Annotated in this window: 53 protein-coding genes (2 of these 53 only partly in view); 28 read left to right on the forward strand and 25 right to left on the reverse strand. The window is 58.4% G+C overall.

Annotation, left to right across the window (positions count from 1 at the left end):
- From B2590_RS09360 to pilG, 7 genes are all read right to left on the reverse strand, one after another.
- Positions 1–11, reverse strand: partial view of a chemotaxis protein CheB gene (locus B2590_RS09360; RefSeq protein WP_041333000.1) — the 5' portion only. The gene continues 1,042 nt to the left of window position 1, outside the view; only the first 11 of its 1,053 coding nucleotides appear in the window; it begins with the start codon at positions 9–11; its stop codon lies beyond the left edge, outside the window.
- Positions 11–7,525: an Hpt domain-containing protein gene (locus tag B2590_RS09365; protein ID WP_278367735.1), complete on the reverse strand. Its 7,515-nt coding sequence runs from the start codon at positions 7,523–7,525 to the stop codon at positions 11–13. Before B2590_RS09365 ends, B2590_RS09360 begins: the two co-directional genes overlap by 1 nt.
- 11 nt (positions 7,526–7,536) lie before the next feature.
- On the reverse strand, positions 7,537–8,436 hold the full coding sequence (locus tag B2590_RS09370; protein WP_286811007.1) for a CheR family methyltransferase: 900 nt from the start codon (positions 8,434–8,436) through the stop codon (positions 7,537–7,539).
- Positions 8,437–8,463: 27 nt separating this feature from the next.
- Entirely contained in the window at positions 8,464–10,539 is a 2,076-nt protein-coding gene (locus tag B2590_RS09375) for a methyl-accepting chemotaxis protein (RefSeq protein ID WP_286847928.1), read from the reverse strand.
- A gap of 91 nt (positions 10,540–10,630) precedes the next feature.
- Positions 10,631–11,176 carry a chemotaxis protein CheW gene (locus B2590_RS09380; protein ID WP_286811010.1) on the reverse strand — a complete coding sequence of 182 codons (546 nt, stop codon included), beginning with the start codon at positions 11,174–11,176 and terminating at the stop codon, positions 10,631–10,633.
- Positions 11,177–11,196: 20 nt separating this feature from the next.
- Positions 11,197–11,559 (reverse strand): twitching motility response regulator PilH, encoded by a 363-nt coding sequence (gene pilH / locus B2590_RS09385; RefSeq protein ID WP_286811011.1) that lies wholly within the window; start codon positions 11,557–11,559, stop codon positions 11,197–11,199.
- 32 nt (positions 11,560–11,591) lie between these two features.
- Complete coding sequence (gene pilG / locus B2590_RS09390) at positions 11,592–11,984, reverse strand: twitching motility response regulator PilG (protein ID WP_007154228.1); 393 nt, start codon at positions 11,982–11,984, stop codon at positions 11,592–11,594.
- A gap of 295 nt (positions 11,985–12,279) precedes the next feature.
- Between pilG and gshB the strand changes: the two genes are divergently transcribed.
- The 8 genes from gshB (at position 12,280) to B2590_RS09430 (ending at position 19,229) form a co-directional block, all read left to right on the forward strand.
- Positions 12,280–13,227 carry a glutathione synthase gene (gshB, locus tag B2590_RS09395; RefSeq protein ID WP_286811012.1) on the forward strand — a complete coding sequence of 316 codons (948 nt, stop codon included), beginning with the start codon at positions 12,280–12,282 and terminating at the stop codon, positions 13,225–13,227.
- A 39-nt stretch (positions 13,228–13,266) separates the two neighbouring features.
- On the forward strand, positions 13,267–14,133 hold the full coding sequence (locus B2590_RS09400; protein WP_286811013.1) for an energy transducer TonB: 867 nt from the start codon (positions 13,267–13,269) through the stop codon (positions 14,131–14,133).
- A complete protein-coding gene (locus B2590_RS09405; protein WP_286811014.1) occupies positions 14,130–14,696 on the forward strand; it encodes a YqgE/AlgH family protein in 567 nt (188 codons plus the stop codon). Before B2590_RS09400 ends, B2590_RS09405 begins: the two co-directional genes overlap by 4 nt.
- Entirely contained in the window at positions 14,689–15,129 is a 441-nt protein-coding gene (gene ruvX / locus B2590_RS09410) for a Holliday junction resolvase RuvX (protein WP_286811015.1), read from the forward strand. Before B2590_RS09405 ends, ruvX begins: the two co-directional genes overlap by 8 nt.
- A gap of 32 nt (positions 15,130–15,161) precedes the next feature.
- Positions 15,162–15,671: a bifunctional pyr operon transcriptional regulator/uracil phosphoribosyltransferase PyrR gene (gene pyrR, locus B2590_RS09415; protein ID WP_286811016.1), complete on the forward strand. Its 510-nt coding sequence runs from the start codon at positions 15,162–15,164 to the stop codon at positions 15,669–15,671.
- A gap of 31 nt (positions 15,672–15,702) precedes the next feature.
- Positions 15,703–16,716, forward strand: coding sequence for an aspartate carbamoyltransferase catalytic subunit (locus B2590_RS09420; RefSeq protein WP_286811017.1), 1,014 nt, complete (start codon positions 15,703–15,705; stop codon positions 16,714–16,716).
- A complete protein-coding gene (locus B2590_RS09425; protein WP_286811018.1) occupies positions 16,713–17,984 on the forward strand; it encodes a dihydroorotase in 1,272 nt (423 codons plus the stop codon). Before B2590_RS09420 ends, B2590_RS09425 begins: the two co-directional genes overlap by 4 nt.
- A gap of 225 nt (positions 17,985–18,209) precedes the next feature.
- The gene (locus tag B2590_RS09430) at positions 18,210–19,229 is read left to right on the forward strand and encodes a putative solute-binding protein (RefSeq protein WP_414673562.1); all 1,020 of its coding nucleotides are present in this window, start codon (positions 18,210–18,212) and stop codon (positions 19,227–19,229) included.
- Between the two features lie 41 nt (positions 19,230–19,270).
- Here B2590_RS09430 and B2590_RS09435 read toward each other — a convergent pair whose 3' ends face one another.
- Positions 19,271–19,543, reverse strand: coding sequence for an HU family DNA-binding protein (locus B2590_RS09435; RefSeq protein WP_286811019.1), 273 nt, complete (start codon positions 19,541–19,543; stop codon positions 19,271–19,273).
- 290 nt (positions 19,544–19,833) lie between these two features.
- Here B2590_RS09435 and B2590_RS09440 point away from each other — a divergent pair, with 290 nt between their 5' ends.
- Together B2590_RS09440 and B2590_RS09445 are read left to right on the forward strand one after the other, a co-directional pair.
- Positions 19,834–20,898 carry a hypothetical protein gene (locus tag B2590_RS09440; protein WP_286811020.1) on the forward strand — a complete coding sequence of 355 codons (1,065 nt, stop codon included), beginning with the start codon at positions 19,834–19,836 and terminating at the stop codon, positions 20,896–20,898.
- 25 nt (positions 20,899–20,923) lie between these two features.
- On the forward strand, positions 20,924–22,984 hold the full coding sequence (locus B2590_RS09445) for a TRAP transporter large permease subunit (RefSeq protein ID WP_286811021.1): 2,061 nt from the start codon (positions 20,924–20,926) through the stop codon (positions 22,982–22,984).
- Positions 22,985–22,994: 10 nt separating this feature from the next.
- On the opposite strand, the gene B2590_RS09450 is transcribed toward B2590_RS09445, so the two are convergent.
- On the reverse strand, positions 22,995–23,954 hold the full coding sequence (locus B2590_RS09450) for an AraC family transcriptional regulator (protein ID WP_286811022.1): 960 nt from the start codon (positions 23,952–23,954) through the stop codon (positions 22,995–22,997).
- 415 nt (positions 23,955–24,369) lie between these two features.
- On the opposite strand from B2590_RS09450, the gene B2590_RS09455 reads away from it, so the two are divergent.
- The 3 genes from B2590_RS09455 to B2590_RS09465 are packed head-to-tail and all read left to right on the forward strand — an operon-like array spanning position 24,370 to position 30,141.
- Positions 24,370–25,560, forward strand: a complete 1,191-nt coding sequence (locus B2590_RS09455) for an efflux RND transporter periplasmic adaptor subunit (RefSeq protein WP_286811024.1) — start codon at positions 24,370–24,372, stop codon at positions 25,558–25,560.
- Entirely contained in the window at positions 25,557–28,754 is a 3,198-nt protein-coding gene (locus B2590_RS09460) for an efflux RND transporter permease subunit (protein WP_286811025.1), read from the forward strand. Before B2590_RS09455 ends, B2590_RS09460 begins: the two co-directional genes overlap by 4 nt.
- Positions 28,747–30,141 carry an efflux transporter outer membrane subunit gene (locus tag B2590_RS09465; RefSeq protein WP_286811026.1) on the forward strand — a complete coding sequence of 465 codons (1,395 nt, stop codon included), beginning with the start codon at positions 28,747–28,749 and terminating at the stop codon, positions 30,139–30,141. Before B2590_RS09460 ends, B2590_RS09465 begins: the two co-directional genes overlap by 8 nt.
- Before the next feature lie 18 nt (positions 30,142–30,159).
- On the opposite strand, the gene nfsA is transcribed toward B2590_RS09465, so the two are convergent.
- Positions 30,160–30,897 carry an oxygen-insensitive NADPH nitroreductase gene (gene nfsA, locus B2590_RS09470; protein ID WP_286811027.1) on the reverse strand — a complete coding sequence of 246 codons (738 nt, stop codon included), beginning with the start codon at positions 30,895–30,897 and terminating at the stop codon, positions 30,160–30,162.
- Positions 30,898–30,993: 96 nt separating this feature from the next.
- Entirely contained in the window at positions 30,994–31,662 is a 669-nt protein-coding gene (locus B2590_RS09475; protein ID WP_286811028.1) for a DNA-3-methyladenine glycosylase I, read from the reverse strand.
- Between the two features lie 82 nt (positions 31,663–31,744).
- On the opposite strand from B2590_RS09475, the gene B2590_RS09480 reads away from it, so the two are divergent.
- Positions 31,745–31,924 (forward strand): DUF2897 family protein, encoded by a 180-nt coding sequence (locus B2590_RS09480; protein WP_286811029.1) that lies wholly within the window; start codon positions 31,745–31,747, stop codon positions 31,922–31,924.
- 160 nt (positions 31,925–32,084) lie between these two features.
- Positions 32,085–33,365, forward strand: coding sequence for an MHYT domain-containing protein (locus B2590_RS09485; protein WP_286811030.1), 1,281 nt, complete (start codon positions 32,085–32,087; stop codon positions 33,363–33,365).
- On the opposite strand, the gene B2590_RS09490 is transcribed toward B2590_RS09485, so the two are convergent.
- Genes B2590_RS09490 through B2590_RS09505 form a run of 4 tightly spaced genes read right to left on the reverse strand, consistent with a single transcriptional unit; the run spans position 33,329 to position 35,306 of the window.
- A complete protein-coding gene (locus B2590_RS09490; RefSeq protein WP_286811031.1) occupies positions 33,329–34,009 on the reverse strand; it encodes a hypothetical protein in 681 nt (226 codons plus the stop codon). The genes B2590_RS09485 and B2590_RS09490 overlap by 37 nt on opposite strands.
- A gap of 32 nt (positions 34,010–34,041) precedes the next feature.
- Positions 34,042–34,527 carry a hypothetical protein gene (locus tag B2590_RS09495; RefSeq protein WP_286811032.1) on the reverse strand — a complete coding sequence of 162 codons (486 nt, stop codon included), beginning with the start codon at positions 34,525–34,527 and terminating at the stop codon, positions 34,042–34,044.
- Positions 34,528–34,547: 20 nt separating this feature from the next.
- Positions 34,548–34,907, reverse strand: a complete 360-nt coding sequence (locus B2590_RS09500; RefSeq protein WP_286811033.1) for a VOC family protein — start codon at positions 34,905–34,907, stop codon at positions 34,548–34,550.
- Between the two features lie 21 nt (positions 34,908–34,928).
- Positions 34,929–35,306, reverse strand: coding sequence for a nuclear transport factor 2 family protein (locus B2590_RS09505; protein ID WP_286811034.1), 378 nt, complete (start codon positions 35,304–35,306; stop codon positions 34,929–34,931).
- A 360-nt stretch (positions 35,307–35,666) separates the two neighbouring features.
- On the opposite strand from B2590_RS09505, the gene B2590_RS09510 reads away from it, so the two are divergent.
- Positions 35,667–38,090, forward strand: a complete 2,424-nt coding sequence (locus B2590_RS09510; RefSeq protein ID WP_286811035.1) for a response regulator — start codon at positions 35,667–35,669, stop codon at positions 38,088–38,090.
- A 149-nt stretch (positions 38,091–38,239) separates the two neighbouring features.
- Here B2590_RS09510 and B2590_RS09515 read toward each other — a convergent pair whose 3' ends face one another.
- The 6 genes from B2590_RS09515 to mutM form a co-directional block, all read right to left on the reverse strand.
- A complete protein-coding gene (locus B2590_RS09515) occupies positions 38,240–39,772 on the reverse strand; it encodes a phosphoenolpyruvate carboxykinase (protein ID WP_286811036.1) in 1,533 nt (510 codons plus the stop codon).
- A 175-nt stretch (positions 39,773–39,947) separates the two neighbouring features.
- Positions 39,948–40,802 carry an Hsp33 family molecular chaperone HslO gene (gene hslO, locus B2590_RS09520; protein ID WP_286811037.1) on the reverse strand — a complete coding sequence of 285 codons (855 nt, stop codon included), beginning with the start codon at positions 40,800–40,802 and terminating at the stop codon, positions 39,948–39,950.
- 61 nt (positions 40,803–40,863) lie between these two features.
- Entirely contained in the window at positions 40,864–41,271 is a 408-nt protein-coding gene (gene hslR, locus B2590_RS09525) for a ribosome-associated heat shock protein Hsp15 (RefSeq protein ID WP_007154261.1), read from the reverse strand.
- Between the two features lie 41 nt (positions 41,272–41,312).
- Positions 41,313–42,002 carry a GMP/IMP nucleotidase gene (gene yrfG / locus B2590_RS09530; RefSeq protein WP_036211304.1) on the reverse strand — a complete coding sequence of 230 codons (690 nt, stop codon included), beginning with the start codon at positions 42,000–42,002 and terminating at the stop codon, positions 41,313–41,315.
- Between the two features lie 77 nt (positions 42,003–42,079).
- Complete coding sequence (locus tag B2590_RS09535) at positions 42,080–42,412, reverse strand: hypothetical protein (protein WP_286811038.1); 333 nt, start codon at positions 42,410–42,412, stop codon at positions 42,080–42,082.
- A 189-nt stretch (positions 42,413–42,601) separates the two neighbouring features.
- Positions 42,602–43,426, reverse strand: a complete 825-nt coding sequence (mutM, locus tag B2590_RS09540; protein ID WP_036211298.1) for a bifunctional DNA-formamidopyrimidine glycosylase/DNA-(apurinic or apyrimidinic site) lyase — start codon at positions 43,424–43,426, stop codon at positions 42,602–42,604.
- A 157-nt stretch (positions 43,427–43,583) separates the two neighbouring features.
- On the opposite strand from mutM, the gene B2590_RS09545 reads away from it, so the two are divergent.
- Entirely contained in the window at positions 43,584–44,762 is a 1,179-nt protein-coding gene (locus B2590_RS09545; RefSeq protein WP_041333040.1) for a DesA family fatty acid desaturase, read from the forward strand.
- 148 nt (positions 44,763–44,910) lie between these two features.
- Here the strand turns inward: B2590_RS09545 and rsmD are convergent, their stop codons facing one another.
- Entirely contained in the window at positions 44,911–45,516 is a 606-nt protein-coding gene (gene rsmD, locus B2590_RS09550) for a 16S rRNA (guanine(966)-N(2))-methyltransferase RsmD (protein WP_036211292.1), read from the reverse strand.
- Positions 45,517–45,681: 165 nt separating this feature from the next.
- Here rsmD and ftsY point away from each other — a divergent pair, with 165 nt between their 5' ends.
- The 7 genes from ftsY (at position 45,682) to B2590_RS09585 (ending at position 53,232) form a co-directional block, all read left to right on the forward strand.
- Complete coding sequence (gene ftsY, locus B2590_RS09555) at positions 45,682–46,902, forward strand: signal recognition particle-docking protein FtsY (protein ID WP_036211289.1); 1,221 nt, start codon at positions 45,682–45,684, stop codon at positions 46,900–46,902.
- 6 nt (positions 46,903–46,908) lie between these two features.
- Positions 46,909–47,592 carry a cell division ATP-binding protein FtsE gene (gene ftsE, locus B2590_RS09560; protein WP_007155690.1) on the forward strand — a complete coding sequence of 228 codons (684 nt, stop codon included), beginning with the start codon at positions 46,909–46,911 and terminating at the stop codon, positions 47,590–47,592.
- Positions 47,585–48,583, forward strand: a complete 999-nt coding sequence (gene ftsX, locus B2590_RS09565; protein ID WP_278367763.1) for a permease-like cell division protein FtsX — start codon at positions 47,585–47,587, stop codon at positions 48,581–48,583. The genes ftsE and ftsX overlap by 8 nt, the downstream gene beginning before the upstream one ends.
- Before the next feature lie 195 nt (positions 48,584–48,778).
- Entirely contained in the window at positions 48,779–49,648 is an 870-nt protein-coding gene (gene rpoH / locus B2590_RS09570; RefSeq protein ID WP_278367764.1) for an RNA polymerase sigma factor RpoH, read from the forward strand.
- Positions 49,649–49,886: 238 nt separating this feature from the next.
- A complete protein-coding gene (locus B2590_RS09575) occupies positions 49,887–50,798 on the forward strand; it encodes an NAD(P)-dependent oxidoreductase (protein WP_278367766.1) in 912 nt (303 codons plus the stop codon).
- A 291-nt stretch (positions 50,799–51,089) separates the two neighbouring features.
- Positions 51,090–51,770, forward strand: coding sequence for a response regulator transcription factor (locus B2590_RS09580; RefSeq protein ID WP_007155393.1), 681 nt, complete (start codon positions 51,090–51,092; stop codon positions 51,768–51,770).
- Complete coding sequence (locus B2590_RS09585; RefSeq protein ID WP_036211274.1) at positions 51,757–53,232, forward strand: sensor histidine kinase; 1,476 nt, start codon at positions 51,757–51,759, stop codon at positions 53,230–53,232. The genes B2590_RS09580 and B2590_RS09585 overlap by 14 nt, the downstream gene beginning before the upstream one ends.
- Here the strand turns inward: B2590_RS09585 and B2590_RS09590 are convergent, their stop codons facing one another.
- On the reverse strand, positions 53,233–53,487 hold the full coding sequence (locus tag B2590_RS09590; RefSeq protein WP_075195795.1) for a hypothetical protein: 255 nt from the start codon (positions 53,485–53,487) through the stop codon (positions 53,233–53,235). It lies immediately after the preceding gene.
- A 255-nt stretch (positions 53,488–53,742) separates the two neighbouring features.
- On the opposite strand from B2590_RS09590, the gene greB reads away from it, so the two are divergent.
- Both greB and B2590_RS09600 read left to right on the forward strand, forming a co-directional pair.
- Complete coding sequence (greB, locus tag B2590_RS09595) at positions 53,743–54,234, forward strand: transcription elongation factor GreB (RefSeq protein WP_036211269.1); 492 nt, start codon at positions 53,743–53,745, stop codon at positions 54,232–54,234.
- 160 nt (positions 54,235–54,394) lie between these two features.
- Positions 54,395–54,811 carry a hypothetical protein gene (locus tag B2590_RS09600; RefSeq protein WP_036211266.1) on the forward strand — a complete coding sequence of 139 codons (417 nt, stop codon included), beginning with the start codon at positions 54,395–54,397 and terminating at the stop codon, positions 54,809–54,811.
- 18 nt (positions 54,812–54,829) lie between these two features.
- On the opposite strand, the gene B2590_RS09605 is transcribed toward B2590_RS09600, so the two are convergent.
- Together B2590_RS09605 and B2590_RS09610 are read right to left on the reverse strand one after the other, a co-directional pair.
- Positions 54,830–55,141 (reverse strand): site-specific integrase, encoded by a 312-nt coding sequence (locus B2590_RS09605; protein ID WP_036211263.1) that lies wholly within the window; start codon positions 55,139–55,141, stop codon positions 54,830–54,832.
- Between the two features lie 145 nt (positions 55,142–55,286).
- Positions 55,287–55,547 (reverse strand): acyl-CoA-binding protein, encoded by a 261-nt coding sequence (locus B2590_RS09610; RefSeq protein WP_036211260.1) that lies wholly within the window; start codon positions 55,545–55,547, stop codon positions 55,287–55,289.
- Positions 55,548–55,698: 151 nt separating this feature from the next.
- Between B2590_RS09610 and B2590_RS09615 the strand changes: the two genes are divergently transcribed.
- Together B2590_RS09615 and tssB are read left to right on the forward strand one after the other, a co-directional pair.
- The gene (locus B2590_RS09615; protein WP_278367770.1) at positions 55,699–56,190 is read left to right on the forward strand and encodes a DUF4442 domain-containing protein; all 492 of its coding nucleotides are present in this window, start codon (positions 55,699–55,701) and stop codon (positions 56,188–56,190) included.
- Between the two features lie 212 nt (positions 56,191–56,402).
- Positions 56,403–56,899, forward strand: the 5' portion of a protein-coding gene (gene tssB, locus B2590_RS09620) for a type VI secretion system contractile sheath small subunit (protein WP_036211254.1). It continues 4 nt past the right edge of the window; 497 of the gene's 501 nt are visible here — the first part of the coding sequence; its start codon is at positions 56,403–56,405; the stop codon falls past the right edge of the window.

Genomic DNA, 56,899 nt, shown 5'->3' on the forward strand with positions numbered 1-56,899 from the left:
TGGCCGGTCATCACTGATTCCTGGTCAGCCGCGTGATGGTGTCAAGCAGCTCGGTTTCCTGGAAAGGCTTGCCGAGGTATTCATTGACGCCAATGGCCAGCGCTCGCTCGCGGTGTTTCTCACCGGTTCGGGAGGTAATCATGCAGATCGGCGTGTCCCGCAGGTTGTCATCGTGGCGCACAAAGCTCGCAACCTCGAAGCCGTCCATTCGGGGCATCTCGATATCCAGCAGGATAATATCCGGCTTGTGATCCTGTAGCTGTGCGACCGCATCCAGGCCGTCTTTGGCCGTGATCACTTCCATGCCATTACGCTCCAGCAGGCGGGACGTTACCTTGCGCACTGTTACCGAGTCATCCACCACCATCACCACGGTGGACTGCTCCTCACGGCGGGAGGCTTCCTTCGCATTCTCAAGGTTCGCCAGGCGCTGGCGCTCGGAGAGAATATCGGAACGGATCATGGCCGGCAGATCGAGAATCACCACCACGTTACCGTCACCCAGAATGGTGGCACCGGACACACCCCTGACCGTACTGAACTGCGGTCCGAGCGATTTAACCACGATTTCGCGACTACCCATCAGGCTGTCCACCTGCAGGGCCATGGGCTGTTCGGCACCCCGCACCAGGATAACCGGTAACGGCAGGGCCTGACCCTGCAGCTTGGGATGGTGATCACTGTTCAGCAGGCTGCCGAGATACTGCAGGCGGTACTGCTGTCCTGCGTATTCGTACATCGGTGCGTCAGGCTTGTAGTATTCCTCAAGCTCGTAGGTACTGACCCGAACGATGCCCTCAATGGTGTTCAACGGAATGGCGTAGAAGTCCTCGCCGGTAGACACCATCAATGCCCGGTTGACCGATACGGTGAAGGGCAATCGAACGGTAAAGACGGTGCCCTTGCCAACGGTGGAGTCGATGTCCAGGCTGCCACCTAGCTGCTTGATTTCGCTGGCAACCACATCCATGCCTACGCCGCGGCCGGAAATCTGGGTAACGGCCTGGGCGGTGGAGAAACCGGGTTGCAGGATGAACTGCAGGATTTCCCGTTCGCTCAGGTCCTCGTCCTTGGCCATCATGCCCTGGCGAATGGCCTTGTCGCGAATGACCTGAGCGGGGATGCCCGCACCATCGTCGATCATCCGCAATACCACATCGCCACCTTCCCGGGTCAGCGACAGCGTCACTTCGCCAGTTTCCGGCTTGCCGGCCGTCTTACGGTCGGCCGGCTTTTCGATGCCGTGGTCCAGCGCGTTACGCAGCATGTGCTCCAGCGGTGCGATCATGCGCTCGAGGATGTTGCGGTCCATTTCCCCTTCCGGGTTGCGGACATCGAACTCAACTTTCTTGCTGAGCTCGCCGCTGATCTGACGGACAATCCGGCGCAGCCTGGGCACCATGGAGGCAAACGGAATCATCCGGGTCTTCATCAGACCTTCCTGGAGTTCCGTGTTGATCCGCGATTGTTGTACCAGCAGGGTCTCGGTGTCCCTAACCCGGTCGGACAGGGTTTCCCTCAGATCCGCAAGGTCCGACGATGACTCCGTCAGGGCCCGTGACAGCTGCTGGATGGCGGAATAGCGGTCCATCTCAAGCGGGTCGAAGTCGTCGCCGTAATCCGGGCCGTGCTCTTTCTCTGCGCGGAACAGGATCTGGGTCTCGGTTTCGATTTCCATCCGGCGCAGCTGCTCGCGCAGACGCTCGATGGTGGCGGCCATTTCGTCCAGGTTGTGGCTGAAATCGCTGGTTTGCTGTTCCAGTCGACCACGGGTAATACTGGTTTCACCGGCCAGGTTAACCAATTCGTCCAGCAGCGGCGCGGAGACCCGGATGGTTTCCTGGGGCGCACGCTGGGCGGCAGCCGCTTTCGCGGGCGTCTTGGACGGAACCTTGTTGGGTTTGGGCGCGGGTACGACCGGTTTTTCCGGTTTGGCAGGCGCTTCCGCCGCCGGCTCCTGGGTCTTCGGCAATTTCTCTGTTTTTGCGTCCGGTTTGGCGGGCTCTGGAACAGCGCCTGTGTCTTCAAACCGCTTACGGATATCACCCACGAGCGCCACAATCGCGTCGTGGTCATTGGTGATGGCCTGCCAGGCCTCGTCGCCCGGGGTATTGCCACCCAGGTCGATCAGCCGCGTTTCCAGCGCGTGGGCCTGGTCGCCCAGCTCGACAAGCTGCGACAGCCGCGCACCACCTTTAAGGGTATGGAGGGCGCGCTGGGCTTCCTGGTTAAAGTGGTGGTTAGCCGGGTCTTTACGCCAGTCATCCAGTAACTGCTCCAACTGGTCGAGGATCTCGCCGGCCTCTTCCAGGAAAATCTCCAGGACTTCGGCATCGACGGTTTCACCGTCTGCAGAGGGTTCAGTCTGAGTGGCGGGCGCGGACAGCTCGTCACCGGAGACTTTGTGGGCGTCGTTCAGTGCTTCAACCAACACCATGTCCGCAGTGGGCTTGTTGCCCTCTTCCAGGCTGGTGAGCATGGTTTTCAGTGTGCCATGCGCTTTTTCACTGAGTTCCAACAGGATTGACTGATTGCTGGAACCGGCGATCAGAGGGTCCAGGGCATCAGACCAGGCCTCGGCCAGATCGGCAATCGGGTCGACATCGGACAGACGAGCGCCACCCTTGAGGGTATGCAGCTCCTGCTGCAACTGGGTAACGCCAGCCAGTTCTTCAGGCTCGTCGCGCCACTGGGCCAGGCATTCGCCAATGGCTTCGTGAATCTCCAGGCCTTCGTCGAGGAAGATGCCAACCAGGTCATCGTCGGAGGCCTTTGCAATAGCCTCTGTGACGGATGCCGGTTGTTCGTCGGCTGTGGGTGCCTCGTCGACGGGTTCCGGTTCTTCCGCTGGGTCTTCAGGTTCCGCGGATGGTATTGGCTTGCCAGAGAGGATGGCTTCAACCTTGGCCACCAGTTCTGTTGCCGGCGGGCAGGGTTTCTGGGTGGCAACCTGTTCAACCATTTGCGCCAATCGGTCGTGGCAGGCAAACAACAGATCGTTCATGTCGCTGCTGGCGTTCAGTTGGCCTTCGGCGACTTTCTCGAACAAATCTTCAAGTACGTGGGTCAGGTCGCCAATGGCATCGACGCCCGCCATCCGGGCACCGCCTTTGAGCGTGTGCACATCGCGTTGCAGCTCTGCCGCCACATCGCGATTGTTGGGGTCTTCACTCCAGGTATGTAACGCGCTGCCTGTGGAGTTGATCAGGTCGTAGGCTTCTTCCAGGAAGATGCCGATCAGTTCCGGATCCAGGTGAGACAGATCGGTGGCGTGTTCCTCTTCAGGTTCCTCCACCGTGGTTTCTGGCTCTTCGGTATCATCCTCTTCCAATTCGGCCAGCGGAATCTCGTCATCGTCTTCCGGTTCAGCGTCCTGCTTTCTGACATCGGTCACTGGCCTGGAGCCCGTGGCGCTGTCCATGTAGGCGTGGATTTCACTGATCAGGTCCGGCGCCGGGCGCGGTGGCTCCTGTTGCTCAAGGGCATCGACCATACCTGCCAGTCGATCATGGCAGCGGAACAGCAGGTCGGAAAGCTCACCGGTAACGGCAAGCCGTTGCTCGGTCAGTCCTTCAAACAGGTTCTCCAGCTCATGGGAAAGATCGCCCACCGGTTGGATATCCGCCAGGCGAGCGCCGCCCTTGAGGGTATGCAGGTCCCGTTGTAGAAGGCGTAAAAGATCCAGGTTTTCGGTGTTGTCGCTCCAGCTCTGCAAGGCATCGGCGGTACTGTCGATCAGGTCCCGGGCTTCCTCAAGGAAGATCTCCGCCAGTTCCTGGTCCATGTCTTCATCGGTGTCCGCCAACGGTGGCTGCTCGCCATCGGGTTCCGGGGCATCTTCCGCCTCGGCTTCCAGGCTGCGATCGATCTCTTCCAGATCCCCGGTGAACTCCTGCTCAAACGCATCCGGCTCATTGTCTGCGGGCGTCGCGGGAGCGAGGGTGTCCAGCTCGGCAATCAGATCGGCGTTGGCCTCGGTGGCCAGTCCGGCCGCGACCTGATCCATCATGTTGATCAGGTGTTCATGGCCTGCACGCACACTGTCGTAGAAAGGCGAATCGGGAACAAAATCGGGGTTTGAGGCACGCTCGTAAACCTGTCTCAGAGCACCTGACAGCTCAGCAACATCGGCCAATCCGGCATCCTGTGCGCCCTCGGTGAGCAGGTGCAGCTCCTTGCGCAGGGTGTCCAGGGCGGAGGTTGCTTCGGGATTTTCCGACCACTCATCAAGAATCCGGTCGGCATCCAGCAGGATATCCAGACCTTCGTTCAGGAACAGCTGAACCAGTTGCGGTCGTGCGTTTTCTTGCGGTTCATCGGTTCGGGAGCCATCGCCACGCAGGGTGGCATTGCTGACCTGCTCCAGTTTTGCCAGGAAGGTTTCGGTGCCCGGCAGGTCCGCCTGGGGATTCTCCCGAATCTGGCCAAGGCCCTGGGTCAGGAAATGACAGGTATCGCCAATCAGGCTTATAACGTCGCGATCGGCCCGTTTGTTTTGTGCCCGGGCTTCCTTGACGAAGCGTTCCAGGGGCGTGATCACCGCGGCAATAGGTGCGATACCGGCGGTGTGTGCGCTGCCTTTGAGGGTATGAAGCGCGCGAGACAGGTCATCGGTATAAGCAACGCTCGCTTTGTCGCCTGCGGCATCGAGGAAATCCCGCAGGGTTTGCAAGTGGGTTTCGGTTTCACTTTCGAAAATATCCAGCAGCACTGGGTCGACGACGGTGTCGTCTTCCTCTTCCGCTGCTGTCAATTCTGGCTCGGCGTCTCCGTTCGTCGCTCCTGACTGTGGCTCAGACGGAGGCATGGTGCTGGCATCGGGAATTTCGCCGTTTGCCAGAGCGTTGGCGCGTGCTTCCATGCTCGATGTATCGCGGGAAGGGGGCTGGCGTTTCTCGAAATCGTCAACCAATTCCGGCAGGGCCGCGGTAACGTCTTCCAGCAGCGCCGCAATGTCGTCGTTCATGAAAATGCTGCCGTCAATCACGCGGTTCAGCATGTTCTCAACAGACCAGGCCAGTTCGCCGACAACCAGCGCACCCACCATCCGACCACTTCCCTTCAGGGTATGGAAAGCGCGCCGGACTTCCGAGAGCGCCGTGCGGTCGTCGTGCTGACGTAGCAACATGGGCAGGTATTCGCGAACGGTATCCAGTACCTCACCGGCTTCCTCGATAAAGATCTCGAGAATTTCATCGTCGATAAGGTCATCGTCAAACTCAACCTCAGCTGCGGACGGTTGCCCGGTACTGACAGCTTCGCCGTCGTTGCCACTGTCGATTGTGGGTAGCTCATCATCCGCTGAACTGCCGTCTTCCGATGCGGTGTCGATGTCAGTTTTTCGCGTGGTAGACAGAGCTTCAGCGCGTTCAATCAGCTCTCCAACCTCGCCATCGGCCTGTCCGTCACGGAAGTCGTTGATCAGCGCAGGAATTCGACTGTTGACGTCATCAATCAGGCTGAACATGTCATCGGTGGGTCGTAGCGTCTGGTCGATCACCCGGTTGAGCAGGTTTTCCACGGACCATGCCAGTTCACCGATGCTGGTTGCGCCCACGAGCCGGCCACTGCCCTTGAGGGTGTGGAACGCGCGGCGGACTTCAGTCAGTGCGTCGCGATCGTCGTGGTTTTGGCGCAGGCGAGGATAGAATTCATTGATGGTTTCCAGGACTTCTTCGGCTTCCTCAATGAAAATGCCGAGGATCTCATCATCCAGCAGTTCTTTATCGGAGCTCTTGGATTCGGCTTCTACCGATTCGACGGGTACTTCCGAATCAATAACCGGCACGTCGTCAGCTGTTGGATGCTGCCAGGTAGGCTCCTCGCCAACCGGGAAGCCCAGGGAGTTCAGGCTGGCCTCGGCAACCCCGAGTACGCTCTCATTGTCGCTGATGCCCTCGGCGAGCCGCTCCAGATAGTACTCAATACTGGTAATAGCGTCGGCCAGCGTGTCGAGCTGTTTCCAGTCGGGAACCTGCTTGCCCCCCAGCAGTACGTCGGTGATGTAACGTTCGGCGGAGGCGAGCATGTCGGCCACGCGGTCAAGGGGAATCAGGCTCAGGCCACCACGGATGCTGTGCAGGAGGCCGGGGACGTGTTCGATTTCGCCGGTTTCCCATTGGGAAGCGATGAAATTGACGATGGCCGTTTTTACCTGCTCCAGCGTATTGCGGGACTCCCGCAGCAAAGCGCTGCTGGCTTCACCCAGTTCGCGGGAGCCAAGGTTGATGGTTTGGGTGTCGTCGCCGATGGCATCCGATTCCGACTGTCGGTCACTGTCCAGGCCAGCCAGACTGGCTTCGACGTAGAGCAGAGCGCCGGCAATATCCATCAGGGTGCCGTCATCCACCGAGTCAGACTGGTTGGCCAGCTTCTCCACCAGTTCGATCTGTTCGGTAATGACCTTGCGGGGTATGCCCAGGCCCAGCACCGCCAGGGTATTGGCGACCTGGCGCAGGCCCGGAAGCAGTTCTTCCAGTTCATCGTTCTGGCGTAGCTCGGAGCGCACAAACAGATCGAGCTGGTCTTTGAGTTTGGCCAATTCTTCGTTGAGGGCGCTGACCACCGAGTGGATGGCGTCACGCCCTGGGCCCGAAACCCGGTTCTTGGCGGCGTCCACATCATCGTCGGAAGGCAGTGCGTGATCGAGCCGGTAGCTGTCGCGCAGTTCCCTCACGAGTGGTGTATCGAGATCGCGAGCACGAGCAACGTAGTAGAGCAGATGTTTCAGGAGAGCTTCTGGAACCGCCTGCTGCAGGATATCAATGTGCTCGTCTGTAAGACGGCGAATTTCGGCGTCCAGCTCGCGCAACAGGGACTTCACGGCTGTATTGACCGGGTTCGCATGCTGCTGGAGCGTTTCCACGAATGCTCCGGCTGCTTTCCAGAGTTCGCCCCGGGGCGTTTTCTGGCACAGGCGGATCAGCCGCTGGATCACCTTCTGCATGTAATCGAAATGGGCGTCCAGGTCGGCCTCGCGAATCACGCCAGCGAGGGCGAACTGATACATCTGGCGCAATTTGCGGATATGTCCAAGTACCTTCGGATCCTGAAGGCGCTGGGACACATTGGCGGCAGCCGTTGCCCTTGAGGGCGACAGGTCTGGCTTGAACAGCGATGTATCGGACAGCAGGGACTCACCCCGTGCAGCACGGAGATCGTTCAGCAATGGTAGTAGCACCATCGGGAAATCGTCTTTGCTACTGGCCAGGTGCTCCAGATACTGGGGCAGTTGCAGGATGGCCTGCATCAGCACATCGACGGCATCGTCCACACTGGCGACGGTTTCGTTCAGGACCGCCTGGGTCAGTTTCTCCATTTCCTCGGTCAGCAGGGCCGCGCCGTAAAGCTCGACCATCTGCAGGGTACCGTGAACCTGGTGGAGATAGTTCAGGCAGAAGCGCAGGCGCGCGGTGTCGTCACGATTCTCGACATACGCTTCCAGTGCGTGCTGACCCTGGGTCAACGTGTCCTGTATTTCGCCCCGAACCCAGTCCAGGGCGATGCTGTCATGGTGATTGCCCATAACCACTCCGGTTATTCTTCGTCAGTCTGGCGTTTGATCCACGCCAGCACATGTTCCGAGGGTACCCTCTGTAAGCCAGGGGGCTGCCAGTCGGTCAACTCTCCCTGGCCCAGGACCAGCAACCCCCCGGGCGCCAGCCGCTCTGCAAGCCTTTTCACGATTTCCCGCCGGCGCCAGCGCCGGAAATAAATCAGCAGGTTCTGGCAGAAGATAATGTTCATTCCATGCATCGGAGCGTGTTTCAGATCCAGCACGTTCAGCCTGGTGAAACACACCCGCTCCCGGATGCTTTCTATAATCTCGACGTTGTTCCGTTCCGCCGGCCGGAAATACCGGGCTTTCATGGCGTCATCCATTCCCATCAGCTTGCGGGCACTGAACAGGCCTGACTGGGCCTTGTCGATGGCCGGTTTACTGATGTCAGAGCCGGTAACGCCAAACAATGGTTGTAGCGACAACCCCTCCATACTCTCATTCAGCAGCATGGCCAGCGTGTAGGGTTCCTTGCCGGTGGAACATCCCACACTCCAGGCTTCCAGGGGGCGCCGTTTCAGCGTCTCCCGGGGCCGGGTAAGCACATAGTCAGACACCAGCCGGAAGGCATCCGGATCCCGGAAGAACCGGGTTTCCTGAACCGTCAGCCGATCCACCAGGGTGGACCATTCAACGACAGCGTCCGGGCCGGATACGATCTTCTCGTAATAGGCCTGATAACTACTGCAACCAATCTCCCGCATGCGGATCCCGAGGTTGGTCTCGAGAAACGATTTGCGCTCGGAAGACAGGGTAATGCCGGTACGATGCTCAAGCAGCGTCTGCCACTGGTTGAACTGCGCCTCGTCCATATCGGGAAGTCGGCGCAGTGACCAGATGCCTTCGGCGGGTGACAGATGGTTGCGTGTTTCAGCCATAAACTGTCAGCAGCCTCGCAGCGGTTGTCAGCTCACCACCGGTACGTCGCTGTCTTCCTCTTCTTCCTGATCGGCCGACTCTTCCTCGGGCAGTGTGAAGCCCGCAACAGAGGACCGCAGTTCAGACGCCATCTCTGCCAGGTTACCGATAGACTTCGCGGTCGCGTTGGTACCGGAGGACGTCTGCGAGGTGATTTCCTGGATGACGTTCATGGTGTTGGAAATGTGCGCTGCAGAGGACGACTGCTGACGTGCTGCGTTGGAGATGTTCTGGATCAATTCCGCCAGAGACATGGATACGTTCTCGATTTCCTCGAGGGCGATACCCGCGTCCTGTGCCAGGCGGGCACCACGGACCACCTCGGCGGTGGTGTGTTCCATGGAGATAACGGCTTCGTTGGTATCCGACTGGATCGTCTTAACCAGCGCTTCAATCTGCTTGGTTGCCGCAGAGGAACGTTCCGCCAGTCGCTGAACTTCGTCCGCAACTACCGCGAAGCCCCGGCCTGCGTCACCTGCCATGGAGGCCTGGATCGCAGCGTTCAGGGAGAGGATGTTGGTCTGGTCGGCGATGTCGTTGATCAGGGATACGATGTCACCGATTTCCTGGGAAGATTCACCCAGACGCTTGATCCGTTTGGAGGTTTCCTGAATCTGCTCACGGATGTTGTCCATGCCGCGGATGGTGTTCTGTACCACTTCCGCGCCTTTTTTCGCGATCGCAACCGACCGCTCCGCAACCGCGGAGGATTCAGCCGCGTTCGAAGATACCTGGTCGATGGACACCGCCATCTCGTTCACCGCGGCGGAGGCGCCGGCAATTTCCTGGGCCTGGTGCTCGGAGGCATCCGCCAGGTGCATGGCCGTGGCCTGGGTTTCCTGGGCGGCTGACGCTACCCGTACCGCAGTGCCACGAATCGCCTGTACCAGTCCGCGCATCTGGTCGATCGCGTAGTTGATGGAGTCAGCGATGGCGCCGGTGAAGTCCTCGGTAACCGTGGCCTCCGTGGTCAAGTCACCATCCGCCAGGTCAGCCAGTTCGTCCAGCAGTCGCAGGATTGCGTTCTGGTTCTGCTCGTTCTGTTCCTGGGTTGTTGCCAGGCGCTCCTGGGCTTCGCGGTAGAGCACCACACCGATCATCACAACGATACCGACCATCGCGGCCAGGATGATGAACGCCAGCGTGGGGCTGACGAAACGGGATCCGGCCTGGCCGGTGAATTTCTCGGACAGAACCGACAGTTCGTCCAGCAGAACCTGTGAGTTCTGGAAGATGTCGCTGGCTGCAGTACGCACCTTGAAGAGGTCGGGAGAGGCTTCAAGGATGGCGTCTACGTTCTGGGAAACGAATTCGAACAGTTCGCCAACGGCTTCCAGGCCATAGATGGCGTCTTCATCGTTTACCTGGGAGATGCCCATGGCCGGGTTGCCATTGACCTGGCCGTCAAGAACCCGGCCAAACAGGCTGGCATCGCGGCCGAACCGGTCGGCGGCGATAACCGCGTCTTCGTCACCGGAGAGAACGTTGTTGACCGAGCGAACGATCCGCTCCGCCAGCAGTGACTGGCGCTGAGCCAGTGCGATCTGTTCGGCGGGCGCATCGTTGTCCAGCAGGATTTGAACGATGTCGTCGTATTCCACCTGCAGCTGCGGGATGGTTTCGTTCAGCGTCCGCGCCACTTCGTGAAGGCCGAGTACTGCGTCCTGGGTGGACAGGATACTGTCGGCGTTGTCACGAACGGACTCCCAGGTTGCCTGCACGTTGCTGTTCTGTGCAACCTCGCTCGGGGGCAGGCCGGTTTCCGGATTGCCGTCAACTACATAGCTCCACAGCTGTTCGAACTCGTCACGGGAACGTCGCAGTGCGTCGAACGCTGAAGCGGTGCCACCGGCGGCTTCCGTCGCGTTTTTCGCGATTTCCTGGGACAGCACCCTCAGTTCGGCTGAGTGAGCGATGTATTCCTGATCGTTCTGGCTGTCCCGATTGATAATGAACAGCACCGCAACGAGCAGGACGGTCAATGCGATCAGCGCGGCAATCAGGCCGGCAACCAGTTTGTTGCCTCCCTGTCCCATACTGAGTCTTCCGGCTCTATTTTTCATTTTCTGGCTCCCGGCCTCTTCGTAATAGTGGCAAGTTTGTTTCTGCGGGCGTTGGGCAGGCGGGAAGATGTTCCTGCCAATGTCACCACCCTTACCATTGCGCTACATCCAGGAAGCGTTCGTCACCGAGAAGCTCGGCGGCGGAAAACACTTTCCAGACTTCCTCGTTACGCTCGTAGCCGCCATTCACAAACGGCTGAACGCTTGCAGGCACATCCTGTGGCGATGCCACGAAGCTGTCCACTGCGAAATACTGCATGCCTGAGACGCTGTCGACCACCAGGCCACTGAATACGTCGCCCTGCTCGACAACCAGTACCCGGCGTTCGCGAGTGCTGCGTGAAGAACGGGGAACTTCAAAAAAGCCGGCAAGGTCGACCAGTGGCAGGAGGCGGCCACGTACGTTGGCGGCGCCCATCATAAACGGATGAACACCGGGTATATGGGTATAGCGGGGAACATGGAGAATTTCAGTGACTTCACCCATGGGCGCTACGTAACGCTCACCCGCCAGAACAAAGCCGATTCCGTTCCAGAGTTCAACGGCTTCCTGTTGTTCCGGCAGACCGGCAGCCAAGGCGCGGCTGCGTCGGGCGATATCCGTCAGAACGGCAAAGGGGGCGGCCTGGGCGGACATGCTTACTCCACGGTTGGGGATCAGGCAATCAGGCTATTGATTGTTTTGATCAGGTCGTCTTCAACGACGGGTTTTACGAGGTAACCCTTTGCACCCTGACGTGTTCCCCACACGCGGTCTGTTTCCTGATCCTTGGTGGTGACAATCACTACCGGGATAGAAGCGGTTTCCGGGGCGCGGGTCAATTGACGAGTTGCCTGAAAGCCGTTCAGGCCGGGCATAACGACGTCCATCAGGACCAGATCTGGTGTTTCGGCGCGTGCCTTGGCAACGCCGTCGGCTCCGTTGTCGGCCGTCAGCACGTCGTGCTTGTGCTTTTCCAGAATGGTCGAGATTTTCTTAACCTCTGTCGGGGAATCATCAACAATCAGAATGCGGGCCATGGTGTCCTCAATAGTTCTTTGCTTCAGCAGTTTTACTGTTCCGCCTGGGGAACATACTGGCGAATCGTGTTTAGAAGCTCGTCCTTGCTGAACGGTTTGGTCAGGTACTGGTCTGACCCGACAATCCGGCCTTTGGCCTTGTCGAACAGTCCGTCTTTACTGGAGAGCATGATGACCGGCGTCTTTTTGAAAGAGGAATTGTTCTTGATCAGTGCGCAGGTCTGGTAGCCGTCCAGCCGGGGCATCATGATATCGACGAAAATGATATTGGGCTGGGAATCGGCAATTTTCGCCAGAGCGTCAAAGCCATCTGTTGCGGTAATGACTTCGCAACCGACTTTCTTAAGAAGGGTTTCGGCGGTGCGACGAATGGTCTTGCTGTCGTCGATCACCATAATCTTCAGATTCTCGAAGTTGTCATCCATTGTCCAACTGCCTTGCGCTCAGCGACTGTCGTTATTTTCAACCGGGGTTTTTAACACAAACATTAACGATGTTCTATAAATCCCGCTCATTTATAGAGTATTGGGGGCCGGATAAAAAGTATAACTTTGTGACCAAATGTACTTCTGCCTGGAAAGTCACGAAATTGATACAGGATTTCTCCGGATGCATTCGCGGCTCGGGTACAATACCATTTGTGTCCACAGCATAGCACTTATTCCCAGGATCGCTCTGCAGACCGGTTCGTGTTTTCAACCTTTTATCTGGCGAGGCATTATGACAGTCCGACTTGGTATCGTGATGGACCCCATAGAGAAGATCCATTTCAAGAAAGACAGCTCACTGGCCATGTTGCTGGCAGCGCAGAAGCGGGGCTGGGAAATCGAGTATATGGAGCTGCCAGACCTGTATCTGAAAGGTGGGCAGGCGAGGGCCCGAACCCGTGACCTGACTGTACACATGGACCCGGAAGACTGGTTCGGTTTCGGTGGCGCCCAGGACCGCGCTCTGGGGGACCTCGACGTTATCCTGATGCGGCAGGATCCACCGGTGGACCGGGAGTTCCTGATGGCCACGTTTATTCTGGAAATCGCCGAGCAGCAGGGTGCCCTGGTGGTCAATCCAGCGTCTACGCTGCGGGATTGTAACGAAAAGTTGTTTGCCGCCCAGTTCGAAGACTGCACCCCGCCATTGATCGTCACCCGTTCGGCCGAGCGACTGAAGGAATTCTACGCCGAGCATGGTGACGTCATCATGAAACCGGTGGATGGCATGGGCGGGCGCTCCATCTTCCGGGTCAAGGAAAACGACGATAACCTTGGGGTTATTATTGAAACCCTGACCAACGATGGCGCCCACCAGGCGATGGCGCAGAAATACGTACCCGAGATCAAACAGGGCGATAAACGCATCCTGTTGATCGATGGCGAGCCGGTTCCCTACGCGCTGGCGCGCATCCCCTCTCAGGGTGAGAATCGTGGAAACCTGGCCGCCGGAGGGCGGGGGGAAGGTCGTGAACTCACGGTACGTGATCGGGAAATCTGTGACCGTGTGGCGCCGGTGCTCAAGGAAAAAGGACTCATTTTTGTCGGCATCGACGTCATCGGTGACTACCTCACCGAAATCAATGTCACCAGTCCCACCTGCATCCGGGAACTGGATGCCGCCTATGGCATTGATATTTCAAGTCAGTTGCTGGATGCCGTCGAGCGCCGTCTGAAGTAATGGTGTCCAGCCAGGTTTAACCGAGGGTAAATAGCAGTAATGGCAGTACAGGTCAGCGATTTCGATCGGTTTTCGTTCACGCTCTTCATGGCGCTGGCGCTCCACGCCATCGTGGTGCTGGGTATTACCTTTGCGCCCGAGCCCCCGCGTTCCTCGGCCCAGACCATGGAAATCACGCTCTCCCAGTTTGATGACGAGACTGACCCGGAGGAAGCCGATTTTCTGGCCCAGACCAGCCAGAAAGGCAGTGGTACCGAGGAGGAGCCGGTGGAAATGACCACTCCGCAGCCTTCCGAACTCAGCCAGCCGGAGGTCGCTGAGGTTCAGCCGGAGCCGCCGTCCCGCGTTGAGCCCAGGCAAGAGCAGGAACAGCCGGTAGTGCAGACGCAGGCCCAGAATGAACGCCAGGTGTCGGAGCCTTCAGCGGCGGAGCCGGCATCGGATGAGCCGCTACCGGTGAAGGAAAAGAAAAGCCTGATGGAGCGCAGTCTGGAGATTGCCAGTCTGGAGGCGCGGTTTGATCAGCAACGCAGGGCCTACGCCAAGAAACCCCGGGTCATGCGTGTTACCGCGGCTTCGACGTTGAAATCAACCAACGCCTGGTATGTTCAGAACTGGGTCGGCAAGGTAACCCGTGTCGGCAATATCAACTATCCTACCGAGGCCAGGCGAGCCGGAATCTATGGCACTCTGCGGATGCTGGTTTCCATGAAGAAGGATGGCACAATAAAGGAACTGGCTATACTCGAATCATCCGGCAGTAGCGTGCTTGATGATGCAGCCATACGCATCGTGAGAATGGCAGCGCCTTTCGCGCCTTTCCCGGATGAGATGCGCGAGAATGTCGACGAACTGGAAATTATCCGCACCTGGGTATTCGAACGGCGGGGGCTGACATCGGGATGACAGCATCAAAACACTCTCCACACAGCCTGCGGCACCAGTTTCTGGTGGCGTCTCCTTATTTGCAGGACCCACGTTTCCACGGTGCAGTGATCTATCTGTGCGAGCATTCGGATGAAGGCGCCCTGGGGCTGACGGTGAACCACCCCCTGGACATCCACCTGGGGGAAATTCTGGAGCAGCTGGACATGGAGGGCGGCGAGCTCGACGTTCCGGTATACGGAGGTGGCCCGGTTCAGCCCGAGCGCGGGTTTGTGCTGCATTCCCCGGACGCGGGCTGGCAAAACACGGCGCAGGTGGCTGACGACGTCTTGCTGACCACCTCCCGTGACGTACTGTCTGACATTGGCGCAGGCAGCGGGCCAAAGAATTACCTGGTGTGCCTGGGCTATGCGGGCTGGAGTGAGGGACAGCTGGAAGAAGAGCTCTCCAGCAACGCCTGGCTGACCTGTCCCGCCACCGCCGACATCCTGTTCGGGACACCCTGGGAGGAGCGGTATCAGGCCGTGCTGAAGCTCATTGGCATTGACCTCAACCAGCTCAGTGAGTTTGTGGGCCATGCCTGAGGCTGGAAACCGGCGGGTAATGGCGTTTGATTTCGGCACCCGACGAATTGGCGTGGCCAGTGGTCAGGAAATGCTGGGCATTGGCAAGCCTCTGACCATGCTGCCGGCCCGTGATGGGGTTCCCGACTGGGAGCAGATTGGTCGGCTGCTGAAAGAATGGCAGCCGGACCGGGTGCTGGTCGGCCTGCCCCTGAACATGGATGACACTGAAAATGACATGTGTGCACGGGCGCGGAAATTTGGCAAACGCCTGCACGGTCGCTTTCACGTCGAGGTTGAGATGGTGGACGAACGTCTCACCAGTTTTGAGGCCAAGGGCGATGTCATGGCGTCCGGTGGCAGCCGTGATTTCGGCCGCGATGGCGTCGATGACCGCGCCGCCGTGCTGATTCTGGAAACCTGGTTTCACCAGCAGGAGTCTCGTTCGTCCTGACCGGGACCGGGCTGCTGACTATGGGGATTTAAATGACTGCATTGCTTGAAATCGACCGGCTGCTGGATGATCTGGAAGCTGGCCTGCGCAAAAAGCTGGAAGAGCGGGGCGTAACCTCCCCGGCGCTGATTGGCATTCGCACCGGCGGTGTCTGGCTGGCGGATGTCCTGAGTAAGCGCCTGGGCCTGCAGGAACCCTGGGGGGAACTGGATATTTCCTTCTATCGCGACGACTTCAGCCGCATTGGACTGAACCCGAAAGTGAAGCCGTCCAGCCTGCCGTTCAGCACCGAAGACCGCGACATTATCCTGATCGATGACGTGATCATGAGCGGCCGTACCATTCGCGCGGCCATGAACGAGATCTTCGATTATGGCCGGCCGGCGAGTATCATCCTCGCCACGTTGGTGGATCTGGGCGCTCGGGAGTTGCCTGTTCAGCCGGATGTGACTGGGCGGGTGCTTGCCCTGCAGTCGCATCAGCGCGTCAAACTGCGCGGGCCGGACCCACTGCACATAGAACTTCAGGAAACAGGCCACTAATCAGCGAACGCATAACACCAACAGGCGACCCATGACGGCAACCGATCCCTCAAAAACCTCCCTGCAGCTGACCGCGGACGGCCAGTTACGCCATTTCCTGACCCTCGATGGTCTGAACCGCGCTCTGCTGACGGAAATCCTGGACACCGCGGATTCGTTTATCGAAGTGGGGGAGCGCAGCATAAAGAAGGTGCCACTGCTGCGGGGGCGTACCGTGGTCAACCTGTTCTTCGAATCCAGTACCCGCACCCGCAGCACCTTCGAACTGGCCGCCAAACGGCTGTCGGCCGACGTGCTCAACCTGGACATCAACACGTCCGCAACGTCCAAGGGCGAATCCTTGTCGGACACACTGCTGAACCTGGAAGCCATGGCCAGCGACATGTTCGTGGTGCGCCATTCCCAGAGTGGTGCACCCCATTTCATCGCCGAGAGCGTGACTCCGGGAGTTGCCATTATTAACGCCGGCGACGGCCGCCACGCCCACCCAACCCAGGCCATGCTGGACATGCTCACCATTCGCCAGCACAAGGGCGGATTCGAAGGTTTGAAGGTGGCGATTGTCGGTGATGTGCTGCACTCGCGGGTGGCCCGTTCCCAGATTCGCGCCCTGAATGAATTGGGCGCCGCTGAAGTACGCGTCATTGCGCCTGCCACCCTGCTGCCAAGGGACGTTGAGAGCCTGGGGTGCACCGTGGAATACGACATGACCCGGGGTATGAGAGATCTGGATGTGGTGATCATGCTGCGCCTTCAGAAAGAGCGCATGGAGGGCGCACTGCTGCCCAGCGAACGCGAGTTTTACCGGCTCTACGGCCTGAATCAGGAGAAGTTGGCGTTGGCCCATCCCGAGTGTATCGTCATGCACCCTGGGCCGATCAACCGGGGCGTGGAAATCGAGTCTGCGGTGGCCGATGGGCCGCAATCAGTGATCCTGAATCAGGTCACCAATGGCATCGCCATTCGTATGGCGGTGATGTCCATGGCCATGGGAGGCCAGATGGCCGAGCGTAGTCGCAAGCTCGCGGGGAGGGCCCAGGGATGAGCAGCCTTAAGATTATCGGTGGCCGCCTGGCCGATACCAATGCCGAAACCACTGTTCTGGTCCGTAACGGGCGTATCGCCGCCCTGGGCGAAGCGGCCGGGAAGGAACCCGCCGACCACGATTTCGACGCCACAGGCTGCCTCCTGACACCCGGATTTGTGGATCTGTGCTGCAACCTGCGGGAGCCGGGCAACGGCCAGAAAGGCAATATTGCTTCGGAAAGTCTCGCCGCCGCGCATGGAGGCTTCACAACCCTGTGTGCCTCGCCGGACACCTCGCCGGTCAATGACTCAGGCGCGGTAACCAACCTGATCCTGGACGTGGCCGCGAAGCGCTCTTCGGTGCGGGTATTGCCGGTTGGCGCAATAACCCGTGGCCTGGAAGGCGAACTGCTCAGTGACATGGCGGGCCTGGCCGGTGCTGGCTGTATTGCACTGGGCAACGGCGCCCGCCCGGTGAAAAACGCCAGGGTGTTGCGCCGCTGTATGGCCTACGCCCGAACATTTGGCCTGACGGTGATGTTCAGCCCCGAAAACCAGGCGCTGGCGGCGGACGGCTACGCCCACGATGGCCTTGTGGCCTCCAGGCTGGGCCTGCTGGGCATCCCGGAGGTGGCAGAAACCGCCGCGGTCATGGAAATGCTGTTGCTGGCAGAGGAAACCGGGGTTCGACTGCACCTTGGTCAGCTCTCCTGTGCCCGCAGCGTGGAAATGCTGGCCGATGCCCGCAAGCGAGGCATTGCAGTAACCGCCGATGTGGCCATGCACCAGTTGATGTTCACCGAGGACGCCCTGTCGGGATTCGACAGCCGCTATCACGTGCGACCGCCACTGCGCTCTGAAAAGGACCGCCAGGCGTTACTGGGCGGTGTGCGGGATGGCGTGATCGACGCCATTACAAGCCAGCACCAGCCCCACGATTCCGCTGCCAAGCAGGCGCCTCTGGCGGCGACGGAACCGGGGCTGTCCACCATCGAAAGCACGCTGTCGATGGGGTTGTTGCTGGTCGAACGTGGCGATCTGGATATGGGTAGCCTGATCCGCTCGCTGACTGGTGGCCCGGCGGAGGTCATTGGCCATTCTGCCGAACTCCGGCAGGGTGCGGTTGCAGACCTGTGTGTGTTTGATCCCGACGCCACCTGGGTTCCCAGCGACAGCAGCCTCAGCTCCGTTGGGCGTCATGTGCCGCTGCCAGGAAAGGCCCTTCCGGGCCTCGTTCGTCTGACTCTGTGCGACGGGCGGCAGGCCTGGCCTCAATCTGACCTGTAGCTCCCGTCTTCAGATCGCTTCATATCAGCAAAGTGTGGCAGAGGTTGCGTAGCCTCTGTCGAGCCCGTCACAGTTCCTTACTTTTTTGCCCCAGAGCCCTTGAAGACAGGCACCTGTGCCAACGTATTCTTACCATCGCCGGCATAGTCTCGGCGAAGGAATGCGGTGACCTGTGCACATGTGGATGTGCCGTCGCCCTACAATAATAATTCAGGAGTCATCCCCGTGAAATCAGTCAACCTCCCGCGAAAGGCCACTGCGGTGGTAGCCTTGTGTGCCACTCTTGTGTTGTCGCCGTTCGTCCAGGCGGAATCAGACATCATGGAGCGAAGCTTCTGTGTGTTTGATCCGGTCGGTGCCAACGGGCCTCTGTTTGCCATTACCAAAACCTTCCAGCCAGTGGCCCTCAAGGAAGGTATCAGGCTGGACCTGCGTGCCTATACCGACGAGAAAGTCGCCGCCGAGGACTTCAAGGCCGGCCAGTGTGACGCCGTCCTGCTGACCGGTACCCGCGCCCGTGAATTCAACAAGTTTACCGGCACCCTGGAAGCCATGGGCGCTGTGCCCGGTGAAGAGGAAATGCGGCTGCTGTACAACACCCTCAGCCAGGAAAAGGCACGCCCGTTCCTGATTGACGGTGACTACGAAGTGGCTGGCGTGTTCCCCGGCGGCGCGGTGTACCTCCACACCCGGGATCGGGCCATTGATTCGGTGGAAAAACTGCAGGGAAAACGCATTGCCACGCTGGATTTCGACACCGCGTCCGTGCGCATGGTGCGCCACGTGGGGGCGTCTGTGGTGGGATCCAACTCGGCCAATTTTGCCGGCAAATTCAACAACGGCAGTGTTGATCTGGCCTACGCCCCGGCAGTCGCATACTCGCCCCTGGAACTCTACAAGGGCGTGAATCCGAACGGCGGGGTGTTCAAGTACGCGTTGGCCTATATGAACTTCCAGGTGATTATCCACCGCGACCGCTTCCCGGACGATGCTGGCCAGATGGTGCGTGACCAGGCCATCAAACGCATTGACGAGGCCTATGAAATCATCGCCGAAGCCGAGGCTGGTATTCCCGACGACGTTTGGATGCATCCGCCACAGGAAGATGTGGCCGAGTACGACAAGATGCTGCGCAAAGTGCGGTTGTCGTTGCTGGAGGATGGTGTCTACGACACACGTGCGATCAGCCTGATGAAAGCGATTCGTTGCCGGGTGGACGGTTCCCGTTCCGAGTGCGCCTCCTGAGCCGAGAATGGAAGGGGCCCGGGCGGGCCCCGGTTAGCGCCTTAACGGATGGAGTCTTTCAGTGCCTTGCCTGCCTTGAAGCCGACGGTTTTGCTGGCGGGTATCTTGATGGTTGCACCGGTTTGAGGATTACGGCCATCCCGAGCCTCACGGCTGCGGATGTTGAAAGTACCGAAGCCGATCAGAGTGGTATCTTCGCCACGGGCAGCGGCCGAGGAGATCTGATCGGTAAAAGCGGTGATGACTTCGCTGGCTTTGTCCCGGGACAGTCCGGTTTTATCCGCAACGGCGGCGGCAAGTTCAGGTTTGCGCATCGGGTACTCCTTTTTGTCGTTTTTGGTCACTGGCCGGCGGATGCGAAACCGTCGGCTGATCAAATCTATAGCGGTTTGCAGGCCAATGTGCAAACCGGTAATCAGAATGCATTTGAAACTCCGTATCCAATTGCGGGACGTGTCTCATAAAAACAGGGAGTTGTCGGCGATAATACCGTTTTGGTTACAAACCGTAACAGATTGTGAGTGCTGCCTCGGCCTGGCGACACTCCGGTTCTGAACAAATGCTCCGCACAACAAAAACGCAGAAAAGTGGAAGGTATTACGTTATGACGAGTTTTCAGAAACCCGCCAGTCCGGCTCACCGGGGCAATACACGTTTCCGTGGAGCAATGGCCGCTGTACTTGCCAGTGTGGTTTTGAGTGGTTGTGGTGTCGTCAACAACATGATCTACAAAACCACCGGCGACGTGATGCAGGGCTTTTCTCGCAACCACACCGTACCCTATCTGCTGGAAAGTGACGATCTCGCCATGGGTTGCGCCATGAGTGAGGCCACCGCGCCCCTGCTGATGTCTTTCGGTCGGGTTACCAGTGAGCCTGACCAACTGGCGGTAATGCTGTACCTGTCGGCTGGCGGGTGTGCAGAGGAGCAGGCACGGGAACACGAATTGGATGGCCTGGCGGCACTGCGCGCGATGGATGCGGAAGAAGCGGAAGACGCCATGATTCGCCAGAAGCGCGCACTTTCCCTGGCCGCCAAACGCTATCACCGGGGCTGGAAGCACCATAACGCCTTCTATGGCAAACCCGATGCGGGTGAGTGCCCTGGTTTCGATGATGACCTGGGCGAGTTCATCTACATGGCGGGCTTGTTGTCTGGCTTGCAGGCCCTGAACGCTGAAATTCAGTCCACCTCGTCCATCGGCGTCCCCAAGAACATTGGCTCTACGGTTTCGCGCGCGACCCGTTGTCTGGAAAACGACAAATGGTGGGGGGCTCCCATGGCACTGCGTGCGACTGTCTGGGCAATGATTCCTGGCGCACTGCCAGAAGGCGAGGACCCTTTCGAACGGCTGGAAATTGCCGACGCCCAGGGCGAGGAAGCTGGTGTCAGGATCAGCCATGTGTTCCACGCCATCGCGGCCCAGAACGAAGGTGACGAGGAACGCCTTCGCGATGTGATCCGTAGCCACGCTCAGGCCATCGAGGAAACGCCAGCGAACGAGGAGTGGGCCTTTGTCGATGCGATGGCCACGGACATGATTGTGGCGATCTCCGATCGACTGTGGATGGAGAATACCGGGCACCGGACGCCCATGGGGCAACTGGGTACCTTCTGGGATGACGAGAAGGAAGCGGTCGAAACCATGGATCTGGACGATCTGCTGTAAATCAATGTTCCCAGAGTGAGCTGTTATGACCCAGGGTGGTTTTCGACGTAATGGGTTGGAGTGGTTGTCCTCTCTGCCGGCCTGTCTGCTTCTGCTGTCGGTGGTGCTGTTTTCCACCAGCAGCGACATCCACAATCAGATGCTGCGCGGCGGCGAGCAATTGTGGAGCGGCTACTACAAGCTGAGGGTCGACCCGGTACAACCCACCTGTGACCCGAACGTGGACATCGACGCCGCCGTTCAGGAAGAGTTGGCGAAAGAGGGCTCCGACAACCCCATGGCGGCCCTTCTGGGAGAGTCCGAGAAAGACCCGGATGAGGTTCGTCTGGCCATCGAACGTTCGGTGGCGGACTGCCGCCAGAGCTATCAGAGTTACGAGAATCTCAAGGACAAGCTTACTCCAGGCGTCAAAGCCTACCGGGCTGTGGAGCTGTTTGTGGCCGACCTGATCGCCTTCGGCCTGGAGTCCCAGCGCTACATACTGGTGATCCTGGTCATGCTGTGCGCGGTGACCGCCACCCTGACTCGCCACCATATTGCCATGCGGGCCATGGAAACCCGCCTGGACTACATGGTTTCCCACACGCTGCAGACCGTCGCCAATGCCATGCTTCTGGGGTCCAGCGTGATCTTCCGCCAGTCCAGTTTTGGCGCCGACACCACCATGTCGTCTGATGAACTGTTACTCCATAACCTGTGGATTACCGGTTTTGCCGCACTGACGCTTACCAGTCTGTACCGGCTCGTCAGGGTGCCGGATGACCTGAGGGAAGGCGGTGATCTGAACAAGGCCTTCCTGGCGGTGCCTCTCTATACCGCCATGTGTCTTATATCGGGGACCTATTTTGCGTTGATTGGTCACGCCTCCGGCATCGGTATCTATCTGGGCAAAATGATGGAGCTCTCCGACATGTTCCTGAACGTCGGACTGTACGTGTGGGTAGGCATGATGCTGAAGCAGACGCGCCTGGCCACCCTGGTGTTCAACGTCTTCCGGCCCTGGCGCATGCCGCCTGAAATGCTCGCTGTCGTAGCGGTGCTGGTGGCTGCGGTGCCCACTGCCTACACTGGCGCGTCCGGGATCTTTGTCATTGCGGCCGGTGCGGTCATTTACAGCGAACTACGTGCTGCCGGTGCCCGCCGTCACCTGGCCCTGGCGGCAACCGCCATGTCCGGTTCCATGGGTGTGGTCCTGCGGCCCTGCCTGCTGGTGGTGGTCATTGCCTACCTGAACAGGGAAGTCACCACGGACGAGTTGTTTGGCTGGGGTATATGGGTGTTCGTGCTCACCGCGACCATGTTCACGGTGGTGGCCCTCACGGTGAACCGTCAGAGCAGGTTTAACCTGGCTCCGGCTTCCACGGCCTTTCCACCGATGATGTCAGCGTTGAAGCATCTGATCCCCTATGCGCTGGTAATCGCAGCGGTGGTTCTGTTGTACCGTTTTGCGCTGGATGTGCAGATGGATGAATTCTCGGCCCCCCGGTTGTTGCCGGTGATTATGCTGGCCATCCTGCTGTATGAACATGTCAGCCTGAAAAACCGCAAGGGTCGGGCCAGTGGCGAGATTAACCATCAGGGCCTGGAACGCAGCTTGCGTTCGGCCACTAACGACACCACCGCGGAAATCGGTGCGTTGTTACTGTTGTTGGGCCTGTCGGTCAGTATCGGCGGGGTGATCGAACGCTCCCACATCATGGGAACCTTCCCCCAGGCGTTCGACAGTGCCTGGTCTGCCATGCTGCTGATGGTGCTGATCCTGGTGGTGTTGGGCATGATCATGGACGCCTTCGGCGCCGTTATCCTGGTGACCGCCACCGTGGCTACCATCGCCTACAGCAGTGGCATACATCCGATTCACTTCTGGATGGTAACCCTGGTCGCCTTTGAGCTGGGTTATCTAAGCCCGCCGGTGGCGCTGAACCACCTGCTGACGCGGCAGGTCGTCGGGGAAGCGGAAGTGCTGGCGGCACAGCAGGAAGAGGGCACCTTCTACCAGCGCCACGAGCGTATCATCATGCCACTGATTGCCATGGGCATTTCACTGGTACTGGTGGCGTTTGTGCCGCTGCTGTTCTACGCCTGAGTTTCAGGGGTCAAACGGGCTCTGCAGCCCGGTGTTCGCCACGCAGCAAAGTAACGTCGGCCCTGGGCGGTGCACCGAACAGGCGACTGTATTCGCGGCTGAAATGCGAAGGGCTTTCGTAACCCACCCGATAGCTGGCGGTGGCAGCCTCAAGCCCCTCGGTCAGCATCAGGCGCCGGGCCTCATGCAGACGCAGTTTCTTCTGGAACTGCAGTGGCGACATCCGGGTCACCTGCTTGAAACTGTGGTACAGGGTGGACTCGCTCATATTGGCCGCTTCCGCCAGTTCACTGATTCGTAGCGGTTCGGCGTAGTGGTCCTTCAACGTCGAGATGACCGTGGAAATGCGGTGTGCCTGGGAATCGGTGGCGGCAAACTTGCGCATCCGTGACCCCATCTCGCCAATCAGTGCGCGATAGATGATTTCCCGCCGAGCCAGAGGCGCCAGAATAGGAATGTCACCGGGAGAATCCAGCAGGCTGAGCAACCGGTAGAGCGCGCTCTGCATCCGCTCATCCATCGACGACATGCACAGGCCACACTGCACTTCCGGGCAGGCTTCGTTCGGGTGCAGCGGGGGTGCCTTGTCACCCAGTTCGAGCACCAGCTCCGCCACTTCCTGAGGGTCTACCTTGAGCTTTGCTGCCAGATAGGGGTGTTCCTCCGAAGCATCAACAATTCGCCCCAGTACCGGAAGATGTACCGAACTGGCGAGATAGGACAGGGGCTGGTAGGTGATCTCGCGGTCACCCAGTTGGATGATCTTGGTGCCCTGAATCACGAAGCATAAAGAAGGCTCATAGACACTGGACCCACAGCTGGAAGGCTCGTCGCAGCGTATTAATTCCAAGCCATCAATGGCGGAACCCTGAATACCCTGGTGTGTCGTCCATTGACGGGCGACACGAGCGAGCTGTTGCTGCAGGTTGAGCGTGAGATTTCCGGAAATCTCAGGAACGTTGGCAGTCATCGGTGGGTCTCCCTTTAGCGGCAGTATAATCCTTCATAACCTGAACTGTACGGGGTCTCATGCGCTTTCTGCAGGATCAGGCAATGACCGCGCAGAAATCGGCAACCCGGTCTCTCCGGCATAAATCATGCCGGCAGAATCGGGCAAGCTTCCCGCAGTAACCCGATACCGCTTTTATCCTTCCACTGGATATTGTTGTGCTCCCGTTGGGTAAACATTACCCGATCCGATAAACCAGCGCTATGTCACCCATAGCCAGCATTTCGATTCAGGGCCATTGACCTCAAGTTAGCTTGAGGAAATAGGCTTCGTGTCGAATTTGTTATACCCCAAGCGACTTAACAAGTGATCCAACCGATTACTTGGCAACACCGGGAACGCCCACAAGGCGGCCCCGATAGCGGAGCGAGAAACCATGGAAAGTCTGACTGCAAAACCGTTCAGAGGGTCTGGCCGTTTACTGGGCCTGGCTGTAGCGATAACTGTTTTATTGACCGGCTGCGAGGCGCAAAGCGATGAAGCGGCGAGCATGCCGCCTCCGCCGGAAGTGGATGTGGCGGAAGTGGTCGTGGAACCTGTCACTCTCTGGGAATCCTTCACTGGTCGTGTGGCATCGCCGGAAACGGTGGACTTGCGGCCCCGCGTCAGTGGCTACATCGATGAAGTGGCCTTCGAAGAAGGGGAATTGGTGAAAGCCGGGGATCTGCTGTTCCAAATTGATCCACGCCCCTACGAAGCCCAAAAGCAGGCGGCCAGCGCTGAATTGGCGCTGGCCAACAGCCAGCTTGATCTGGCCAGAAGTGAAGCTGGTCGGGCCAGGACGCTGCTGGAAAGCCGGGCAATATCCCGTGAGGAATACGATCAGCGCAATACCGCGTTGATGAGCGCGCGGGCCCGTGTGCAGGCGGCCCAGGCCGCTCTGGATACCGCCGAGCTGAACCTGCAATACACCCGTGTAACCGCACCCGTCAGCGGCCGTACCGGCAGGGCCCTGGTGACTCAGGGCAACCTGGCGAACGCCGACCAGAGCCTGCTCACCACCGTGGTTTCGGTGGATCCGGTGCACGTGTACTTCGAAGCCGACGAACAATCCGCGTTCAGTAGCCAGCAGTTACTTGCCAATGGCCAGCCCAGGGGTGTGCGCATTTCGCTGGGTGGCGAGGGCGGCGGTCAGTACAAGGGCGAGCTGGACTTCGTCGACAACCACCTGAACCCGGGGACCGGCACCCTGCAGTACCGTGCCGTGCTTAACAACCTGGACGGTCTGATTAAACCCGGCCAGTTTGCCCGTGTGGAAATGCCCGTTGCCGAGTTGGACCAGGCACTACTGGTAAGCCGCAAGGCGGTGTTGACTGACCAGGACCGCCGTTTTGTCTACGTGGTGGATGAACAGAATCGGGTTGCACCCCGGCAGGTCACCACTGGCCGTCAGGTGGATGATCTGCAGGTGATCCGTGAAGGCCTCAACCATGGCGACCTTGTGATCATTAATGGTGTGCAGAAGGTGTTTGGCGCCGGTATGCAAGTCAAGCCGCAGCTGGTTGCCATGAAAGAATCCGCCCGGGGAGAAGGCGCCGTTGTCGTAGCTCAGGAGCTGGCGCAATGAATATCTCCCGATTTTTTGTCGACCGGCCGATATTCGCGGCAGTGCTGTCCATCATCATCTTTGCCATCGGGCTGATTTCCATTCCGAACCTGCCGGTCAGCGAGTACCCGGAAGTGGTGCCGCCGTCGGTTGTCGTGCGCACCGTCTACCCCGGCGCCAATCCCAAGGAAATTGCAGAAACCGTGGCCACGCCGCTGGAAGAAGCCATCAGTGGCGTTGAAGACATGATGTACTTCAAGTCCGTGGCGGGCTCGGACGGCGTTCTTCAGATGACTGTCACCTTCCGGCCAGGCACCGACGCCGAGGAAGCCACCGTGCGGGTGCAAAACCGTGTCAGCCAGGCCCAGGCCCGGCTGCCGGAGGAGGTGCGGCGCCAGGGCGTGACGACCCAGAAGCAGTCGCCCACGTTCCTGATGGTGGTGCACCTGACCTCGCCGAGCGGCACCTATGACACGCTATACCTGCGCAATTACGCGCGGTTGCATGTGCGTGACCGGCTGGCCCGTATCCAGGGTGTTGGCGACGCGCAGATCTTTGGTGGCGGTGATTACGCCATGCGCGCCTGGCTGGACCCGGACCGTATTGCCGCCCGTGGTCTGACGGCGAGCGATGTGGTCCGCGCCATGCGTGAGCAGAATGTGCAGGTATCAGCCGGTCAGATTGGCGCGGAGCCGGTCCCGGACAGCGACTTCCTGACACTGATCAACGCCCGTGGCCGGCTGGAGACGGTGGAAGAGTTTGGTGACATTGTGCTCAAGCGTGGCGACAACGGCGAGATTCTGCGCCTGGAAGACGTGGCCCGGTTGGAAATGGGGGCCGGTGACTACACCTTGCGCTCGCAGCTGGATGGTAAGGATGCGGTGGCCCTGGGTGTTTTCCAGGCGCCGGGCGCCAACGCTCTGGAAATCCGCGACGAAGTGATCGCAACCATGGATGAACTGGCTTCCCGTTTCCCTCAAGGGGTTGAATATGAAGCGGTTTACGACACTACGATCTTCGTCAGCGACTCCATCAAGGCGGTCATTGCCACCCTTCTGGAGGCGGTGTTGCTGGTGGTATTGGTGGTCACGCTGTTCCTGCAGACCTGGCGGGCGTCGATTATCCCGTTGCTGGCAGTACCGGTGTCGGTCATTGGCACCTTCGGCGCGCTATACCTGTTGGGCTACTCCATCAATACCCTGACGCTGTTCGGCCTGGTGCTCGCTATTGGCATCGTGGTGGACGACGCGATCGTGGTGGTGGAAAACGTCGAACGTAACATCGAGGAAGGCCTGAAACCGCTGGCGGCGGCTCACCAGGCCATGAAGGAAGTGTCTGGTCCCATCATTGCGATCGGTCTGGTGCTGTGCGCCGTGTTCATTCCAATGGCGTTCCTCTCCGGGGTGACCGGCCAGTTCTACCGGCAGTTCGCGGTGACCATTGCCATTTCCACGGTGATTTCCACCATCAACTCGCTGACACTCTCTCCAGCTCTGGCGGCGATGTTGCTAAAGCCCCACAGCGCGCCCAAAGATCGGTTGCAGAGAGTGATTGATGCGTTGTTTGGCTGGGTGTTCCGGCCTTTCAACCGTTTCTTCAACGCCAGCGCCGGGAAGTACCAGGGCGGAGTGTCCCGTTCCCTGCGCCGGCGTGGCGCTGTGTTTGTGGTCTATGCGCTGTTGCTGACCGGCACCGGGCTGATGTTCAAGGCGGTACCGCCAGGCTTTATCCCGACCCAGGACAAGCTGTACCTGATCGCCGGTGTGAAACTGCCGGAGGGCGCCTCCCTGGAGCGTACCGATCAATTGCTCCAGAAAGTCACCGACATCGCCATGGAGACCGAGGGTGTGGCCAACGCCGTGGCGTTTCCCGGCCTGAACGCACTACAGTTCACCAATACCTCCAACACCGGTGTGGTGTTCTTCCCTCTGAAACCGTTTGACGAGCGCAACCTCAGTGCCGCGGAGATCAATGCTCAGATCAACCAGCGAATCAGCGGGCTGAAAGAAGGCTTTGCCTTCGCCTTCATGCCTCCGCCGATCCTGGGCTTGGGCAACGGCTCCGGCTATCAGTTGTTCATCGAGGACCGTGGGAATCTCGGTTACGGGGCCCTGCAGAACGCGGTGAACCAGTTCCAGGGGGCCATCAGCCAGACACCGGGCATGGGGTATCCCATCACCAGTTACCAGGCCAATGTGCCGCAACTGGATGCGGAAGTGGACCGGCTCAAGGCCAAGGCCCAGGGCGTGCCCCTGACCGAACTGTTCGACACCCTGCAGACCTACCTGGGGTCCACCTACGTCAACGACTTTAACCGGTTTGGTCGTACCTGGCAGGTCATCGCCCAGGCAGACGCCCCCTACCGCGACAGCGTGGAGGACATTGCCCGCCTGCGTACCCGCAACGACCAGGGCGAGATGGTGCCGATCGGCTCCATGGTGAACATCCGCCAGAGCTTCGGACCGGACCCGGTATTGCGGTACAACGGCTACCCCGCTGCGGACATTGCCGGGGAGGCGGACCCCAGGGTGCTGTCGTCGGCTCAGGCCATGGATACGCTGACCGCACTGGCGGACCAGGTGCTGCCTGCCGGAATGGCGTTTGAATGGACCGACCTGAGCTATCAGCAGGCCACCCAGGGCAATGCCGCGCTGGTGGTGTTCCCGCTGGCCATCCTGCTGGTGTTCCTGGTATTGGCAGCGCTTTATGAGAGTTGGACTCTGCCGTTGGCGGTGATCCTCATTGTGCCCATGTGTATGCTCTCAGCCCTGATCGGCGTGTGGTTTGGCGGCGGGGACAACAACATCTTCGTTCAGGTGGGGTTGGTGGTGTTGATTGGCCTGGCCTGCAAGAACGCCATCCTGATCGTGGAATTCGCCCGCGAGCTCGAGCTGCAAGGGCGGAGCATTGTAGAGGCGGCGCTGGAAGCCTGCCGGTTGCGGCTGCGGCCCATCATCATGACCTCCATCACCTTCACGGCAGCGGTTGTTCCCCTGGTGCTGGCTACCGGTGCGGGCGCCGAGGTACGTGAGGCTTTGGGCACGGCCGTGTTTGCCGGCATGATCGGGGTCACCCTGTTTGGCCTGTTCCTGACGCCGGTGTTCTACGTGGCGCTGCGCAAGCTCTCTGGAAGCCACCCGCTGAAAAGCCATCATACATCCACACTGTCTTCCGATGACGGCGAAGACGCATTGCCAGGAGGTAGCCATGCTTAAAGTCATCACCATGACTGGGGCTATGGCCCTGTTAACGGGATGTGCCGTGGGCCCGGATTACCAGGCCCCGACGACACCGGAACCGAATGCGTTTTCGGAAGGGCGAATCATGTTTGCCGGTGGAACCGACCAGCAGCGTTTCTGGCAGGGATTTGATGATCCTTTGCTGGCACGCCTGATTGATGATGCCCTGGCCGCCAACCTCAGCCTGGAAGGCGCCGTCGCTCGCTATGAGCGCGCGGCCGCGCTGCTGTATGGCGCCGAGCGGGATCAGTGGCCCAGCGTCACCGCCAGCGCCTCCGCCGCCGAACAGTATCTTGCGGATATTGAGCAATCTCCCCCCGGTGCCGGGCCAGAACGGGTGCAGCGTTACCAGGCTGGCGTTGCCGCCAGTTGGGAGCTGGATCTGTTCGGGCGCCTTCGCCGTGCGACGGAGGCCCAAAGGGCGGAACTGGAGGCAGCCGGTGCCGATCTCGGTGCCGTTCAGGTAGCCATCGCGGGGCAGTTGGCCAGCAGCTATTTTGAGCTGCGAGGGCTTCAGGAGCAGTATCAGGTCGCCCGCCAGAGTGTGGCTTTGCAGCAGCAGTCACTGGACATTGTGGAAGCCCGGGTAAAGGCCGGGCGTGGTACCGAGTTTGATCAGGTGCGTGCCCGTGCCCAACTGGAACGGACCCGGGCCGAGTTGCCCACCCTGCAGGCCGGGATACGTGGGGCCATGCACCGCATCGCTGTGCTGACTGGCCAGCCGCCGATGGCGCTTGTCGAAACCCTGTCGCCTCGTGGAGCATTGCCGGAAACATTACCGACGATTCCCGTGGATAGCCCAGGGGAGGTTCTGCGCCGCCGCCCGGATATCGCCGCCGCTGAGCGACGTCTGGCGGCCTCCACCGCCCGCATCGGGGTGGCCACCGCTGACTTGTTCCCTCGCTTTACCCTGAGCGGGCTGATCGGTTCCGTTGCCGGCGACACCAGCGATCTGTTCACTGGCTCGGCGGAAACCCGCCGCGTTGCCCTCGGTATCGACTGGACCTTCCTGGACCACGACAGGGTCAAGGCCCGTATCGAGGCGGCAGGGGCCGATAGCCGCGCGGCCTTGGCCAGCTACCAGCAAACCGTGCTGGTAGCCCTGGAAGAGGCAGAAACGCGGCTGGTGCGTTATCAGCGGGCGCAACAGCGGGAAGAGCGGCTAGAGCATGCGATGAATAACGCCGAGCAAGCCGTGGAACTGGCCCGGGCTCGCTATGAGGAGGGATTTATCGGCTATTTCGAGGTGCTGACGGCGGAACAGGAGTTCACCGCTACCCGGGATGCCGCTGTGCGTAGCCGCACAGCGGTGACCCTGGCGATGGTGGATGTATACCGCTCGCTGGTAGGTGCGCCGGGGTAAGTATCCCGGCGATTATCATTACTTCATTTCGAAGCCCTTGCCACGCAGGAAATCCCGCATGTGGGGGCGCAACTTGGATGTAAACAGTGGTTTCAGCTGTTGCGACCAGGTGGTGTCCTTGGTGCCCCCGGTGCGGGCCTGGTAATAGGTGTTCATGGTAGTGTCGAACTCTGCCACCAGCTCCGCATCGCGTTCGCTCTGGTAGTAATCCTCTTTCAGGATGGACGCCAGTGGCAGTCGCGGTTTCACCTCCGGAGCCTGGTCCGGATACCCCAGGCACATGCCGAATACCGGATACACGTGCTCTGGCAGGCGTAGTAACTCGCTGACCTCCGACGGGTTGTTGCGGATGCCACCAATATAACACAGGCCCAGCCCCTCCGATTCCGCCGCTGTGGCAACGTTCTGGGCCACCAGGGCGGTATCGATACTGGCCACCAACAATTGCTCGGTCATCCCGCGGACCACCTCGGCACCCGCGCGTTCCGCCGCATCCGTGGCCCGTTTCATATCCGCGCAGAACACCAGGAAATCTGAACTTTCCGCCACATAGCGTTGGCCGCCACTCAACTCGGCCAGGGCCTCTCGGTTCCTCGGATCGACCACATGGATAATGGAGTAGGCCTGCACGTGGCTGGATGTAGCGGCGCTCTGGCCGGCCCGGATCAGTTCCTCGAAGAGTTCGCGGGGAATCCTGCGGTTCTGGAACTTGCGGATCGAACGGTGTGATTTAAGAAGTTCAATGGTGGGATTCATAGCGCCCTTCAGCATGACAACGGAAAGCGCTTATCCTGCCATTGGCGGACAGTGATAGCAAAATACCCACGGGATAAAGACGTAGGGCCGAAACGGTCAGTCTCCCACTGAGTAAGACAGAATTCGCGACAGGTGGCTGTAGGGCAGGCCGGTTTCCTTATGCCAGTCGTTGAACGCCTGCTGCGCCTGCACCAGGGCCTTTTTGCTGCCGGGGCTGGCATCGAGCCGTTCTTCGCGATGCAGCCCGGCAGCCACATCCGACGACAGGACAAAGCCATCCCAGCCTACCCGGCGCAGGAAATTCTGGGCGGTGTTGCCGCCAAGGCGGGCACCGTGGCGTTTGAACCACATCAGCAGGCCGACCTGATCGTGAGAAGGCCACTGGCTCAGGAAAGCGCCAAAGCCACCGTGCTCACGGGCGCCATCCACAATCATCCGGGCGTTGTCAGGCACCGTGCGAATTTTCTGCATGTTGCGCACAATGCGCTCATCCTGTGCCAGTTCCTCCAGCACTTCCGGCGGAACCTGCTGCCAGTAAAGCGGCACGAATCCCTTGAAGGCATCTTCAAACCCCGGCCACTTGTTCTCGATTACCCGCCACACGAAACCCGCTTTAAAGACACAGCGGGTAACTTCCGACAGGTAGCGGTCGTCACCCATGGCTTCGAGCTCACCGGGCTCTGCAACCCGCGGCAGCATGGCACGTAGCGCGACTTCGCCTCCTTTTCGGGCGGCCGCCTGATTATAAATTCTGGAGAAGGACATGGAGTAACTTCCGAATCCGGTTGTCGGGTTGAAGGCGTGTGGTCCACTATAAGGTAAACGGGTTCATTGAAGGAGCCAAGCCATGCCTCTTATCGGATGGGTTATTGTCCTAGTTGCTTTCGCCCTGATAGTCGGCAGCCTGATGGTGCTGCGTGACAATGCTAACAGCATGAAAATTTCTGATGAAAAGATGAAAAAGATTCAGGAGCGCAAGGCCGAAGTCGAGGCGGAGGAGAGCGCGGAAGACCGGGAGCAGTGGTAAGCCGCCGACTTCGCCATTGTACATTTCACGAGAATTCACATTGTTTTTGAAACGATAGAACAACACAGCCCGTAAGTGTGATGGATTTCTCATTTCACGGCAGTTTGGCCACTGGCGAAACTGATCGTGAACAGCATCCATCCAGAAAACGGGTTTCAGAATGACGGGATATTACGATTACACCCTGGTTGCCGCATCCTTTGTGGTTGCGGTTCTGGCGTCGTACAGCGCGCTCTATTTCGGCGCACAGCTTGTAACTCTCGAACAGGCAAAAGCCAGACTATGGCTGGTGCTCGGGGCTCTGACGATGGGGACCGGGGTCTGGGTTATGCATTTCGTAGGCATGCAGGCTTATGTGATGCCGATGGAAATGAGCTACGACCTCACCATTACCCTGATTTCCTGGGTTGCCGCTGTGGGAGCCTCGGGGCTGGCCCTCCATATCATCGGCAAGGACCGAGCGGGCGCGCTGCAGATCGTCATCGGCAGCCTGTTTATGGGCGGCGGCATTACGTCCATGCATTACGTCGGCATGGCGGCCATGGAGATGGAGCCGGGGATGCGTTACGACCCGGTTTTATTCAGTGCTTCCGTTGTTATTGCGGTCGGAGCCTCGGGCGTGGCCATGTTCATTTGCCGCCGTTTGCAGTCAATACAAGGCCTGAAAGGAACCGCCCTCCAGCTCGGCGCCGCCCTGGCCATGGGCGTAGCTATCTGCGGTATGCACTACACTGGCATGGCCGCCATGATCTATCCTGAAAACGCCATGCCCGCCGCAGATAACCTGCTATCGGGTGATTGGCTGGGAGCTCCTCTGGCTCTGGTCAGTGGTGTGTTAATCCTGATTGCTCTTTATGCCTCCGCCAATGACGTCAAGCAACGCCGGAACGCTGAAATACAGGCGCTGGAGGAATCACAGCGTGTTGAGCGCAAAGCGCTGTACGATTCGACCACAGGACTGCCCAACCGAGCCAGCCTGGCGAATCATCTGGTCAGGGAGCTGGCAAGGAGTGAAACCGACAGACACGTCTTCGCGGTGCTCTACCTGGAGGTTGCCAACCATCGGGACATTCCTGACAACCAGGCTGAGGAGGCAATAGCAGCTCTTGCCAAGGCTGTGACGACAGCCGTTGATGACGGAACTTACCTGTCACGTTATTCAACCAGTGCGTTTGTGTTGATCGTGACGAACCCTGCCCACCACAAGTACGAAGACATGTACCAGCGTCTTCGTGACCTTCCGAGAGAAACGGATGGGGGCGTTACGCTCGAACTTCGGGCCGGGCAGAGCGTGTTCCCCAATTCAGGGCGTAATAGCCGGATGCTGATGAAAAAAGCGATGGAAACCTCAGAGCTCCGAAAGCTGGGACTCGCCAGCCTGAAGGAAGAGGTAAAATCTGCGGATTACTTTGAGGCGCGTTCAGCACTGCCGGAAACATGATGCTGGCGCGTCAACGTCGCCAGTTCAGTTTGCAGCCGGTCCAGCAACTGAGCTCTGACGGTAGGATGCACTCGTGACTCCGGGTAGCAGATGACCAATCGAACGTGGGATATGTGTTCGTCCTTCGGGAAGACAATATTCTCAACGTACTGGCCTGAGCGGCTGGCTTGCACCAGATTGCGCTCAGGCTTTTGATCGGAGCCAAGCCGGTCGCCCTCGGAGAAAAAATTCAGGCATCTGGATACGTTGGCCGGCACTTCGCGGGGATTGAACCCCCATTGGGCCGGTAACGTTCGGCCCAAGCCACCCGCCGCAATGGTCACAACCAGGTCGACTGTGATGTCACGCCGGGCGAGTTCACGTGCCACCTTGATCGCCTCGAAACCGCCCTGACTATAGCCGACGATGGCTATCCTGCGGTTGGCGCCAACTGCTTCGCATAAATCGTCCGCGATGGCTTTCGTGGGATGCAAATGGCTGTATATCGTTGCATCGCGGTAACCGGTCTCCCTCATCATGCGAAGCAGGTGTTTCCGCATAAGGTCATGGCCCATGAGGCCATGAATCGCCGCCACCTTTGGCCCATCGAAACCCGGTTCAACATCTGGGTAGTCCGGTGCCTGGGGAAAAGGAATGCGTATCATCGGCGGCGTTTCTCTCTATTAGGAGGTGCTTTCTATTGGGAGGCGCTTTGATCCACCAGCCGAAGCGCAACACCGATATGTTTCGCCCCGGCTTCAGTTTGGAGGCTGGATCCGAGAAAACTTACCCATTGGCCTGCTTCCAGCACCAGCGTCCCCTGGCCTGAGAGGCTGCCATCAAGAGTTGTGTATTCACTGGCATAGGTGATCTGGAACGAACCCGAGGGCTTTTCCACCGGGCTGATCTCATATCCCATGGAGAGCGCCCGCGAAGCAACAAAGTTACTGTGTTCGGTTGTGACTGCTCCCACCCTTAGAGCCCTCGACTCATCCAGAAACTCCGGCAACACATCGCCTGGGGCGCCACCAGGTGTGGTGGCCGGGCACTCACAGTAGCGGATTTCCAGCAGCAAAGGCTTGCTGGCGAGGTAGTCAACCGATGTGGGCTGGCCGGCTAACGTCAAGGCAGGGAGGGTGAGAAGTGCTGACAAGCTGATATTGCGCAATGTCTTCCTTGGCATTTTGGGCTCCTGAAGTCGGTTTACACCACTGGCTCAGACCAAACGGCATACTCATTGCCATTGGGGTCCGAGAAATGAAAACGGCGACCGCCTGGAAACGAAAAAATGCCCTGCACGATGGTGCCACCCGAAGACGTTACTTTGTCGAGGGTGGCATCCAGGTCAGTGCTGTAGAGGACAATCAGGGCACTGCCGTTACTGGTGGTGGCGGCTTTATCGGATTTGAAGAAGCCACCATCCAGCCCGGCATTTTCAATAGCAACGTATTCTGGCCCGTAGTCTATGAACGACCAGCCAAACGCGCTGGCAAAGAACCGCTTCGTGACGTCAAGATCTCGCGAAGGGAGCTCAACATAGTTGATCTTTCCGGTTTCTTTCATGTCCTCTGGTTCCCGTCAGCGTCAGTTAGCCGAAGGCAGGTTGCCTCCCAGCATGTTCTCAACCACCGCGGCATTATAGAAGGCTTCAACCGTCTGGATCTTATCGTTGCGCACGCGGAACCAGACGGCCAGTCGCACATCCCCAATTGGTTCAAAGTTGGTCCGGTAATCCAGAATCGCGAATACGTGCTCCCCGTCGGCACTGAGCTGGCGGAGGACGAGGTCTTTCTGGATGGCGGCCATCCCGAACTGGTAGGACAACATGTCATCCGGACTGAGGAAATGCATGTTCGGCCCCACATATTCAAACCCGTCGGCAACCAGCCACGCTTTTGCCTCATCAAAGCGATGAGCCCGGGTATCGGCGATGAACTGTTCCACGACGTCTTTTGGCTGCATGTACAGACTCCATTCCAAGACAGGACGATTTAAATGCCTGGATATGAGTAGATTGCATTGTTCTACCACCCAGATCAAAGCATAGCGATTATTGTTATCGCCGTGGAGTCTTCAACCTTATTTAATCCCTGGCATCCGGAGGTATCCCGGTAGCGATTTCATACCGTCGATCCAGGCCTGAATGGCCGGTTAAGGTTCGAGAGTTACTCACCCTGCCCATTGTGCCTGACGGCGAGGTGTGGCAGTTTCAGAAATGTTTGAAACCATTGCTATCGGATTCTCGTTTACTCCAACGTATCGCTACAACGTGAGACCGGATTCATACTCATATCATCCATGCATAGTAGATGAGGTTCAACAATGGCAGGCGTCGACCTGGGGCCAAAGGGCCAAGAGCTGAGGCAGCGATATATTGAACGTCTTCCTGCGCGTCTGGAAGAACTCCATGCGTCCTGGCATTGGCTGCAGCACGTCAGTTGGGACTCGAAATCGCTGACTACCATGACGCAGTGTGCCCACAAGTTGTATGGCAGTGGTGCGACCTTTCAGTTCCCAGACATCAGCCACTCAGCCCGGATTCTGGAAGATCAATTGCAGAAAGTGCTGAACAAACCGGATGTAACGGTGGACGAGCGACATGCAATCGAGACGTCTCTCGACAATCTGGTAGGAGCCATTGAGAAAGCAATCCATACGGCCACACCAATCCAAGCGGTAACGGCGGTTAGGGCGGCCACAAAGAGCCACCATCGCATTGCCGTCATTGAAGATGATCGTAATCAGTCGGATTTTCTGCAGAGTTGGCTGGAGCAGTTGGGCTATACAGTGGAGTGCTTCGAGACGCCAGAGACATACAGCCGGAAAGTGGACGACCACAATCATCACCTGATTCTGCTGGACATCAGTTTCCCCGAGGGCGCACTGGAAGGGATCGTTTGGCTTGAGCGACTGAAATACCGATGGGATGCCAGTATACCGGTGATCATGATGTCGGCTCGCAGCGATATGGTCGCGCGAATGCGCGCGCTCCGGGCCGGGGCGGATAGCTATCTCACCAAACCCCTGGATCTGGGAGACCTGGAGAAGCAGATCGAGCAATTGCTGAATACCAACGCGGGCTCAAGACCGCGGGTGCTTTGGGTGGAAGACGACAGCGATTTACTCGCCTACTACGAAAGTCTGCTGGCTGGGCAAGGCTATGAGGTTGAAGGTCTGTCTCAGTCGGTGCGAATCCTTGATCGCATTGAACAATTCGAGCCGGACGCCATTGTACTTGACCACGAGATGCCCGGGGTCCAGGGGTTGGAATTGGCACAGGTGCTACGTCAGGATGCCCGGTACATGACCATTCCCATTCTATTTGTGTCGGCCTCACAAGCGGTCTCGGAGCAGATTGGCAAGTACAGCATGACGGGCAACGAATTTTTTCAGAAACCGCTGGACAACGAGCGGTTTCTGGCCGCGCTTCATTATCACCTCGCGCAGGCTCAGCTGCTTTCAGCGCGCATCAACCTGGTGAGCCAGCGCAACGAACGCCAGGGACTGCAAAACCACGACTATTTCCTGACCGAACTGGCTACTTCGATTGCCTACCTGGAAACGACGCCGGCCAGTCAGGACTGTTTTTTGGTGCAGGTTGGCATTGACCGGGAAGAGTATCTGCGCGCTCAGTACGGAGCGCGCGCTATGGCGAGTCTCACTGCTCGCATGGAGCAGAACTTTGCCAATCAGTTGGGTGTGAGTGATTCCGGCTGTGCTTTGGGGGGTGGTAGCTTTCTGTTCAAGGTCATTATTCCCGCGGGTACAGAAGTCGGCGCGTACCTTGAGCATTTTCACCAGCGTTTGAACAGTCAGGGGTGGGCTCTGGGCGAGCCGCCCATCCCGATTACCCTCAGCATCGGTGTGCTGCCCCTTACCGAAGCGGTGAATGAAGACAAAGCGCTACTGGAAGTCGAGCAGGCCTGTAGCGAGGCAATGCAAGCGGGAGGCGGATGCCTGATGTGGCACCAGCCGCCGGAGCGCTCTGAGCACAGTAGTCTGGATGATCGTATACGTGAACTGCTGGATGCCAAAGCCTTCAAGTTGCACTATCAGCCGATCGTGAATATGGATTCCGGAGACATACTGTTTGAGGCACTCGTACGATTGGTGGACGAGGACAACGCCGTGTATTTCCCCGGCCAGTTTTTACCTCAATTGGCAGACGGCGGTCATGGATCTCTCTATGATCTGGATCGTTGGGTTATGGAGCACGCATTGGAGGGGCTCTCAAAGCTGGAGGGGAAAGCCGCTGCCAGCCACTCTGTGGCCATTAAGCTTGCCTCACCAATGACGGACGTGGCGAAGTTGATTCCATTTCTCACCAGCCAGATGCGCAACGCGCGCATCAAGGGTAAACGCCGAATCTATCTTGCCCTATCCAGTCCAACCGTGTTTACGGATGTGGCGAAGGCCAGACAGGTGCTCAAGGTGCTTCAGGATATGGACTGCGGACTGATTATCGAACACATCGATATCAGTCAGGCGACCATTGATTTGCTGAAAGAACTGCAATCCGTCGATTTCGTGAAACTTGGGCCAAAATATGGCTCGACTGTGGAACAGACACCGGAGCTCGAAAACCTGATCCGCCAGCTTACCGCTATTTTTGGTTCCAGCTTGCCGATTGTGGCCACGGGCGTGGAGGATGCCAGGGCAGTGTCCTGGTTCTGGGAGCGAAACGTTCGCTATTTCCAGGGGCATTTCATCCAGGCGCCAGAAGTGGTTATGAATTTCGAGTTGTGAGGGTGGTCACTGGCGCAACGCCGAGCACGGTTTTCCCACCCCTGAGAGAGGGGTTGAGTTTTCGTAGCTGTCGTACGTGACGGGCCTACTCAGATACAAAAAAAGCGCCGTACTCAAAGAGCAGGGCGCTTTCTTCAGCAGAGGCGGGCTTACACTTTTGGCCCGGCCTCCACAATGGCGTCGGAAACATCAAACTTCTTGAAGTTTTCCACGAACTGGCCAATCAGTTCGGCGGCCTTGGCGTCGTAGTCTTCCTTGCTGGCCCAGGTGTTGCGCGGGTTTAGCAGGTTGTTGTCCACGCCCGGTACGTCAACTGGCACGTCCACGTTCAGGGTGGGCAGGTGCTCGGTTTCGGCATCGTCCAGGTCGCCATTCTGGATGGCGGCGATGATGCCACGTGTGGTGGGGATGCTGAAGCGTTCGCCCACGCCGTAAGGACCGCCGGTCCAGCCAGTGTTCACCAGGAAGACCTTGCTGCCAAATTCGTCCATGCGCTTCATCAGCAGCTCGGCGTAGACGCCGGCCGGGCGCGGGAAGAAAGGTGCGCCAAAGCAGGTGGAGAAGGTGGCTTTCAGCTTGGAAGAGGAGCCCATTTCCGTGGAGCCCACCAACGCGGTGTAGCCACTGAGGAAGTGGTAGGCCGCGGCTTCTTTGCTGAGGATGGACACGGGCGGCAGTACGCCGGTCATGTCGCAGGTCAGGAAAACGATGTGTGACGGCTCGCCGGCGCGGTTCTCAATGACTCGCTTCTCAACATGCTCCAGCGGGTAGGCGCAGCGGGAGTTTTCGGTGAGGGAGACGTCGGTATAGTCCGGTTCGCGGGTTTCCGGGTCGATAGTGACGTTCTCAACGATGGCACCGAAGCGGATGGCGTCCCAGATGATGGGTTCGTTTTTCTGGCTCAGGTCGATGCACTTGGCGTAGCAGCCGCCTTCAATGTTGAAGACGGTGCCTGGGCCCCAGCCGTGCTCGTCGTCGCCGATCAGGAAGCGATCGGGGTCGGCGGAGAGGGTGGTCTTGCCGGTGCCGGAGAGGCCAAAGAACAGGCAGGTTTCGCCGTCTTCGCCGACGTTGGCGGAGCAGTGCATGGGCAGCACGTCTTTTTCCGGCAGCAGGAAGTTCTGTACGGAGAACATCGCCTTTTTCATTTCGCCGGCGTAGTGCATGCCTGCCAGCAGTACCTTGCGCTTGGCAAAGTTGATGATCACGCAGCCGTTGCTGTTGGTGCCGTCGCGCTCGGGCACGCACTCGAAATTGGCGGCGTTGAGGATCTGCCACTCCTGCTTGTCGGCCGGGTTGAAACTATCCGGGCGAATGAACAGATTCTGGCCGAACAGGTTTTGCCAGGCGGTTTCGGTGGTCATGCGTACCGGCAGGTAGTGTTCCGGGTCGGAGCCGACGTGTACCTGGCTTACAAAGCTGTCTTTCTCGGCGATGTAGGCTTCAACGCGATCCCAGAGGGCATCAAACTTGTCCGCGTCGAACGGGCGGTTGATGGGGCCCCAATGGATATCGTCAGAGGTGCTGGGCTCTTCGACGATGTAGCGGTCTTTCGGGGACCGGCCTGTACGTTCACCGGTTTTGACCACCAGGGAACCATTTGCGGCCAGTTGGCCCTCGCGTCTTTCCAGTGCCTGCTCAACCAGTTGTGCTGCACTCAGATCATTATAAGTGTTACTCACTTCGACCTCGCCCTCGGGATGTGATCGTGATTGCTCGGGCCGTCCCCCCTAAAAATTGACGGAAATCTGAGCAATCGGGTCAATTCAGGCGCGCTATTATGCCAGAGACGCCGGTAAAAAACGACTGCCCCGGAAGCCGCTCTACGACTGGCTTCCGGGCCATTCAGCCGGGTGTTCAGTGTAACGTATGGCCGGTGAAAAGGTGATCAATATCGTTTCTATCGAAGCGATAGTGTTGATGACAGAACTGGCAGTCCATTTCGATGGAGCCCTGCTCGTCGAGGATACTGTAGCACTCCTCCTTGCCGATGGATTCCAGGGCGCCCAGGGTTCGCTCCCGTGAACAGCTGCAGCGGAAGGCGACCGGTTCGGCATCGAACAGGCGAACCGTCTCTTCGTGGAACAGGCGATGGAGCACGGTTTCGCTGTCGAGGGTCAATAGCTCCTCGGCTTCCACGGTGCTGGCCAGGTGGTTAAGGCGATCCCACAGGTCGGAATCCTTTTCTGTGTTGCCGGGCAGTTTCTGCAGCATCAGGCCGGCGCTGCAGTTTTCATCGGCAAACAGGAAGAAGCTGGTGGGGATCTGCTCGGAGCGTTCGAAGTATTCTTCCAGGCAGCCGGCCAGATTTTCCTCTTCCCGGGGCACCACGCCCTGGTAGCGTTGGCCTTTGTCCGGGGAGATGGTGATCGCCATGCGGCCTTCGCCCAGCAGCGCATTGAGGGAGTCCTCGGTCACGGCGTGTTCGTCGTAACGGGCCAGGCCGCGGATGAAACGGTCATGGCTGCACTCGGCCATCAGCGTGCGCAACGGGCCATCGCCCTGGGCTTGCAGGGACAGGGTGCCTTCGAACTTGAGCGTACTGCTCATCAGTACGCTGGCCACCAGGGACTCCCCCAGCATGCGCCGCACGGAGGCGGGGTAGGGGGCCTGGTTGCCTATTTCGCTGTAGCTGTCGTTCAGCTTCACCCAGGCTCCCCGGACCTGGCTGTCTTCAAAAATAAATCGCTGGAACTGGTCCCGGGATGCCATTGGTATTTCTCCTGAGCGTTAAAGTCGGAAACGGTGATCATTGGGGCGAAAAACAGGAATGCTAGAGCCCGTTCTGTTCCCGGAAGCGCTGTATGTCCCGTCGGTCTTTCTTGGAAGGCCGTCGGGCCGGGGGTAGCTGCGCCGCCTGCATGGTTTTGCGCTGCCACGAGAGTTCTTCCCGGCGTTTCACGCTGTCGTCGGTTTCGTGATAAAGCTTCTGGGCTTCGGGAGCGCCCCGGCGCCGGTCACTGAGGTCGTCCACTACCACAATGCGTTCCTGCCAGCCCAGCCGCAGGGTAACTTTGGCGCCTGGCTCCACCAGTTTTCCGGGTTTGGTTCGCTGGCTGTTGTAGTGAACCTTGCCCCCTTCGATGGCCTGCTTGGCGAGGTTGCGGGTTTTGTAGAAACGTGCTGCCCACAGCCATTTGTCGAGTCTTACGCGGGTGTCGTCAGTGGTGGTTGCCGTCATTTCTCCTCACCTGATGAGCGTATACGCATAGTATAGCTGGCTCACTGGCCGGATGGCAGGGGTTGGCGCTGACGCAGTGCCGGCAGTATTTCATCAAAATGATGGATCGAGGGGATATCAGGGTGCCGGTCGCGGGCGGGTTGCCTGCTGTCTGGTGCCAGAATGGCAAGACATTGGGCGATGCCGGCGGTGCGGGCGCTTTCCAGGACCGGGAAGCTGTCGTCCACCATTAATGTGGCGGCAGCCTGATAGGCTTCAAGGCCGGCGAGGTCCTGCCAGAAGGCGGGATCTTCCTTGGGTTTGCCCAGTTGGTGGCTAGAGATGATGTTGTCCACCCGGCTGTCCAGGCCGGTGCGCTGAAGTTTCAGGCTGAGGGGGTCGGGATGGCAGTTAGTGACAATCACCGAGCGCAGGCCGGTATCACGGACAGCGTCGAGAAAATCCGTCACATGCGGGCGGTAGCCAATGCGTTCTCCCACTTCGGCCTTGAGCCCGGTGATGTCCATATCCAGCCGGTCGCTCCAGTAGTCGGTGCAGTACCAGTTCAGGGAACCACGCTCGGCCATGATCATCGGGATGATGGTGTCGCGGGCTTCTTCCGGGCTGAGGTTGTTGTATTCGGCGTAACGCCTGGGCAGGTGCTCAAGCCAGAAATGGTTGTCGAAATGCAGGTCGAGCAGTGTTCCGTCCATATCCAGGAACACCGTCTCAAGGGAGTGCCAGTTCACCATAAACAAAAACAGCCTGAAGTTGGTTAAACGTCAGGCTGCCGAAGAATGCACAAATTGGCAAGGCGGGTTTTTACGGATCAGTTACTGCTTTGTTCAATGGGCTGTTGTTTCCTGCCGGTGCGAGTACAACCGAGGCAGCGAACAAAGGTGGCTTTGGCCGGGCCAACAACCAGAACCTCGCCGGCTTCCGCTGCGTTACCGCCCAGTGCGGAGAACGGCAGGGACACAAGGTAAACCACGCTTCCCACGATGGTGGTGGCAAACAGGGCCGGGCGAACAAACAGCGCATCACCTGTCATTGCCAGCGCTGTAGGCTCTTCGTCAATGGCTTGGGCGTGGCCGACGGAGGAAAAAGCCAGCAGGCAAACCGCTACGGCTGTAATAACGATGTGGGAAATCTTACCGGTCATTTCTTGTTTCTCCTGAGCTTACCTTAGCTTGTCGGCATTCTGATCTGGCCGATGGTCGCCCTGCCTTTAATGGCTGACGATACATATACCGCACATTGTATCTTACGATTATGGATACTCTGTTAACTATGAATCATATTTGCGTATTTTCAAACGGTTTTTCTGTTTCATTAGTTGTCTGGCCGCCGTTCAGCGCTGGCATTTTCCGCAGTAAACCGTCGAGCGCTGGTTCATCCGGATTTCCTTCAGCGGATGGCCGCACTCGCGGCAGGACTCGCCATTGCGGCCATACACCAGCAGCGACTGGGCAAAATAGCCCGGTTTGCCGTCGCTGTTCACAAAGTCCCGCAGGGTGGTTCCACCCATGAGAATGGCCGCACTGAGCGTTTCGCGGATGGCTTCCACCAGGCGGTTGTAGCGGTCCAGGCTGATGCGGCCGGCGGCGCGACGGGGGTGGATGCCGGCCTTGAACAGGGCTTCGTTTGCATAGATGTTGCCCACGCCCACCACCACATGGTTGTCCATGATGAAGGATTTTACCGGTGTCTTCTTGCCCCGCGAGAGTCGATAGAGCAGGCGCCCGTTGAATTCCGGTGCCAGGGGTTCCGGCCCCAGGCTGGCGATCAGTGGATGCTGGTCCGGTGTTTCGGACCAGAGCCAGCAACCAAAGCGGCGGGGGTCGTTGAAGCGCAGGCGAATGCCGTTGTCGAGTGTCAGTTCCACGTGGTCATGAAGTAGGGGCTCGCTCTGATCGGTGATCACCCGCAGGCTGCCGGACATGCCCAGGTGCACGATCAATGTTCCGGCAACGGTGGCCGAGCTTACGCCAATCAGCAGGTATTTGGCCCGGCGGTCCACGGTGTGGATGACAGAGCCTTCGATCAGTTCCGCGAGGTTGCCCGGCACGGGCCAGCGCAGGCGTCCGTCGCGCACGGTTACCTGAGTGATGGTCCGGTTTTCACAATGGGGGGCGATGCCGCGTCGGGTGGTTTCTACTTCGGGCAATTCGGGCAAAGGGGTATACTCCAGCGGCACGGGCGGTAACGGATAAGTGTAATCGGTAACAAATTCGCATCCAAATGCGGTTGTTCGGGCTAACAACTGTACGCTAAAGTGGCTCAATACGGTTGTCGGGCAGTGCCGGACCCGGATTTCGAACGAGGAAAACTCTATGTGGTACAACGGTCTTCTGGACCTTTCGGTGATGCAGCTGATTCTGGTTGCGCTGGGGCTTACCCACATCACGATTATCAGCGTTACCCTTTACCTGCATCGTCATTCTGCCCACAACTCGCTGGATCTTCATCCGGTGCTGGCGCATTTTTTCCGCTTCTGGCTGTGGCTGACCACGGCCCAGAACACCAAGCAGTGGACGGCGATTCACCGTAAACATCACGCCAAGTGCGAAACCGAGGAAGACCCTCACAGCCCGGTGGTCCTGGGTATTCGTAAGGTGCTGCTTGAAGGTGCCGAACTGTACGACGAAGCCGGTACGCCAGAAACCCTGGAGCGTTATGGCCAGCGCACCCCGGAAGACTGGGTCGAGAACAACGTGTATAGCCGCTACAAACTGCTGGGCATTCAACTGATGGCGGTGATTGATCTGCTGCTGTTCGGTGTTCACGGTATCTGGATCTGGGCGGTGCAGATGATGTGGATTCCGGTCTGGGCGGCCGGCGTGGTCAACGGTATTGGGCACTTTATGGGTTATCGCAATTTCGAGTGCAGTGACAATGCTCGCAATATTTCGCCTTGGGGCATCCTGATTGGTGGCGAAGAGCTGCACAATAATCACCACACTTATCCCAATTCCTCCAAGCTGTCTCGCCGTTGGTACGAGGTGGATATTGGTTGGGGTTACATCCGCCTGTTCCAGTTCTTTCGGCTGGCGAATCCCAAGGGCTTCAAGCCGATCGCGCATTATGTGCCTGGTAAGCAGGAAGTGGATGTGGAGACGGTTCAGGCCATTACCAACAGCCGATTCGATATTATGCGTCAGTATCGTAAGCGGGTGATGGAGCCGGTATTGCGTCAGCAGAAGGCGGTGATGGATGAGGAGATCCGTCCGCGTTATCGCAGCCTGAAGCGTTTGCTGTCCCGTGAGGTGACGTTGATCAAGCCGAAGGAGAAGGAGCACTTGGAAATTGCTCTGGAGAGCAATGCGGTGCTGCGGCAGATTTATGAGAAGAGTAACGAGTTACAGGAGCTTTGGCGTCGCCGTGGTTTGAAGCCGCAGGAGAAGTTGCATGCGCTGATGGAATGGTGCCGGGAGGCGGAGGCCAGTGGCATTCGTTATCTGGAAGACTTTGCGGCGCATTTGCGGGCTTATTCTCTTCGGCCTTCGCCCTAGTTTTTTGCCTCGGGGGCTGGTCTCTGGGTGGTAGCGCTTTTTCCTATGGAAAAGAACTCGCTTCGCTCAGACACCTTTTCCCGGCGGAAAAAGCGCTACCACCCACAGCCCGATTAGGCCTTGGCGGAATCTCCCCTGCGCGGCTTCCTCAGTTGGTTGCTTCTGATTCCTCTACTCTGAACAAACAGTAGGTCACCTGGCCTGCTGTTTTTTGTCTGTGTGGTATCCAGTTGGCGGGTGCTGTGGGTGTCGACATCTCGCTTTCGTGTTCTGCGTAGATCCAGCCTCCCGGTTTTACCCACCCATTATCTGCAATCATGGGGAAAAGTTTTTCCAGCCAGCCCTGGCGGAATGGCGGGTCCATGAACAGGATGTCGAACGGTTTGGCCGGTGGCTGGGCCAGGTAGGTGTCGATGTTCTGGCAGACCACTTCTCCCTTGTCCGACTTCAATAGCCGCAGGTTGCTGCGCAGGGCCTGGGCCAGTTCCGGGGTGTGGTCGACGAAGACGGTTGTGCCGGCGCCGCGGGAGAGGGCTTCGAGGCCGAGGGCGCCGGAGCCGGCGAAGAGGTCGAGGCAGCGGCTACCGGGCAGGTGGTGCGTCAGCCAGTTAAAGAGGGTTTCGCGGGTGCGTGCCGGTGTAGGGCGTACGCCGCCGGCTTCGGGGAAGCGCAGTTTGCGGCTGCGCCAATCGCCGCCGATGATGCGGAGTTCGCCGCCGTTGCTGGCTGGACTGGGTTTCTGGGTGCGCGCCATGGGGATGAGGCCTCTCGAGCATGGTTTGGTGCGCCTGCCGGTGCAGGTTGCGCCATGTTACGAAGGTTTATGGGGCGAGTCACCTGCGGCCATCACTTAGGCCGGTCAGTCTGCTAGAATACCGCCTTTCTTGTATCCCGCGAATCGACGACCAATGGTATGACTATGACGGCAGAGTGGATTGCTATCGGCCTTCTGGCCCTTCTTGTCCTTGTGTTTGTTCTGGATGTGGCGGCAAACCGTCAGCGTGTACCCCGGCCAAAGCCGGTGCCCCAGAAGAAGCCGGAGGCTCCGGAAGGTGCTACCCCGAAATCCGGGTCGGAGGAGAAGGCGGAGCCTAAGTCCGAGCCCGATAGCGCGCCGGTCGCGGAAGCACCTGAAAAGCCTGCTGATGAGGAAGCGCCCGCTGAAACCCCGACAACGCCGGAGCCTGAACCAGAGCCGGGAGCACCTCAGGTCAGTGTTTTCGAGCGTATCCGTAAGGGGTTGGGTAAAACCCGAGCCAATCTGACCGGTGGTTTTGCGGATCTGTTTTCCATCGGCAAGAAGGTGGACGAGGACCTGCTCGAGGAAATCGAGACCACCTTGCTGATGGCGGATGTGGGTGTGACCGCCACGTCGGAAATCATTGAGTCGCTCACCGACAAACTGGAGCGCAACCAGCTCAAGGACGGCGAAGCCCTGCGCAAGGCCCTGAGGGATGAGCTCCATGGCCTGCTGGCAGATGTGACAAAGCCCCTGGAAATCGATGCGGGCAAAAAGCCCTACGTCATCCTGATGGTGGGTGTGAACGGTGTTGGTAAAACCACTACGATCGGTAAGCTCACCAAGCTTTTTCAGCGGGACGGCAAGTCGGTGATGCTGGCGGCGGGGGATACCTTCCGTGCCGCGGCGGTTGAGCAGTTGCAGGTGTGGGGCGAGCGTAATGACGTTCCCGTCGTGGCCCAGCATACCGGCGCCGACAGCGCATCCGTCATCTTTGATGCTGTTCAGTCTGCGCAGTCCCGTGGTGTGGATGTGGTGATTGCGGACACCGCCGGCCGCCTTCAGAACAAAGACAACCTGATGAGCGAGCTGGAGAAGGTTGTGCGGGTCATGAAGAAGCTGGATGAGTCCGCGCCCCACGAAGTCATGCTGGTTCTGGACGCCGGCACCGGCCAGAATGCTTTGAGTCAGGCCCAGGTGTTCCAGCAGGCGGTGGGGGTCAGCGGCATTACCCTGACCAAGCTGGACGGCACGGCCAAGGGTGGTATTGTGTTTGCCATCGCCCGGCAGTTGCAGCTACCCATCCGTTACATTGGTGTGGGGGAGCAGGTAGACGACCTGCGCAGCTTCGATGCCCGCACCTTTGTGGATGCGCTGTTTGATGAAAGCCCGGATAAGTAACCTTCAATGATCGAGTTCCGCCAGGTCACCAAACGTTATGACAGCGACCATACCGCGTTGCGTCAGGTCAATTTCGGCCTGGAGCGTGGTGAGTTGGCGTTTCTTACGGGGCATTCCGGTGCTGGCAAAAGTACGCTGCTAAAGCTGATTATGGTGATGGAGCGCCCCAGCGCCGGCGAGGTGATTGTGGGCGGGCAGGTGCTCAATACCCTGCCGCGCCGTCAGGTGCCGTACATCCGCCGACACATCGGTGTGGTGTTCCAGAATCACCAGTTATTGTTTGATCGCACCGTGTTCGACAACGTCGCCATGCCTTTGGAGGTGATGGGCACCCCGGCCCGGGATATCGGTCGCCGCGTGCGGGCCGCTCTGGACAAGGTGGGGTTGTTGAGCAAGGAAAAGATGAACCCGATGCAGCTATCCGGGGGTGAGCAGCAGCGGGTGGGCATTGCCCGTGCCGTGGTGAACAAGCCCCCGGTACTGTTGGCGGATGAGCCCACCGGTAACCTGGACCCGGAATTGTCTGCCGATATCATGCGGCTGTTTGCGGAATTCAGTCAGGTCGGGGTCACGGTGTTGATTGCTACCCACGATATTGCACTGATTAACGATCTTGGTCGCCGTACGTTGACTCTCGATCATGGTCGGCTGGTGACAGGCGTTGGCGCAAAAGGGGGGCTTCATGGCTAACGATCCCCGACGGCAGTCTGCCCGGGGCGCCAAAAGTGCCCGTTCTCCCTGGCGCCAGCAGGCCGAAAGTTACCTGAATCATCATCGTAAGGTGGCCCGGGACAGCGCGCAGCGTCTTTGGCACTCGCCAGTGGCGAGCATGATGACCTGGACGGTGATGGGCGTGGCACTGGCGCTGCCAGTGGCGCTCATGCTGTTGCTGGCCAGTCTGGAAGGCGTCAGTGCCGGCTGGGAAAGCTCGGCAAGGGTGACGGCCTATCTGAGTGACTCCGTTTCTATTGAAGATGCCCGGTCATTGAAAGCCGAGGTGGCTGATGACAGCCGGGTGGCGGAAGTCGAGCTGATCGATCGTGAGACTGCGCTGGAAGAGTTCCGCGCTTCTTCCGGCCTTGAAGACGCCCTCGATTACCTGGACGGAAACCCGCTTCCCCATACTCTGCTGGTCACACCCAGTGAAGGTTCCCGCACCGCCGACGGCGTGGAAATGCTGCTGAAGGTTATTGAAGGGCTGGACGGTGTTGACCGGGTACAGGTGGATCTCGGCTGGTTGCAGCGTCTGAACGCCATGACCGACCTGTTGGGCCGTGCCGTCTGGGCGCTGGCGCTGTTGTTGGCGGCCGCCGTGGTGCTGGTGATTGGGAATACCGTTCGCCTTGCGATTGAAAATCGCCGCGACGAAATTCTGGTGGCAAAGTTGGTGGGTGGCACCGACGCTTTCGTGCGCCGGCCGTTCCTCTATACGGGGGCCTGGTTTGGCCTGGGCGGTGGCATTGTGGCCTTTATCCTGCTCCAGGTGTCGCTCTGGTGGCTCAGTGGCCCAGTGGAGCGGCTAGCCGGGTTGTATCGCAGTGAGTTTTCCCTGAGCGGGCTGAGCGTCGATGGCGCGCTGGCGTTGATAATTGCAGCCATGCTGTTAGGCTGGTTAGGCGCCTGGGTTGCCGTCAAGCGCCATCTGGATGACATTGAGCCGGGGGAAATTGCCGGCGGATGATCTCCGATCTCGGAAATACCGTATTGAAGCCAATGCAGGTTTCGGCGTAGCTTGAAGATAGAATTCGAAGGCAGCCAGATTTCCAGTTTGTTGATTTGAAACGGTTTAGATGGAAATTTGGGTTATTTGCAGAGTGCTTGGCGGGCTGAATTAGAGTTGCTATATTTATCGGTCGTCATGTTCGGAGGATAAGACATGGGTACGAGTTTACAGATCATCGACAGACTGGTTCCGGGTGCCAACCTTGAGTCCTATATCAAGGCGGCCAGCCGCATTCCGGTACTGTCTGTCGAGGAAGAGCGCAAGCTCGCCGAGCGACTGCATTACGATGGTGATGTGGAAGCCGCGCGTGAGTTGGTTCTTTCGCATCTGCGCTTCGTGATCCACATTGCCCGCAGCTATGCGGGTTATGGGCTGTCCCAGGCAGATTTGATCCAGGAAGGTAACGTAGGCCTGATGAAGGCGGTCAAGCGTTTCAATCCGGAATACGGTGTTCGTCTGGTGTCCTTTGCAGTGCACTGGATCAAGGCCGAGATTCACGAGTTTATCCTGCGCAACTGGCGCATCGTGAAAGTGGCGACCACCAAGGCGCAGCGTAAGTTGTTCTTTAACCTGCGCAGCCAGAAGAAGCGTCTGGCGTGGTTGAGCCATGATGAGGTTAATGCCGTGGCCAGTGATCTTGGGGTTGAGCCCAAGGTTGTGCGGGAGATGGAAGGCCGTCTGGCTTCCCACGATACGGCGTTCGATGGCCCCCAGGATGATGACGACGACAATGCTTATCAGGCGCCGGCGTATTATCTGGAAGACAAGCGCAGCAATCCGGCCACGCAGTTGGAGCAATCAGACTGGACGGACGATTCCAATGGTCGTCTGATGGCGGCGCTGGGGCAGTTGGATGAGCGTAGCCAGGATATCCTTCGTGAGCGCTGGTTGTCGGATAGCAAGTCGACACTGCATGAGCTGGCTGACCGATATGGTGTTTCCGCTGAGCGTATTCGTCAGTTGGAGAAAAACGCCATGAAGAAGATTCGTCTGCATATGACGACGGAAGAAGAGGCTGCTTAACTCCTGGTTAATCCGGGGTTTGTCAGAACGCCACCACCCTTTGCGGGGTTGGTGGCGTTTTTGTTTGTATAATCCTTAAAACAAACACAAACCTTGGGGTGGTCGCGAGTGGGCAGGCTCTTCCAAAACACGCTGTGAATACGTCCGTGTACGCTCGGCTCCGCCATCCATGGCTCCGCACGGTTTTGGAAGAGCCTGCCCACTCGCTTCTCCAGCTTCGGAGTAAGGATAAGAACAAATGACTGAAAATCGGTTTCATATAGCCTTCCTTGGTGTTGGCCTCATGGGTGCGCCCATGGTTCGGAATTTGTTGGATGCGGGTTATCCAATGACGTTGTGGAATCGGACGGGGAGTAAGTGCGAGCCTTTTGCCGATGAAGCTATCATTGCCGGTACACCGGAAGACGCGGTTCGAGATGCCGACATCGTCATCACCATGCTGGAGAACGGCGATGTAGTGGAAGACGTGATGGTGGCGCAAGGGGGTATCGCGGCGCTCAAGGCCGGGGCGGTCTATATTGATATGAGTTCGGTTCAGCCGTCGCTGGCGCGACGCCATGCGGCCTTGGCGCAGGAGCAGGGGGTCGGGTATGTGGATGCACCTGTGTCCGGCGGTACTGTCGGCGCTGAGCAGGCAACGCTGAGTATTATGGCAGGTGGCGCCGACGCGGACGTTGAGCGGGTGCGGCCGGTTTTTGAGGCTCTGGGGAAATGTACGCCCATTGGTCCGGTAGGGGCGGGGCAACTGGCGAAGCTGGCGAATCAGGCGATCGTGGGGATTACCATTGGCGCAGTGTCAGAGGCGTTGTTGCTGGCAGCGAAGGGTGGGGCTGATCCTGCCGCTGTTCGGGAGGCGCTGATGGGCGGTTTTGCGGGCAGTCGGATTCTGGAGTTGCACGGGCAGCGGATGATTGACCGGGACTTTTCACCCGGTGCGCCGGCGCGGATTCAGTTGAAGGACCTGCGGATGATTCTGGATGAGGCCCGTTCCGAGGGTCTGACCCTGCCGCTGTCGCAGCAGGTGCATAATGAGTATCAAAGCCTGATCGCCAATGGGCACAGCGATGTGGATCACAGTGGTTTGTTGCTGGAACTGGAGCATCTCAACGGGGCATTGTTGGGTTCTTCGTCGGCCATCAAGCGCAAGTAGCAGGCTCGCTATGAATGTCTCCATGCTGTTTGCCGAGGTGAAATGCAGGAGCACGGCGCGGGTGAGATTAACTTTCGGAATGTTTTCGCAGCGTTGGACCGCCTGGGCTATGGTGGTTGGATGAACTTGGAATATTGCCTTGCGGGCTATACGGTGTCGAGACTAGGCTGGTTCGGGGTATGTCGTGACCGTCGCCATTGGCGACACCCTCTTACAAGATCGTAACTGGTCGGCAACGGATGTTCTTCGTACCCTAGCTGTTAATGTAATCCGCTATCGGGAGGAAAACCGGTGAAAGCACTGGTAATTGAAGACGATCAGGACGTGGCAAACTACCTTGTTAAAGGGCTGAAAGAGTCTGATTTTGTCGTGGACCACGCGGCGGATGGCAAGGAAGGCATGATGATGGCCGCCAGCGAAGACTACGACATCATGATTGTGGACCGCATGTTGCCAGGTATGGACGGCCTGTCGATCATCAAAACGGTGCGTGCCACTGGCAACCAGGTTCCAGTGTTGATCCTCAGCGCCCTGGGCGATGTGGATGACCGGGTGGAAGGCCTGCGTGGTGGTGGCGATGACTATCTGACCAAACCGTTCTCTTTCACCGAGCTGCTGGCCCGTATCGAATCCCTGGTGCGCCGTAATCGCCAGTCTGCGGAAACCGAGACCGTGCTGCGGGTGGCAGATCTGGAAATGGACCTGCTTGCCAGAACCGTTAAGCGGGCCGGGCACAACATTGATGTTCAGCCCCGGGAGTTCCGTCTGCTGGAATATCTCATGCGAAATGCCGGGCAGGTGGTCACTCGTACCATGTTGCTCGAAAAAGTATGGGACTATCATTTCGACCCCCAGACCAACGTCATCGACGTACACATCAGCCGTCTGAGGGCGAAGATCGACAAGGAATTCGAGACCCCCTTGCTGCAGACCATACGGGGTGCAGGGTACATGTTGCGTGAAACTGCTTAGCCAGCTCAGAACCTCATCGTTCCAGTTAGCCCTGCTGTACATGGTGGTGTTCGCCACCTCGGTTTTTTTGCTGCTGGCGTTTATCTACTGGCGCACGGCAGGGTTCATGACTGCCCAGACCGATGAGACCATCGAGGCCGAGATTGCCGGCCTCGCGGAGCAATACCGTGGCAGCGGTATCAATGGCCTTATTTCCATCATCCGCGAGCGTGTTGCCCGCGACCCCAACGCCAAATCCATCTATCTGTTGACGACGGACGACTTCGTCAAGCTCGCCGGTAACATCGAAAACTGGCCCAAGGGTTCTCGCTCTGACAGCGGCTGGATCAATTTCACTCTGAATCCGTCAGTGGGCTGGAATGGTCCGGAGCGACTCGCACGGGCTCGCATTTTCGAAGTGCAGGGTGGCCTGCGCCTGTTGGTGGGCCGTGATGTGGACGAGCTCACTAACCTGAAACGGGTGATCGAAACCGCCATTAACTGGGGGATGGGTATTACCCTGGCGCTGGCGCTGCTGGGCGGGTTCCTGATGAGCCGGAGCACCACGCGGCGCATTGAAGTCATCAACAACACTTCCCGGCGCATCATGAATGGGCATCTGTCCCTGCGTATACCAACCCGAGGTACCGACGACGACTTCGACCAGCTGGCAGAAAACCTGAACCAGATGCTGGATCGCATTGTGTACCTGATGGAAGGTATCCGGCATGTGTCCGACAGCATCGCCCACGATCTAAGAACCCCGCTGACCCGGCTGCGCAATCAGCTTGAAAACACCCTTATGTCGGTAGACAACGACGAGGCCCGGGAGCAGGCCGGCAAGGCCGTGGCAGAGGCGGACCAGTTGTTGGCCACCTTCAATGCCCTGCTTCGGATCGCGCGTTTGGAAACCCGTGGCAATACAGCGGACATGCAGCAGGTACCCCTGGGAGAGCTGGTTAGCGATGCGTGTGAGCTGTATGAAGCGTTGGCGGAAGACAAAGAGCAGCAGTTCGAGCAGTCCCTGGAAGATCATGTGGTGATCGAGGGCGATCGGGACCTGCTGTTCCAGATGGTCAGTAACCTGATTGATAACGCTATCAAGTACACCCCGGAACAAGGCGAGATCCGGGTAAACGTACGCAAGGACGGCAACGACGCGATTTTCGAGGTTGGGGACAGTGGCATTGGTATCCCCGATGACGAAAAAGACCAGGTGTTCCAGCGCTTCTACCGGGTTGGAAAAAGCCGGTCATTGCCCGGCAACGGCCTTGGGCTCAGCCTTGTCAGCGCGGTCGCGGAGATCCACCAGGGTGTTATCTCATTGAGCGATCATCACCCAGGGGAAGATTATCCGGGGCTGATGGTCACCATTCGGTTGCCCGCCTACTCGCCGAACCGGAAACGTCTGAAAGACACCCAGACCATTTCCGCTTCGGAAGCCGGAGAACAGAGCTCCCCGGGGGAGCTCAGGGGCGTTTGATCAGTTGCTGGATGCGCCGCGGAACTGATTTACGCGGCTGATCACTGGCTTCAGCAGCGTGTCTACCTGTGAGCGGCGACGATCGAATTTGGCCTGGATGCTGTCCCACTCACCTTCCAGATGTTTCTGTTCCAGCATGATAAACGCCGCCAGGTTATGACGGTTCAGCTTGCCGGTGATGCCGTATTGGTCAAGCCGATAGCCGATACTGTCGAGACCATTGAGGGCCGTGTTGAGAAGCTTTTTGGTGTTCATTCTGGTATCCCGTGCTTGGACGTTAAATCGGAAATTCAGTTGATTGAACGCTAACGCCTGCGTCTAGAGTGCGCAACCTAATCTGGCCCTGACCAAAACGTAATTCGGCCGCCACCACTGTGTAACCTGTTCTGTGGAAAATGGAAGGTGTAGCTAAGGAAGCCGGCGGAAACTCCGCTTGCTTCTCCCTCCAGCACAGCGCTAGCCTTACCCCGTTTTTACGGGGTTTTTTTATGTCTATACGGTGGTTTTTCTATGGCCAGAACCCGCTACATAACCGCGGAGGGCGAGCAGGCTCTTCGTGAGGAATTGCGTTTTCTCTGGAAGGAGAAGCGTCCGGAAGTGACGCAGGCGGTGCGGGAAGCAGCCGCTCAGGGCGATCGCTCAGAGAACGCCGAGTACATCTATGGCAAGAAGCAGTTACGGGAAATTGATCGACGCGTGCGCTTCCTGACCAAGCGGCTTGATGAGCTGACGGTGGTGGATCGTCTGCCTGATGACCGGGGCAAAGTGTTTTTTGGTGCCTGGGTGACCATCGAAAACGAAGGCGGCGACGAAAGCACCTACCGGCTGGTTGGGCCGGATGAGTTCGATCTGTCTCGCGGTTACCTGAGCATCGACTCTCCCATGGCGCGTGCGCTTTTGGGCAAACGCATTGACGACGAGGTGGGGGTGCGAACACCGGATGGCTGGAATCACGTTGTGATCACCAACATTCATTATGAACCGCTAACGCCCGACAAGTGAGGAGTGTCACAAAACTGGCGACTGACCGGGTTTTTTGTCGTTTTTGGCGATAGACTGATCAAAAATTGTCAGTCTGAGATGTATTTGTTCAAATAATGGTCAGGCTCGACATGACATAGAAAAGGCAGTCGTTATGGGCGGATTCGATACAAAAAGGACTATGATCGGCGCGATCGTGCTGGTGGTGGCGTTGTCACCTCTGGTGTGGGCACAAACCGGCGAAGAAACCGTCGAGGGAGGCGCCTTCAATTATGAAGAGCGTTCAACGCTGGAAACCATTCCGTTCAACTCCATGGAAGAAGAGTCTCTGGCCAATACCGTGATCGAAGGTGGCCTGGAAGCGCCGGCGGCTGGCGTGCCCGTGCAGCCGCGAACGGACGAGGATTTCTACCTGGATCCCCTTGCCCTTCAGCCCCGTGATCCACGCACGGATCTCGGGCGAAGCGAAATTCCGGTGGAATTCCGCTTCAGCAACCCCAAGTCCATTCCCGGGCAAACCCACGGCGACAACTACATTATCCGCCCACCGACCAATCGGAACTACGGCGCGTTCAATACCACAACGACGGAACGATAATTCGTCTGCCGCGAGGGTTCAGGCGGCAACAATGCCTTCGGGTTCAGTTCTGCCCAACACATCTTCGTAGAAGAACGCCAGCGCCTGTTTGGCCTGATTGAGGCGTGCCCGTGACACTTCCAGGCGTTCGCTCAGGTAAGCCAGGAATAATTGCCGGTCGCCGGGTTGCAGCGTTTCCGGATTTTTCAGGTCGTGGAAAAGCACGAACCGGGAAATCCAGTGGAGATAGGTTTGCTCTGCGCGGTGGTTAAGCTGATGTTTGCGGATGGCGCCAGTCACTCGACTGACAAGCCCGGGCTGCGACTGTTCCAGCGCCTCGGTGATATCCATGATGCGTCTTCCGTGTGAATTGTTGTTCTTATGATGCGCGCATCTTATGACAATCGTTTGACCGCCGCAAAACTTTTGCGAGGGAAATTGAGTGGGAGCAGAACCGTCGGTGCGGCGGCTGCTCCCGATCAAGCTGGACTACGGGTTACTTCAGGGATTCCAGCTTATCGATGTACTTCTGCATGGCTTCCTCGGAGGAGGTGCCCTTGACCTTTTCCCAGGCGTCGTACTTGGCGCGGCCGACAAAATCCATCATGCCCGGGCGTTTGCCACTGACATCACCTTCGGTGGCCTGCTTGTAGAGGGCATAGAACTCCAGCTTGAGTTCGTTGGAGGGTTTGAAGTCGCCCTCGGCGTTCTGGATGTAGTTGACGGCTTCGTCAAAGCGGGTTTTCAGGTCACTCATATGGCGGTTCCTTTTCTGGTGTTGAATCCGATATTCACGATGCGGAAGAGTATAGCCAGAGACAGTGTGACCGTCATTGGCCGATCGTTCCAATCCTTCGACGAATGGGGTATTGTCCGCATCCTTCTTTTAAGATAAACGGAGATGCCCCATGGCCGCCGCCAACAAACTGGCAAGCATTGTTGCCAAGATCAATCAGTTGCCGGAATTTGCCCGGCCCAAGGCTTTGTCGCTGTTTTTCGGCAAGGCGGTTCCGTTCACTGGTACCACCGGCATTCGCATTGAAGCCCTCGATCAGGAACGTTGCGTGATCTCCCTGAAGAACAAGCGCAGGGTCCAGAATCACATCAAGGGCGTACATGCCGTGGCTTCCCTGTTGTTGGCGGAATCCGCTACGGGCTTTCTCGTCGGTCTGAACGTGCCGGATGACAAGGTGCCCGTGATCAAAATCGCGCATGCCGAATACACCCGCCGTGCCAAAGGCGATATGAAGGTGGAGGCGTACCTTACCGCTGAGCAGCGTGAGCGTATGCTGACCGAAGAGAAGGGCGAAACCTCGGTGCCGGTGACCATCCACGACAGCGAAGGCCAGCAGCCGATCGAGATTGAAATGATCTGGGCCTGGACGCCAAAGCGTCGCTAGTTGCGATAGGTCATTGTTGTGAAAGGCCCCGGGATGTCGAATGGTTGGCAATTCTTTGCCCGGGGTCGAAATATTGCCAGAAGCTGGCCAATTTTTGCTTGAGTACCCGATTTATCCTGTGTAGAGTTCTGCCTGTAGCGTGCCAGGATGGTGCGCACAATGGACTGTAACACCGCAACTGAGTTTGCACATGGACCACAGGGAGCAAGCGCATGTCTTCAAAAGACGGTTCCGTCGCGCCGAAAGAGCGCATCAATATCAAGTATGTCCCCGCCACCGGTGATCAGCAGGCTGAAACAGAACTGCCGCTGAAGATGTTTGTCGTTGGTGACTTCAAGGGGCAAGCCGAAGAAACTCCGATCGAAGACCGTAAGGCGATTTCCGTCGACAAGAACAACTTCCGTTCTGTGATGTCGGAAGCCGGTCTCACCCTCTCCACCACGGTCACCAACAAGCTGGACGAAGAAGCCGAAGAATTGCCGGTTAACCTCGAGTTCCAGACGCTGGACGACTTTTCCCCGGATAGCATTTCCCGTCAGGTACCTGAGCTGAAGAAGCTGATTGAGCTTCGTGAAGCCCTGGTTGCCCTCAAGGGCCCGCTGGGTAACGTGCCATCGTTCCGATCCAAGCTGCAGGAACTGCTGGACAACGATGACGCCCGCGACAAACTCCTCCAGGAGCTTGAGCTGGCCACGGACGAAAGCGGCGA

The organism is Marinobacter sp. UBA3604, assembly GCF_002375325.1.
Lineage (GTDB): Bacteria > Pseudomonadota > Gammaproteobacteria > Pseudomonadales > Oleiphilaceae > Marinobacter > Marinobacter salarius.

Excerpts from the sequence above, each read along its gene's own strand:
- B2590_RS09455 (WP_286811024.1), top strand. The coding sequence starts at position 24,370 with ATGGAAAGTCTGACTGCAAAACCGTTCAGAGGGTCTGGCCGTTTACTG.
- B2590_RS09485 (WP_286811030.1), top strand. The coding sequence starts at position 32,085 with ATGACGGGATATTACGATTACACCCTGGTTGCCGCATCCTTTGTGGTT.
- B2590_RS09425 (WP_286811018.1), top strand. The coding sequence starts at position 16,713 with ATGAGCAGCCTTAAGATTATCGGTGGCCGCCTGGCCGATACCAATGCC.
- B2590_RS09450 (WP_286811022.1), bottom strand. The coding sequence starts at position 23,954 with ATGACTGCCAACGTTCCTGAGATTTCCGGAAATCTCACGCTCAACCTG.
- rpoH (WP_278367764.1), top strand. The coding sequence starts at position 48,779 with ATGGGTACGAGTTTACAGATCATCGACAGACTGGTTCCGGGTGCCAAC.
- yrfG (WP_036211304.1), bottom strand. The coding sequence starts at position 42,002 with ATGGTGAACTGGCACTCCCTTGAGACGGTGTTCCTGGATATGGACGGA.
- B2590_RS09435 (WP_286811019.1), bottom strand. The coding sequence starts at position 19,543 with ATGCGCAAACCTGAACTTGCCGCCGCCGTTGCGGATAAAACCGGACTG.
- B2590_RS09375 (WP_286847928.1), bottom strand. The coding sequence starts at position 10,539 with ATGAAAAATAGAGCCGGAAGACTCAGTATGGGACAGGGAGGCAACAAA.
- B2590_RS09460 (WP_286811025.1), top strand. The coding sequence starts at position 25,557 with ATGAATATCTCCCGATTTTTTGTCGACCGGCCGATATTCGCGGCAGTG.
- B2590_RS09420 (WP_286811017.1), top strand. The coding sequence starts at position 15,703 with ATGACGGCAACCGATCCCTCAAAAACCTCCCTGCAGCTGACCGCGGAC.
- B2590_RS09465 (WP_286811026.1), top strand. The coding sequence starts at position 28,747 with ATGCTTAAAGTCATCACCATGACTGGGGCTATGGCCCTGTTAACGGGA.
- nfsA (WP_286811027.1), bottom strand. The coding sequence starts at position 30,897 with ATGAATCCCACCATTGAACTTCTTAAATCACACCGTTCGATCCGCAAG.
- B2590_RS09610 (WP_036211260.1), bottom strand. The coding sequence starts at position 55,547 with ATGAGTGACCTGAAAACCCGCTTTGACGAAGCCGTCAACTACATCCAG.
- gshB (WP_286811012.1), top strand. The coding sequence starts at position 12,280 with ATGACAGTCCGACTTGGTATCGTGATGGACCCCATAGAGAAGATCCAT.
- B2590_RS09535 (WP_286811038.1), bottom strand. The coding sequence starts at position 42,412 with ATGACCGGTAAGATTTCCCACATCGTTATTACAGCCGTAGCGGTTTGC.
- pilG (WP_007154228.1), bottom strand. The coding sequence starts at position 11,984 with ATGGATGACAACTTCGAGAATCTGAAGATTATGGTGATCGACGACAGC.
- pyrR (WP_286811016.1), top strand. The coding sequence starts at position 15,162 with ATGACTGCATTGCTTGAAATCGACCGGCTGCTGGATGATCTGGAAGCT.
- B2590_RS09380 (WP_286811010.1), bottom strand. The coding sequence starts at position 11,176 with ATGTCCGCCCAGGCCGCCCCCTTTGCCGTTCTGACGGATATCGCCCGA.
- B2590_RS09600 (WP_036211266.1), top strand. The coding sequence starts at position 54,395 with ATGATCGGCGCGATCGTGCTGGTGGTGGCGTTGTCACCTCTGGTGTGG.
- B2590_RS09365 (WP_278367735.1), bottom strand. The coding sequence starts at position 7,525 with ATGGGCAATCACCATGACAGCATCGCCCTGGACTGGGTTCGGGGCGAA.
- ftsY (WP_036211289.1), top strand. The coding sequence starts at position 45,682 with ATGACGGCAGAGTGGATTGCTATCGGCCTTCTGGCCCTTCTTGTCCTT.
- B2590_RS09445 (WP_286811021.1), top strand. The coding sequence starts at position 20,924 with ATGACCCAGGGTGGTTTTCGACGTAATGGGTTGGAGTGGTTGTCCTCT.
- B2590_RS09370 (WP_286811007.1), bottom strand. The coding sequence starts at position 8,436 with ATGGCTGAAACACGCAACCATCTGTCACCCGCCGAAGGCATCTGGTCA.
- hslR (WP_007154261.1), bottom strand. The coding sequence starts at position 41,271 with ATGACGGCAACCACCACTGACGACACCCGCGTAAGACTCGACAAATGG.
- ruvX (WP_286811015.1), top strand. The coding sequence starts at position 14,689 with ATGCCTGAGGCTGGAAACCGGCGGGTAATGGCGTTTGATTTCGGCACC.
- ftsE (WP_007155690.1), top strand. The coding sequence starts at position 46,909 with ATGATCGAGTTCCGCCAGGTCACCAAACGTTATGACAGCGACCATACC.
- B2590_RS09615 (WP_278367770.1), top strand. The coding sequence starts at position 55,699 with ATGGCCGCCGCCAACAAACTGGCAAGCATTGTTGCCAAGATCAATCAG.
- B2590_RS09495 (WP_286811032.1), bottom strand. The coding sequence starts at position 34,527 with ATGCCAAGGAAGACATTGCGCAATATCAGCTTGTCAGCACTTCTCACC.
- B2590_RS09400 (WP_286811013.1), top strand. The coding sequence starts at position 13,267 with ATGGCAGTACAGGTCAGCGATTTCGATCGGTTTTCGTTCACGCTCTTC.
- B2590_RS09575 (WP_278367766.1), top strand. The coding sequence starts at position 49,887 with ATGACTGAAAATCGGTTTCATATAGCCTTCCTTGGTGTTGGCCTCATG.
- greB (WP_036211269.1), top strand. The coding sequence starts at position 53,743 with ATGGCCAGAACCCGCTACATAACCGCGGAGGGCGAGCAGGCTCTTCGT.
- B2590_RS09545 (WP_041333040.1), top strand. The coding sequence starts at position 43,584 with ATGTGGTACAACGGTCTTCTGGACCTTTCGGTGATGCAGCTGATTCTG.
- B2590_RS09490 (WP_286811031.1), bottom strand. The coding sequence starts at position 34,009 with ATGATACGCATTCCTTTTCCCCAGGCACCGGACTACCCAGATGTTGAA.
- B2590_RS09605 (WP_036211263.1), bottom strand. The coding sequence starts at position 55,141 with ATGGATATCACCGAGGCGCTGGAACAGTCGCAGCCCGGGCTTGTCAGT.
- B2590_RS09590 (WP_075195795.1), bottom strand. The coding sequence starts at position 53,487 with ATGAACACCAAAAAGCTTCTCAACACGGCCCTCAATGGTCTCGACAGT.
- B2590_RS09405 (WP_286811014.1), top strand. The coding sequence starts at position 14,130 with ATGACAGCATCAAAACACTCTCCACACAGCCTGCGGCACCAGTTTCTG.
- B2590_RS09505 (WP_286811034.1), bottom strand. The coding sequence starts at position 35,306 with ATGCAGCCAAAAGACGTCGTGGAACAGTTCATCGCCGATACCCGGGCT.
- ftsX (WP_278367763.1), top strand. The coding sequence starts at position 47,585 with ATGGCTAACGATCCCCGACGGCAGTCTGCCCGGGGCGCCAAAAGTGCC.
- hslO (WP_286811037.1), bottom strand. The coding sequence starts at position 40,802 with ATGGCATCCCGGGACCAGTTCCAGCGATTTATTTTTGAAGACAGCCAG.
- B2590_RS09510 (WP_286811035.1), top strand. The coding sequence starts at position 35,667 with ATGGCAGGCGTCGACCTGGGGCCAAAGGGCCAAGAGCTGAGGCAGCGA.
- B2590_RS09480 (WP_286811029.1), top strand. The coding sequence starts at position 31,745 with ATGCCTCTTATCGGATGGGTTATTGTCCTAGTTGCTTTCGCCCTGATA.
- pilH (WP_286811011.1), bottom strand. The coding sequence starts at position 11,559 with ATGGCCCGCATTCTGATTGTTGATGATTCCCCGACAGAGGTTAAGAAA.
- B2590_RS09475 (WP_286811028.1), bottom strand. The coding sequence starts at position 31,662 with ATGTCCTTCTCCAGAATTTATAATCAGGCGGCCGCCCGAAAAGGAGGC.
- B2590_RS09500 (WP_286811033.1), bottom strand. The coding sequence starts at position 34,907 with ATGAAAGAAACCGGAAAGATCAACTATGTTGAGCTCCCTTCGCGAGAT.
- rsmD (WP_036211292.1), bottom strand. The coding sequence starts at position 45,516 with ATGGCGCGCACCCAGAAACCCAGTCCAGCCAGCAACGGCGGCGAACTC.
- B2590_RS09440 (WP_286811020.1), top strand. The coding sequence starts at position 19,834 with ATGACGAGTTTTCAGAAACCCGCCAGTCCGGCTCACCGGGGCAATACA.